This is a genomic window from Massilia alkalitolerans DSM 17462 (genome assembly GCF_000427785.1).
Lineage (GTDB): Bacteria > Pseudomonadota > Gammaproteobacteria > Burkholderiales > Burkholderiaceae_D > Telluria > Telluria alkalitolerans.
Genome location: NZ_ATYR01000012.1, coordinates 114,872 through 160,540, shown reverse-complemented (window position 1 = coordinate 160,540; position 45,669 = coordinate 114,872). Strand labels below are relative to the sequence as shown.

General features: G+C 62.4%; 37 protein-coding genes, 1 pseudogene and 1 other annotated feature (1 of these 39 running past the window's edge). Of the genes and pseudogenes, 21 read left to right on the top strand and 17 right to left on the bottom strand.

Annotated features, from left to right (window positions below; translation table 11 throughout):
• From YWC_RS32825 to YWC_RS0114390, 3 genes and pseudogenes are all read left to right on the top strand, one after another.
• Window positions 1–138 (top strand): annotated as a pseudogene (locus YWC_RS32825) (IS110 family transposase); the annotation flags it as partial.
• Window positions 139–435: 297 nt separating this feature from the next.
• Window positions 436–720 (top strand): hypothetical protein, encoded by a 285-nt coding sequence (locus tag YWC_RS0114395; protein ID WP_156923679.1) that lies wholly within the window; start codon window positions 436–438, stop codon window positions 718–720.
• Between the two features lie 27 nt (window positions 721–747).
• Complete coding sequence (locus YWC_RS0114390; RefSeq protein ID WP_027866016.1) at window positions 748–1,674, top strand: alpha/beta fold hydrolase; 927 nt, start codon at window positions 748–750, stop codon at window positions 1,672–1,674.
• Between the two features lie 27 nt (window positions 1,675–1,701).
• Here YWC_RS0114390 and alr read toward each other — a convergent pair whose 3' ends face one another.
• Together alr and YWC_RS0114380 are read right to left on the bottom strand one after the other, a co-directional pair.
• Complete coding sequence (alr, locus tag YWC_RS0114385; RefSeq protein ID WP_229413106.1) at window positions 1,702–2,793, bottom strand: alanine racemase; 1,092 nt, start codon at window positions 2,791–2,793, stop codon at window positions 1,702–1,704.
• 19 nt (window positions 2,794–2,812) lie between these two features.
• A complete protein-coding gene (locus YWC_RS0114380) occupies window positions 2,813–4,102 on the bottom strand; it encodes a D-amino acid dehydrogenase (protein ID WP_027866014.1) in 1,290 nt (429 codons plus the stop codon).
• 106 nt (window positions 4,103–4,208) lie between these two features.
• Between YWC_RS0114380 and YWC_RS0114375 the strand changes: the two genes are divergently transcribed.
• Window positions 4,209–4,694 (top strand): Lrp/AsnC ligand binding domain-containing protein, encoded by a 486-nt coding sequence (locus YWC_RS0114375; RefSeq protein ID WP_027866013.1) that lies wholly within the window; start codon window positions 4,209–4,211, stop codon window positions 4,692–4,694.
• 21 nt (window positions 4,695–4,715) lie between these two features.
• Here the strand turns inward: YWC_RS0114375 and YWC_RS0114370 are convergent, their stop codons facing one another.
• The 3 genes from YWC_RS0114370 to YWC_RS29400 form a co-directional block, all read right to left on the bottom strand.
• Complete coding sequence (locus YWC_RS0114370; RefSeq protein WP_027866012.1) at window positions 4,716–5,747, bottom strand: MerR family transcriptional regulator; 1,032 nt, start codon at window positions 5,745–5,747, stop codon at window positions 4,716–4,718.
• Between the two features lie 84 nt (window positions 5,748–5,831).
• The gene (locus YWC_RS29405) at window positions 5,832–6,848 is read right to left on the bottom strand and encodes a peptidoglycan recognition protein family protein (protein ID WP_084416432.1); all 1,017 of its coding nucleotides are present in this window, start codon (window positions 6,846–6,848) and stop codon (window positions 5,832–5,834) included.
• Between the two features lie 29 nt (window positions 6,849–6,877).
• Window positions 6,878–7,609: a transglycosylase SLT domain-containing protein gene (locus tag YWC_RS29400; protein ID WP_036214390.1), complete on the bottom strand. Its 732-nt coding sequence runs from the start codon at window positions 7,607–7,609 to the stop codon at window positions 6,878–6,880.
• A gap of 346 nt (window positions 7,610–7,955) precedes the next feature.
• Here YWC_RS29400 and argJ point away from each other — a divergent pair, with 346 nt between their 5' ends.
• From argJ to YWC_RS0114350, 3 genes are read left to right on the top strand one after another with little or no spacing between them, the layout of a single operon-like run.
• Window positions 7,956–9,194, top strand: coding sequence for a bifunctional glutamate N-acetyltransferase/amino-acid acetyltransferase ArgJ (gene argJ, locus YWC_RS0114360; RefSeq protein ID WP_027866011.1), 1,239 nt, complete (start codon window positions 7,956–7,958; stop codon window positions 9,192–9,194).
• Between the two features lie 3 nt (window positions 9,195–9,197).
• Complete coding sequence (locus tag YWC_RS0114355) at window positions 9,198–10,097, top strand: ATP-binding protein (RefSeq protein ID WP_027866010.1); 900 nt, start codon at window positions 9,198–9,200, stop codon at window positions 10,095–10,097.
• Entirely contained in the window at window positions 10,090–10,506 is a 417-nt protein-coding gene (locus tag YWC_RS0114350; protein ID WP_027866009.1) for an NUDIX domain-containing protein, read from the top strand. The genes YWC_RS0114355 and YWC_RS0114350 overlap by 8 nt, the downstream gene beginning before the upstream one ends.
• 169 nt (window positions 10,507–10,675) lie before the next feature.
• Here the strand turns inward: YWC_RS0114350 and yacG are convergent, their stop codons facing one another.
• The 4 genes from yacG to YWC_RS0114330 all read right to left on the bottom strand — a co-directional run bounded on the left by yacG (window position 10,676) and on the right by YWC_RS0114330 (window position 13,229).
• Window positions 10,676–10,858, bottom strand: coding sequence for a DNA gyrase inhibitor YacG (yacG, locus tag YWC_RS0114345; protein ID WP_027866008.1), 183 nt, complete (start codon window positions 10,856–10,858; stop codon window positions 10,676–10,678).
• Window positions 10,859–10,876: 18 nt separating this feature from the next.
• Window positions 10,877–11,632 carry a cell division protein ZapD gene (gene zapD, locus YWC_RS0114340; protein ID WP_027866007.1) on the bottom strand — a complete coding sequence of 252 codons (756 nt, stop codon included), beginning with the start codon at window positions 11,630–11,632 and terminating at the stop codon, window positions 10,877–10,879.
• A gap of 99 nt (window positions 11,633–11,731) precedes the next feature.
• On the bottom strand, window positions 11,732–12,355 hold the full coding sequence (coaE, locus tag YWC_RS0114335) for a dephospho-CoA kinase (protein ID WP_027866006.1): 624 nt from the start codon (window positions 12,353–12,355) through the stop codon (window positions 11,732–11,734).
• A gap of 1 nt (window position 12,356) precedes the next feature.
• Window positions 12,357–13,229 (bottom strand): prepilin peptidase, encoded by an 873-nt coding sequence (locus YWC_RS0114330; RefSeq protein WP_027866005.1) that lies wholly within the window; start codon window positions 13,227–13,229, stop codon window positions 12,357–12,359.
• Between the two features lie 216 nt (window positions 13,230–13,445).
• Between YWC_RS0114330 and YWC_RS0114325 the strand changes: the two genes are divergently transcribed.
• Window positions 13,446–14,816, top strand: coding sequence for an MBL fold metallo-hydrolase (locus tag YWC_RS0114325; protein WP_027866004.1), 1,371 nt, complete (start codon window positions 13,446–13,448; stop codon window positions 14,814–14,816).
• 41 nt (window positions 14,817–14,857) lie between these two features.
• On the opposite strand, the gene YWC_RS0114320 is transcribed toward YWC_RS0114325, so the two are convergent.
• Window positions 14,858–16,225 carry an enolase C-terminal domain-like protein gene (locus tag YWC_RS0114320; RefSeq protein ID WP_027866003.1) on the bottom strand — a complete coding sequence of 456 codons (1,368 nt, stop codon included), beginning with the start codon at window positions 16,223–16,225 and terminating at the stop codon, window positions 14,858–14,860.
• A gap of 95 nt (window positions 16,226–16,320) precedes the next feature.
• On the opposite strand from YWC_RS0114320, the gene YWC_RS0114315 reads away from it, so the two are divergent.
• Window positions 16,321–17,568, top strand: a complete 1,248-nt coding sequence (locus tag YWC_RS0114315) for an SGNH/GDSL hydrolase family protein (RefSeq protein ID WP_036214389.1) — start codon at window positions 16,321–16,323, stop codon at window positions 17,566–17,568.
• Between the two features lie 40 nt (window positions 17,569–17,608).
• Here YWC_RS0114315 and YWC_RS0114310 read toward each other — a convergent pair whose 3' ends face one another.
• The gene (locus YWC_RS0114310) at window positions 17,609–19,819 is read right to left on the bottom strand and encodes an alpha-glucuronidase family glycosyl hydrolase (protein WP_229413105.1); all 2,211 of its coding nucleotides are present in this window, start codon (window positions 19,817–19,819) and stop codon (window positions 17,609–17,611) included.
• A 263-nt stretch (window positions 19,820–20,082) separates the two neighbouring features.
• On the opposite strand from YWC_RS0114310, the gene YWC_RS0114305 reads away from it, so the two are divergent.
• Together YWC_RS0114305 and xylB are read left to right on the top strand one after the other, a co-directional pair.
• The gene (locus YWC_RS0114305) at window positions 20,083–23,022 is read left to right on the top strand and encodes a TonB-dependent receptor (RefSeq protein WP_051306459.1); all 2,940 of its coding nucleotides are present in this window, start codon (window positions 20,083–20,085) and stop codon (window positions 23,020–23,022) included.
• 23 nt (window positions 23,023–23,045) lie between these two features.
• Window positions 23,046–23,837, top strand: a complete 792-nt coding sequence (gene xylB / locus YWC_RS0114300) for a D-xylose 1-dehydrogenase (RefSeq protein ID WP_027865999.1) — start codon at window positions 23,046–23,048, stop codon at window positions 23,835–23,837.
• 67 nt (window positions 23,838–23,904) lie between these two features.
• Here xylB and YWC_RS0114295 read toward each other — a convergent pair whose 3' ends face one another.
• The 4 genes from YWC_RS0114295 to YWC_RS0114280 form a co-directional block, all read right to left on the bottom strand.
• Entirely contained in the window at window positions 23,905–24,924 is a 1,020-nt protein-coding gene (locus YWC_RS0114295; protein ID WP_027865998.1) for a glycoside hydrolase family 43 protein, read from the bottom strand.
• Window positions 24,925–24,952: 28 nt separating this feature from the next.
• Window positions 24,953–26,437, bottom strand: a complete 1,485-nt coding sequence (locus YWC_RS0114290) for an MFS transporter (RefSeq protein ID WP_027865997.1) — start codon at window positions 26,435–26,437, stop codon at window positions 24,953–24,955.
• Between the two features lie 212 nt (window positions 26,438–26,649).
• Window positions 26,650–27,636, bottom strand: coding sequence for a TerC family protein (locus YWC_RS0114285; protein ID WP_027865996.1), 987 nt, complete (start codon window positions 27,634–27,636; stop codon window positions 26,650–26,652).
• A gap of 27 nt (window positions 27,637–27,663) precedes the next feature.
• A complete protein-coding gene (locus YWC_RS0114280) occupies window positions 27,664–28,092 on the bottom strand; it encodes a tellurite resistance TerB family protein (RefSeq protein WP_027865995.1) in 429 nt (142 codons plus the stop codon).
• A gap of 108 nt (window positions 28,093–28,200) precedes the next feature.
• On the opposite strand from YWC_RS0114280, the gene YWC_RS0114275 reads away from it, so the two are divergent.
• From YWC_RS0114275 to YWC_RS0114245, 7 genes are all read left to right on the top strand, one after another.
• Window positions 28,201–29,100: a LysR family transcriptional regulator gene (locus YWC_RS0114275; RefSeq protein ID WP_036214387.1), complete on the top strand. Its 900-nt coding sequence runs from the start codon at window positions 28,201–28,203 to the stop codon at window positions 29,098–29,100.
• A gap of 104 nt (window positions 29,101–29,204) precedes the next feature.
• A complete protein-coding gene (locus YWC_RS0114270; RefSeq protein ID WP_027865993.1) occupies window positions 29,205–29,777 on the top strand; it encodes a hypothetical protein in 573 nt (190 codons plus the stop codon).
• Between the two features lie 456 nt (window positions 29,778–30,233).
• Window positions 30,234–30,938, top strand: coding sequence for a hypothetical protein (locus YWC_RS0114265; protein WP_027865992.1), 705 nt, complete (start codon window positions 30,234–30,236; stop codon window positions 30,936–30,938).
• A 9-nt stretch (window positions 30,939–30,947) separates the two neighbouring features.
• The gene (locus tag YWC_RS0114260) at window positions 30,948–32,054 is read left to right on the top strand and encodes an ImmA/IrrE family metallo-endopeptidase (protein WP_027865991.1); all 1,107 of its coding nucleotides are present in this window, start codon (window positions 30,948–30,950) and stop codon (window positions 32,052–32,054) included.
• Between the two features lie 141 nt (window positions 32,055–32,195).
• Window positions 32,196–34,727: a hypothetical protein gene (locus tag YWC_RS0114255; RefSeq protein ID WP_027865990.1), complete on the top strand. Its 2,532-nt coding sequence runs from the start codon at window positions 32,196–32,198 to the stop codon at window positions 34,725–34,727.
• Between the two features lie 338 nt (window positions 34,728–35,065).
• The gene (locus tag YWC_RS0114250) at window positions 35,066–36,985 is read left to right on the top strand and encodes an ATP-dependent nuclease (protein WP_229413103.1); all 1,920 of its coding nucleotides are present in this window, start codon (window positions 35,066–35,068) and stop codon (window positions 36,983–36,985) included.
• A gap of 1 nt (window position 36,986) precedes the next feature.
• On the top strand, window positions 36,987–38,888 hold the full coding sequence (locus YWC_RS0114245; RefSeq protein WP_027865988.1) for a UvrD-helicase domain-containing protein: 1,902 nt from the start codon (window positions 36,987–36,989) through the stop codon (window positions 38,886–38,888).
• Window positions 38,889–39,246: 358 nt separating this feature from the next.
• Here the strand turns inward: YWC_RS0114245 and YWC_RS0114240 are convergent.
• Window positions 39,247–40,469 (bottom strand): IS3 family transposase gene (locus YWC_RS0114240; protein ID WP_156923677.1). Its coding sequence is split into 2 segments (ribosomal slippage): window positions 39,247–40,181 and window positions 40,181–40,469, totalling 1,224 coding nucleotides; the frame shifts between segments, so codons are not numbered across the junction.
• Window positions 40,075–40,191: a sequence feature (AL1L pseudoknot), on the bottom strand. It overlaps the preceding gene by 117 nt.
• A gap of 846 nt (window positions 40,470–41,315) precedes the next feature.
• Between YWC_RS0114240 and YWC_RS0114230 the strand changes: the two genes are divergently transcribed.
• From YWC_RS0114230 to YWC_RS32820, 3 genes are all read left to right on the top strand, one after another.
• Window positions 41,316–42,581: an SIR2 family protein gene (locus tag YWC_RS0114230; protein WP_051306458.1), complete on the top strand. Its 1,266-nt coding sequence runs from the start codon at window positions 41,316–41,318 to the stop codon at window positions 42,579–42,581.
• Window positions 42,578–43,654 carry a phosphomethylpyrimidine synthase ThiC gene (locus tag YWC_RS34180; RefSeq protein WP_084416430.1) on the top strand — a complete coding sequence of 359 codons (1,077 nt, stop codon included), beginning with the start codon at window positions 42,578–42,580 and terminating at the stop codon, window positions 43,652–43,654. The genes YWC_RS0114230 and YWC_RS34180 overlap by 4 nt, the downstream gene beginning before the upstream one ends.
• A gap of 429 nt (window positions 43,655–44,083) precedes the next feature.
• Window positions 44,084–44,746, top strand: a complete 663-nt coding sequence (locus YWC_RS32820) for a hypothetical protein (protein WP_156923675.1) — start codon at window positions 44,084–44,086, stop codon at window positions 44,744–44,746.
• Window positions 44,747–45,077: 331 nt separating this feature from the next.
• On the opposite strand, the gene YWC_RS0114215 is transcribed toward YWC_RS32820, so the two are convergent.
• Window positions 45,078–45,669 carry the 3' portion of a type II secretion system F family protein gene (locus YWC_RS0114215; RefSeq protein ID WP_027865983.1) on the bottom strand. 644 nt of this gene lie beyond the right edge of the window, so 592 of the gene's 1,236 nt are visible here — the last part of the coding sequence; its start codon lies off the right edge, out of view — the gene reads right to left on this strand; its stop codon occupies window positions 45,078–45,080.

Sequence of the window (45,669 nt, the reverse complement as noted above, 5' to 3'; positions counted from 1 at the left end):
TGGGTCCGCTCCATGCTGGAGCGACGACACTCCAACGTCGTGGCGTGCGCACTAGCGAACAAGCTGGCCCGCACAGCCTGGGCCATGGCGGCACACCATACCGAATACAAAATGCAAGAGGCCGTCACATCGCTGTGACGGCCTCCCGAGCTTGCTGTACCNAACCATCTACCTGGTTTTGCGACGCTGATACTGGATGACATGAACGGCACACAGGCCTGACGGATAACCTGGCTAAAAAATCGGCTCATCAAGCCGCGGGCTTTCTTAGGACCCATCAGGCGCGAACTCTCATCGTGGCGCGGAGCAAGTCTCCAACATGACGCCGGATAGATTTGAGCAAGCCAACTACATCATACAAAATCAGCTTGCAAAAAGGAGGGGGACCATAGATTTTTTATGGTCGAGTACCGGCATCGCATGGTGTGGGATTGCATGACATTTCATATCCCAAACACAGGTATGCTGCTCATGTTCGGCTCAAGCTTTCCTGTCATTATGAATGATCTTTCCTACTGGGTTCTTTCATTGACGCTGATAGGCGTCGTTGCGCTGTACCTCATGTTCCGGTTCCGTGGGCAGCGTTGGCCACGCGTGATGGCCGTGACGGCTGCGGGCGCGATGCTGTCGATGTTCGTTGGCGACGGCAGCGCGACTAGCCCCATCCTGCTGACCGGCCTGATCCTGACCATCGGTAGTGCGTCCTCGGCCAGAAAATAGTTGCCGGGCTTCAGAAAGGAGTAACGCGTGAAGCATTTCATCCTGTGGCCGGCGGCGTTGCTCCTGGCCCTGACCGCCGCGTCCTACATCACCCCCGAGCCATTGAGGGAGTCTTTGCTGGCCCTGAATCGCAGCCTCTCCAGCCTTGAAGAGAAGCCCCGCCCTGTCGACGGGCACGAACTCCATTTCCTGGAGGGTGGACGTGGCGAAAGCGTGCTGCTCCTGCACGGCATATTTGTCGAAAAAGACCACTGGGTCGACTTCGCACGCGGTCTCACCGATCGTTACCACGTCGTCGTTCCCGACCTGCCGGGCTTTGGCGAAAGTGGCCGGCACGCCGACCGCAAGTACGATTATGCAGCGCAAACGGAGCGGCTACGGCAGTTTATGGATGCGCTCGGCATCGACCGCGCCCACCTCGCCGGAAACTCCATGGGAGGCACGATTGCCGCCCTGTTCGCCGTCCGCTATCCGGAGCGGGTGGCAAGCCTGGCATTCATCGGTGCGCCCCATGGCATTCGTTCGGCGGCGCCCAGCGAGATGGACAAGTCGATCGATGCCGGCCGGGCGCCACTGGTGGCGCGCAACGCGGGGGAATTCCAGGCCATGCTGGATCTGGTATTTGCGGACCGGCCCCTGCTGCCTTATCCCATCCTCCATGCGGCAGAACAGGAGGCGATTGCCAATGCCGGATCGAACCGGAGGATCTGGGACGAGCAGTTGAAGAACCGCTACCTGCTGCAGGAGCACATCGGCAAGGTGGCAGCGCCGTCCCTGGCACTATGGGGCGCCGAGGACAGGGTATTCGACGTTTCGGGCGCGCAGGCCTTGAAAGCACGGTTGCCGCACGCGGACCTGCGCATCCTTCCGGGGATCGGCCATCTGCCGATGATGGAAGCGCCGAAGGAAACTGCGCGGCTGTATGCGGATTTCCTTGGCAGGCAGGCCGAATGAGGCCGGCGATGCCGGCCCTGGGTCGGTTCAGGTGTAGCGCCGGTGGAAGCGGCTGCCCAGGCGCGTCAGCACCTCATACCCGATTGTCCCCGCCAGCGCCGCCACCTCGTCCACCGGCTGGTGCGCACCCATCAGCTCTACTTCCGAACCAGGCGCCACGCGCTCCGGCGCAATCCCGGTCACGTCCAGCGTGATGCTGTCCATTGACACCCGCCCTGCGATCGGCACCTTGACGCCGTCCACGAAGGCAAACCCGCGTCCCGACAGCGAACGGAGCCAGCCGTCGGCATAGCCCACGGCAATGGTGGCGATGCGCTGCTCGCCGGTGCAGGCGTGGTGCGCGCCATAGCCCACCACGGCGCCATCGCAGACGCTGCGCACCTGCACTACGCGCGCATGCAGCGACACCGCCTGCCTGAGCGGATTCGGCATACCTGGCTGCGGATTGATGCCGTACAGCGCCGCACCCGGGCGCAGCAGGTCGTAGTGATAGGCGGAACCCAGGAACACGCCCGAGGAATTGGCCAGGCTGGCCGGCACGCCCGGGAACAGCTGGCGCAGCTCCTCGAAGCGCTGGCGCTGCGCCTCGTTCAAGGGGTGCAGGGGCTCGTCCGCGCAGGCCAGGTGGCTCATCACGAGGGCAGGGCGCACGCCCGCCAGCCAGTCGCGGTCCTTGGAGAGCGCCAGCAGGTCTTCCGGCGCCAGTCCCATGCGCGACATGCCGGTGTCGAGCTGGATCGCGGCCGGCAGCTCGCGGTCGAGGGTGCGCGCCAGCGCGCGCCATTCCTGGATTTGCCCGGGATCGTTCAGCACCGGCCGCAGGTCGTACTGGAAGCAGTCCTTCGCCGTGCCCGGCGGCGGCCCATGCAGCACGTAGATCGCGCAATCCTCGGGCACCAGCTGGCGCAGGCGGATGCCTTCCTCCAGGTGGGCGGTGAAGAAGGTCTTGCAGCCTACCAGGGCCAATGCGGGCGCCACCTGTTCCATGCCGAGCCCGTAGGCATCGGCCTTCATGACGGCCGCGCAGGCGCCCTTGGTCTTCCCGGCCAGCAGCCGGTAATTGTCACGGATCGCGCCCAGGTCGACCGTCAGCCGCGCCCCGGCGCGGGACGCATCCACAGAATCCACCATCGGCGCGTCAGGCCTTGACCAGTTCGGGCGAAGCGCCGCGTTGCGGGGTGCCGGCGTAGCGGAATACCGCCAGGTCGTCGGCGCGGATGGCCGGCTTCTTGCCGCTGACCAGGTCTGCGATCACGCTGGCCGAGCCGCAGGCCATGGTCCAGCCCAGGGTGCCGTGGCCGGTGTTGGTGAACAGGTTGCGCAGCGGGGTGGCGCCGACCACCGGGGTGCTGTCCGGCGTCATCGGGCGCAGGCCGGTCCAGAAGGATGCCTGGCGGGTGTCGCCGGCGCCCGGGAACAGGTCGTTGACCACCATTTCCAGGGTTTCGCGGCGCGCCGGGTTCAGGACCTTGCTGTAGCCCGCGATCTCGGCCATGCCGCCCACGCGGATGCGGTCTTCGAAACGGGTGACGGCGATCTTGTAGGTCTCGTCCAGGATGGTCGACACCGGCGCACGGCTCGCGTCCGTGATCGGCACGGTGATCGAGTAGCCCTTGAGCGGGTAGACCGGCAGCGTGAACTGGTGCTTGAGCAGCAGGCGCGAGTAGCTGCCCAGCGCCAGCACGTAGCGGTCGGCCATGAGAAGGCCCTTGTCGGTGCGCACGCCGGTGATCTGGTCGCCGGAGATGTCGAGAGCCTGGATATCGGTGTCGAACTCGAAGCGCACGCCCAGGTCGCGCGCCATCGCGGTCAGGCGGGTGGTGAACATCTGGCAGTCGCCGGTCTCGTCGTTCGGCAGGCGCAGTCCGCCCACCAGGGTGCCGTGCGAGCCCAGTGCCGGCTCGGCCTTGCCGAGGTCGTGGCCGAGCAGCAGTTCATAGTCGACGCCGGCGTCCTTCAGGACTTCGATGTCCTTGCCCGCGCTTTCCAGCTGCTGCTGGGTGCGGAACAGCTGGATCGTGCCCAGGCTGCGGCCTTCGTATTCGATGCCGGTGTCGGCGCGCAGTTCGCGGATGCAATCGCGGCTGTACTCGGCCAGGCGCACCATGCGCTCCTTGTTGACGGCATAGCGGTCGGCGGTGCAGTTGCGGTACATCTGCCACATCCACTGGAGCTGGAACAGCGAGCCGTCCGGACGGATCGCCAGCGGCGCGTGCTTCTGGAACAGCCACTTCGCGGCCTTCAGCGGAATGCCCGGCGCCGCCCACGGCGAGGCATAGCCCGGCGAGATCTGGCCGGCGTTGGCAAAACTCGTCTCCAGGGCAGGGCCGGGTTGACGGTCGATGACGGTGACGTCGTGGCCTGCCTTGGCCAGATAGTATGCGGTGGTCACGCCGACCACGCCGCTGCCCAGTACGAGAACGCGCATGAGGAGTCCTGATTAAGAAAGAAGCCGGATTCAGAAAAGATTGCCATGATACAGGTGGTGGTGAAATAATGGTTCCTGTTATTACACACGTTTTCAGTGAAACTTCATGCGCGTCCAGAAGAACTCCCACCGCGTCCTCGACAAGATCGATCTGCACATCCTGTCGATTCTCCAGGACGACGCGCGCATCGTCATGAAAGACCTGGCCGAGCAGGTCGGGCTGTCGCTGACGCCCTGCATCGAACGGGTCAAGCGCATGGAGCGCGACGGCGTGATCGCCGGCTACCATGCGCGCGTCAATCCCCAGGCCATGGGCCTGCAGATCCTGGTGTTCGTCGAGATCACCCTGCACCAGAAGTCCGAAAAAGCCTTCGACCGCTTTCGCCGCGCGATGCTCGGCATTCCCGAGGTAATGGAGTGCCATCTCGTATCTGGGGATTTCGACTACCTGATCAAGGCCCGCATTCCGGAAATGTCCGAGTACCGCCGCCTGCTGGGCGAGATCCTGCACGTGGCCGACGCCGGCCAGTCGAAGAGCTATGTGGTGATGGAAGAGCTGAAAGAGACGCTGGCGCTGTCGATTCCGCGCTGAACAGCACCGCGTCCCTGTCGCTTACGCGTTGGCGGCCTGCGCCTGGATGTTCTGCATGGCCCGGCGCAAGAAGCCGATCACATCGTCGCCGATGCCGGTGCCGAGGTGCAGCATCGGTTCCGTGCTGCCGGCGCGGCGGAACTGCGCCACTACCTCCGGGTCGTCGCCGACCATGTCATGGAACAGCGCGAACCACTGCCGCGTGAGCGCCAAGGCCTCTGCGGACTGCGCATCCGGGTCGGCCCCCATGCATGCGCGGATCTTCATTGCCAGCCCGATCCATTCGTCCGAGTGAGAAGCTTCGTGGCGGCGCATGCGCTGCAGCGTCGCTTCGGGCAGGTAGCGCGCGTAGATGCCGAAGCGCAGCTCGGCGATCGCCGTGCGCATGTAGGCCAGCAGCGCGGGCGTCAAGCCCATCTCCTTCTGCGCTTCCGGATCCTGCCCAGCCATGGCGGTCAGGCGCAGGATGAAGGCGGGGTCGCCGCCGCTGTCGCGCTCCACGCAGCCCAGCCAGCGCTCGGCAAAAGCCCTGGCCTCGCGCGTATCCGGCGCGACGCCGCGATTCATCAGCGACTGGGCGTGGCGCACCAGCTCCTGCCATTCGGCCTGGGCCTCGGGGTTCTGGTACAGCGGCAGCCGCGCCAGTTCTTCCTTCGAAAAGTGTTTTTCGTACATGTTCATCTGCTCCAGGGTAGTTAGCCAGATGGACAGGTCCGTCTCCTCGCCGGCAGCCAGGCGCGAACGCAGGCGCAGCAGCTGTTCGCGCATGTGCCGCGCCTGCGTAATTTGCTGGTCGAGGCTGGAGAGCTGGCGCTCGACGATGGCCAGCGGCGAGGCGGCGGGACTGTCCAGGTAAGCCCCAATGTCGGCCAGCGCCATGCCGAACGCGCGCAGGGCCTGGATCTGCTGCAGGCGCGCCACGTCGTCGCGGTTGTAGAGGCGGTAGCCGGCATCGGAACGCGCGGAAGGCGAGAGCAGCCCGATGCTGTCGTAATGGTGCAGCGTGCGGACCGTCAGGCCGGCGCGCGCCGCAAGTTCTCCCACTTTCAACATCGAGCTTCTCCCCCGTCTTTATGCGTAGCGCTACTCTGGACCCTCACCTTGCGTGAGGGTCAAGCATCTTCGCACACCGCCGGCTTACCAGACCATCTTGTTCCAGGTGTTGTCGCCGACGACGCCGTCGGCGCTCAATCCCTTCGAGGTCTGGAAGTTCTTCACGGCGGTCGCCGTGGCCGGGCCGAAGGCGCCGTCCACCGTGATGCCGGCGCCGCTCTCGTTGAGCTGGCTCTGCACCGCGCGCACCTTGGCGCCCGAGTCGCCCTGCTGGGTGAGGATGGTCAGCGCCGGCCAGGTCGCGTTGCCGACCACGCCGTCCGCGCCCAGGCCATGCGAGGACTGGAAGTTCTTCACCGCGTTCTGGGTCGTGGTGTCGAAGCTGCCGTTCACGGTGAGCGTGTAGCCCCACTGCTGCAGCAGGTACTGGATGGTGCGCACGCGCTCGCCCGTGTTCCCGTACTGGACCAGCGGCCAGGTGGTGGTGGTGCCGCCGCCCGAGGTGCTGCCGGCCACCAGCGACTTATAACGCGGCCAGTCCCAGCCCGAGCCCGGGTCGGTATGGCTCTGGCTGGCGTAGTTGACGTGGCCCTTGACGTTGTACAGCGAGTCCGAGGGCACGGCGCTCCAGCCGCTGCTGCCGTCATACACCTTCTGCGCCAGGCCGCGCGAGGCGAGGATGTCCTTGGTCAGCGCCGCCGAGGCGTTGTACATCGCGGTGGTGTACCAGGCGGATGGGTTGGCGACGTAGCCCTCGTGCTCGATGCCGATGGTGTAGCCGTTCGAGTTCCCCACGTGCCAGGCCTTGTCGGCCTCGCGCACCATCTGGGTCACCTGGCCGTCCGAGGAGCGGATCACATAGTGGGCGCTGACGCCGGCGCTGCAGTTCTGGAACCAGGAGATCGAGCCGGCGTAGGAGCCCTGGGTGGTGTGCACGGTCACGTGGCTGACCGAGGCGGTGCGGGCGGAATAATTGCAGCTGGCGGCCGGGTTCCAGATGGCCGGCGGATAGTCGGTGGAGGCAAGCGCCGGCTGGGCCGACGCGATCAAACACAGGCCAGCGAGGAGCCTGGCAAATGAGCCGCGCATCATGTTCTTCATGGATGTTGTCTCCGTATTCTGCTTCGTTATTATTTGTTCGGGGTGTCAACGAAATCCGGCGCCGAAATCTTCGGATCGGGCGTGCCGGTTTCCACCGTGATGCGGCGCGCGGACAGCTTGCGCAGCCGCTCCTTGCCGTAGGCTTTCTCCATCTCGACGTGCTTCTGGTCGATCTCGAACTTGTCGCTGCGCCGGCCCTGGCGGATCGCGGTCAGCACTTCGTAGCTGTAGATCTTCGCGATCTCGGGCTGCGGGATGCCGCTGTAGCGGGCCACCGCGCTTTCCCAGTCCGCGAGCGGGAAGCCCTTGTTCTTGCGGGCGCCGTAGTGGGCGAGCAGGGCGGCGGCGGCGCGGATGTTGGAACGCGTGTCCGAGGCGGCCTGCTCCGGCGTGACGCGGATCAGGGCCGCGCCTTCGCGCAAGGAGTGGCCGAAGTGATTGTCGTCGCGCAGGCCCATGATGCCGTAGCTGATCGGCATGCCCTCGTGCGATTCGACTTCGACCTCGGGCTCGCCGTTTTTCTTGAGCTGGCCGTTGGGGACGTGCGGGTGCCAGCGCGTTTCGGCGTAGGCGATCGACTGCAACAGTTCGACCGGCACGTTGAATTCGTTCGAGGCTTCCCGGAAGTACTGCTTGTACTGTTTCGCCGATGTGGTCAGCTCGACCGGCTTGCCGTCGGCGAAGGCGAGTGGCGATGCCGCCGCTCCCGCGAGTGCTGCACATAGCACGGCCGCCAGCCGCGCCTTGACGCTTTGCTTCATTGTTGTCTCCAGTCTTGTTTGAATAAGCTCCGGCATGGGGCCGGAAAGGGTGCCTGGAAGGACGCAAGAACATGCCGTTTCCAGGCCTGTCGAGTATATGCATACTCCAGATCGGGAAACGGTAAGGGTTTGATTTAAAGCAATATTTCGGCAGAAATGAATCGTGCTCAATGCGCCACTAAAAGTCGGTACATACACGCAGATTAAGAGGGTGTAAGTGGGGGTTATCGCTTTATGCGCACCGCATAAAAGCGGGCGCGACACCCTGGCCGGACAGGCCTGCTCGCCGTACCCGCCGCTGGCAGTACAATATCGGATTACCTATCTTTTCTTTTAAGAGATCGCCATGGCCGTCAATTCCCCCCTGCCAGTCGCAGCCGACCTGAAACCCGTCAACGGCATTGAAATCGGCTTTGCCGAAGCCGGTATCAAGAAGCCCAATCGCAAGGACCTGCTCGTGATGAAGCTGGCCGAAGGTGCGACCGTGGCCGGCGTCTTCACCACCAACCGCTTCTGCGCCGCGCCGGTCCAGGTGAGCAAGGCCAACCTGGCAGCCGTCGCGAATGGCGGCAAGCCGATTCGCGCACTGGTGGTCAACACCGGCAACGCCAACGCCGCCACCGGCGAGCAGGGCCTGGCCAACGCGCAGGCCACCTGCGCCGAAGTCGCGAAGCTGCTCGGCCTGGACGCGCAGCAGGTGCTGCCGTTCTCCACCGGGGTGATCCTCGAGCAGCTGCCGATCCAGAAGATCGTGGCCGGCCTGCCGGCTGCCGTGTCGAACCTGAAGGCGGACAACTGGTTCAACGCCGCCGAGGCGATCATGACCACCGACACCCAACCGAAAGCCGCCTCGCGCACCGTCACGATCGGCGGCCATCTTGTTACCATGACCGGCATCAGCAAGGGCGCGGGCATGATCAAGCCGAACATGGCGACCATGCTGGGCTACCTGGCGATCGACGCGCGCGTGGCGCAGCCGGTGCTGGACGAACTGGTGAAGCACGCGGCCGACCATTCCTTCAACAGCATCACCATCGACGGCGACACATCGACCAACGATTCCTTCATCGTCGTCGCCACCGGGGCGGGCAGCCTGAGCATCGATGCCGCCAGCGGCCTTGAATACGAAGCGTTGAAGGAAGCGGTCACCGACATCTCGCGCAACCTGGCGCAGCAGATCATCCGCGACGGCGAAGGCGCGACCAAGTTCATGACCATCGCGGTGGAACAGGGTGGGAGCGTGGAAGAGTGCCGCAAGATTGCCTACTCGATCGCGCACTCGCCGCTGGTCAAGACCGCCTTCTTCGCCTCGGACCCGAACCTGGGCCGCATCCTGGCCGCGATCGGCTACGCCGGCGTCGACGACCTGGATACCACCAAGCTGGATCTCTACCTGGACGACGTGTGGGTGGCCAAGGCCGGCGGGCGCAATCCGGACTACAAGGAAGAGGACGGCCAGCGCGTCATGAAGCAGTCCGAGATCACCGTGCGCGTGACGCTCGGCCGCGGCGACGCCACTGCCACCGTCTGGACCTGCGACCTGTCGCACGACTACGTCTCGATCAACGCCGACTATCGCTCGTAATCGATGACGCCTCTGGAACAGTTCCTGCACCGCGCCGAAGCCCTGCTGGCGCGGGTCGAAGCGGTGCTGCCGCCCGCGCTGCCGCGCGAGCCGGACTGGAAGCGCAGTTTTGCCTTCCGCTGGCGCAAGCGCCCTGGCGGCGCCGGCGGTGGCGGCAAATACCTGGCGCCGGTGCTGCATGCCTCGACCATCCGGCTCGAGGATTTGCAGCACGTCGACGCCCAGAAACGTGCGATCGAGCAGAACACGAAGCAGTTCGTGCTGCGCCGCCCGGCCAACAACGTGCTGCTGACCGGCGCGCGCGGCACCGGCAAGTCCTCGCTGATCAAGGCCTGCCTGAACGGCTTCGCCGAGCGGGGCCTGCGCCTGATCGAGGTGGACAAGGCCGACCTGGCCGATTTGCCCGACATCGTCGACCTGGTGGCGGGACGGCCGGAGCGCTTCGTGATCTTCTGCGACGACCTGTCCTTCGAAGAAGGCGAGGCCGGCTACAAGGCGCTCAAGGTGGCGCTCGACGGCAGCATCGCAGCAGCTTCGGACAATGTGCTGATCTACGCGACCTCGAACCGGCGCCACCTGATGCCGGAAAAGATGTCGGACAACGCCGGCTACACCCATGGCGACGACGGCGACCTGCATCCGGGCGAGACGGTCGAAGAGAAGATCTCGCTGTCGGAACGCTTCGGCCTGTGGCTCTCCTTCTACCCCTTCAAGCAGGACGACTACCTGGGCATCGTCGCCCATTGGCTGGCCAGCTTCGGCTGCACGCCGGAGGAAATCGAATCGGCGAGGATGGAGGCGCTGCAGTGGGCCTTGCAGCGCGGTTCGCGTTCTGGCCGGGTGGCGTGGCAATTTGCGAAGGACTATGCTGGCAGGCTGCCGGATAAAGAATCTGATGAATGAAGTGAAGGCAAAACCGGTCGACGTCGCGGTCGGCATCCTGATGCGCCCCAACGGCGACGTGCTGCTGGGCCAGCGTCCGGAAGGCAAGCCCTATGCCGGCTACTGGGAATTCCCGGGCGGGAAAGTCGAAGCGGGCGAGGACATCTTCCACGCGCTGCAGCGCGAATTCGTGGAGGAACTGGGCGTGCGGGTGCTCAGCGGCGATGCCTGGTGCTGCGTCGAGCACGTGTACGAGCATGCGCACGTGCGCCTGTACTTCTACATCTGCCGCGAATGGGAGGGCGAGCCGCAAAGCCTGGAAGGGCAGGCCTTCGCGTGGCAGGGCGGGTACAGCGTCAGTCCATTATTGCCGGCGACGATACCCTTGCTGGAGTGGCTGGACAAGGTGCGTTACGCGACGCTGGAATAGCTAGGAAAACCTTAGCACCACCGACTCGTCGTACCCGCCACTGGCGGCTACGACTTCCGGCGAAGGCCGGAACCTAATTTCACGTTCGTGGCGGCTCAATGAAATTGGATCCCGGCCTTCGCCGGGATGACGTTCCAAGGCTGCTGGTCGGAACGACGTTAACGCTGGGTCAATCTTCCGTCGGCTTGTCGTCCTGCGGATCGTTGGTGGACGCGCCGGGAATCGTGTACTTCTCTTCGGCCCAGGCGCCCAGGTCGATCTGCTTGCAGCGTTCCGAGCAGAACGGGCGGTACTTGTTCGCCGGGGTCCATTCGACCTTGGTGCCGCAGGTCGGGCAGGCTACAACAGTCATCTTTGTCTCAATCGTGAATCAGAAATTACACAGGGTCAGGTTGAAGGGCACGTCTGTTTCCAGCGCCTTCGGCTTGCAGTCCCCGTCCTGGGTGGTGAAGCGAACCCACAGCATATACTTGTTGGCCGAGATTTCGGGAATCGCGCCGAGCGATTCGTCGATCGACAGGCGCAGCATCTGGTAGATCTTTCCCTGCAGCATCTGCTGGTAGCTGCCTCCCACGGCGATCATCTTGGCCGGGCCGCCGGAATCGCGCAGCAGGCGCAGCACCAGGGCCAGGGCCTCGAACAGCGGCGCCAGCGGGGCGAACCAGCCCATGATATCCGATTGGCGCTGCTGCGCGGGGCGGTGCTGCCAGGCGTAATACGAGGGCAGGTCGAACTCGCAGGCGCCGCCCGGGATGATGGTGCGGCCGCGGATGCTCATCAGCCATTCGTTGTCGCGCACGTTCTGGCCGGTCTTGCCCTGGCTTGCTACCAGCGCGCCGCTGACGGTATCCAGCTCGGCCAGCACGGCGTCGAGCGTCTCGGTGGCGACGTTGGGATTGCTGCGGTAGGACAGCAGGCTCTGCTTTTGACGCTCGAGTTCCTGCAGCAGGTCGGACTTCAGGTCGGCACGGCCGGCCACTTCCAGCATGTCGAAGATCGTGGCGAGGGCCACGTGGTGCTGCATCGGGTGCTCTTGTTGCACAAAGAACTTGAACTTCTCGTACAAATCTTCCAGCCGCAACAACGTGCGAATCCGCTCGTTGAAAGGATATTCGTAGACGATCAAAATGACATTCCTCTGAATGTAGGCTGGCGAGCAACCCCGTGATTCTGAACCATGCTGCGTAAAATTACAAATCCCGCATTGACCTAATTCAATTGTTTTTTACGTTCGTCTGCTCTGGGATAAATACATTGCGTGCAAAATCTCGACTTGCGGGCGTAAAGCGTCCAGTCCGTCGTCGTTGACGATGATGTCGTCGGCCGCCGCCCGGCGCTGTGCGCGGGTGACCTGGGCGGCCATGATGGCGCGAACCTGTGCTTCGGTGATGCCGCTGCGGGCCATCACCCGCGCCACCTGCAGCTCCTCGGGGCAGTCGATCGCCAGCACCCGGGTCACGCGCTCGCGCCAGGTGCCCGATTCGATCAGGAGGGGCACGACGAAGATCACGTAGTCGCCGCTGGCGATGGCGGCCGCGGCCGCGGTGGCGTCGCGGATGCGCGGGTGCAGGATGGCCTCGAGCCGCGCGCGCGCGGTGGCGTCGCTGAACACGAGGGCGCGCATCCTGGCCCGGTCGAGCGCCCCCTCGGGGGTGGCGAAGTCCTCGCCGAACTCGGCGAGCAGGGCCGGCATCGCCGCGCCGTGCGGGGCGGTGAGCGCGTGGGCGATCTGGTCGGTATCGATGACCGAGGCGCCGAGGGCCGCGAACATGTCGGCCACGGTGCTCTTGCCGCAGCCGATGCCGCCGGTCAGGCCGACGGAGAAAGCGAGCTGATGTGGGCCGTCCATCTCAGCCGGCCACGACGGCCTGCAATTGGGCGCTGATGGCGCTGCCGTAGAGCAGGGCGATCAGGCCGGCGGCCGCCAGGTAGGGGCCGAAGGGAATCGGCTTGTCGCGGCCGCGCTTGGCGAACACGATCAGGCTGATGCCGACGATCGCGCCGACCACCGAGGACAGCAGGATGATGGTCGGCAGCATCTGCCAGCCGAGCCAGGCGCCGAGCGCCGCCAGCAGCTTGAAGTCGCCATAGCCCATGCCTTCCTTGCCGGTGACGAGCTTGAACAGCCAGTACACCGACCACAGCACCAGGTAGCCGGCGGCGGCGCCGACCACGGCGTCCTGCAAGGGAACGAAAGTGCCGTGCAGGTTCACCAGCAGGCCGGCCCACAGCAGCGGATAGGTCAGGTCGTCCGGCAGCAGCTGGGTGTCGATGTCGATGAAGGTCATCGCCACCAGCAGGAACAGGAACAGCAGGGTCGCCAGGCCGGCCAGGCCGCTGCCGAAGGTCCACACCAGCACGCCCGCCAGGATGCCGGTCAGCAGTTCGACCGCCGGGTAGCGCGCCGAGATCGGCGCCTTGCACTTGCGGCACTTACCGCGCAGGGCCAGCCAGCTGATGACCGGGATATTTTCCAGCGCCGTGATCTGGTGGCCGCAGTGCGGGCAGGCGGAACGCGGCACCATCAGGTTGTAGCGGCCGGTATGCGGCGGCTCCTTGCCGCTCTCCTGCGCCACGTAGTTGTCGGATTCGCGCTGCATCATCTTCGGAATCCGGTGGATCACCACGTTCAGGAAACTGCCGACGAGCAGCCCGAACAGGGCGGCCACCAGGGTGGCGCTGAGTGTGGCCGGCGGGGCAAACAGCAGGGATTCCATGGGCATGGCGGCAGGGTCCGATCAGAAAGCAGGGGCAGATGGCGGAAAAAGATTCTTTACATCAATCTATTGTAGAGGTTTCCCTTGATTTGGCGAAGCATCTGCACCTCGCCGGGAATGGTGGTGTGGTATGCCGTCCCTGCGCACGATTGTGAGGGATCATGCCCGCTCCGTGGCGCGCGGCTACGCTGGACCTTGATAGAGCCACTCCAGGTGCCTGCGATGCCACGCGCAACATTTACTTTCCTGAACCATGCCTGTTTCATGGTCCGCACCGACGGTGCTCTCCTGGTGTCCGACCCATGGCTGGAAGGCGCGGTGCTGGGCGAGGCCTGGAGCCTGGTCGACGGCGCTAGCAGCCATGCGGCCCTGCTCGACATCCTGAATAGCGCCGGCGTGCCCGTCTATATATGGTGCTCGCGTGCCCAACCCGACCATTTCTCGTTGCCGTTCCTGCGGCGCTTCCGGAGCGAATTCCGCGGCATCGCCACCTTCCTCTACCGCCCCGGGCGCGACATGCGCATCGGCGAGGAACTGCGGCGCCAGCGCCTGCCGGTGGCCGAATGCCCGGACTGCGTTACCGTGGCGCTGGCCGGCGACCTGCGCCTGACCGCGCTGGCCAACGGCGACGGCGACTCCGCCTGCCTGATCAGTTGCGGCGATCGCAGCATTCTCAACCTCGGCGACCGGGCGCTGGCCACCGAGGCCGCCTGCCATGCGGCGGCGCCGCGCATCGGGCGGGCGGCCTCGCGCATCGACCTGCTGCTCACCGGTTTCGGCAGCATGGGCTGGTGCGGCAACCCGGAGCAGTTCGCGGTGCGCGAGGCGGCCGCCAAGGCGGCGGTGGAGCGCCTGGCGCTGCAGGTCGAGCGTTTCCGGCCGCGGCTGGTCGTGCCGATCGCTTCGTTCGCACGCTTCGCGCGGGCCGACAACGTCTGGCTCAACGGCGGCCGGCTGTCGCCGCCCGAGCTGCTCGAGCTGTCGCGGCTGGAAAACCTGCGCGGCGTGATCCGTTTCCTCACCCCGGGCAGCAGCATCGACCCGCAGCGCGACACGCCTGGCACGCTCGGGGGCGCGCACGAGCGCGCGCTGGAGCACTGGGCCGAGTGCTGGCGCAAGCGCCCGCCGCCGCTGCCGCGCCCGCCGCAGGCCTCGCTGGGGGAACTGAAGGCGGCCTTCGCGCGCTACCGCGAGCGCATTGCGACCACGATGCATGTGCTGCCGCGCCTGCTCGAGACGGCCGGGCCGCTAAGGCCCCTGCTCGTGCACCTGCCCGACCTGCGCCAGACCGTGGAGCTGTCCTACCGGCACGGGTTCCGCCTGAAGCCACGCGAGACGGCGGCCCACGTGGCAATGTTTTCGGGAACGGCACTGCAGCTGCTGCGCTCCGAGGATGGCTTCGACACGGTGTATGCGGGCGGCTGCTTCTGGACGCTGCGGCGCAGTGGGCTGTCGACCTTCGGGCGCTTTTTCCTGCCGCAGCGCATGGGGCGGCGCGGGGCCGACCGCCACCGGCCGCTCAGGATGGGCGGCTACCTGTGGCGGGCGCTGGTGGGAAGAATGGCAAGGCAGTTGCAGGCGGCGCTGCGCTGAAGGCCGCCGCGGGCGCCGCCGTGTGCGCCCGCGTGGAACGGTCAGCGCGCGTAGCTCGGACGCTTCGGGTCGTAGGTCCAGTCCGGGAACAGGTAGCGCATCGCCATCGCGTCGTCGCGTGCGCCCGACGCCACCTTCTTGTACAGGAGGTGCGCCTGCTCGATGCGCGCCATGTCCGGTTCGATGCCCAGGCCCGGGCGCTCCGGCACCGCCACCTGTCCGCCGACGATCTGCAGCGGCTCGCGCGTCAGGCGCTCCTCGCCCTCCTGCCAGATCCAGTGGGTGTCGATGGCGGTGATCATGCCGGGCGCCGCGGCGGCGACGTGGGTGAACATGGCCAGCGACACGTCGAAGTGGTTGTTCGAGTGCGAGCCCCAGGTCAGGCCCCAGTCGTGGCACAGCTGGGCCAGGCGCACCGATCCCTGCATGGTCCAGAAATGCGGGTCCGCCAGCGGAATGTCGACCGCGCCTAGCAGGTGCGAATGGCCCATCTGGCGCCAGTCGGTGGCGACCATGTTGGTCGCGGTGGGGATGCCGGTGGCACGCCTGAATTCGGCCATGATCTCGCGTCCGGAATAACTCTGCTCGGGGCCGCACGGGTCTTCAGCATAGGCCAGGATGTGGCCCTGGCCGCGGCAGGCGGAGATTGCCTCTGCCAAGGACCAGGCGCCGTTCGGGTCGAGCGTCGCGCGCGACTCCGGGAAGCGGCGCTTGATGGCCGCCACCGCCGCGATCTCTTCTTCCGGCCGCATCACGCCGCCCTTGAGCTTGAAGTCGCGGAAGCCATACCTGTCGACGCTGGCCTCGGCCAGGTCGGCGATTCTCTCCGGCGTGAGCGCTTCTTCGGTGCGCAAGCCGTACCAGTCATCCGCGCCGCTGCCGGGAGCATAGGGCAGGTCGGTGCGCTTTCGCTCGCCGATGTAGAACAGGTAGGCCAGCATCGGCACGTGGCTGCGCTGCCGGCCGCCGCCCAGCAGTTCGCAGACCGGCACGCCCAGGTGCTGGCCGAGCAGGTCGAGCAGGGCGGCTTCGACCGCCGTGATCACGTTCTCCAGGCGCAGGTTGATCTCGTGCGGCTGCGCCAGGAGGGCCGCTTCCGCATGCGAGGTGACCTGGTGGTTCGGCCCCGCGATGGCGCCGCGCAGCGTGTTCAGCGTGTGGTTGTAGCGGGCGATCGGGGTGCCGGTTACCAGCGGCACGAGGCGCTCCAGCGCGCGCAGGATGCCGCTCGATCCCGGCACTTCACCCATGCCGGTGTTGCCGGCGCTGTCCTTCAGGAGCACCAGGATGCGCGTGAAGTAGGGCCCATGGGCGCCACACAGGTTGAGCAGCATGCTGTCCATGCCGGCCACCGGGATCACGTGCATCTCGGTGACGGTCGGGCTGGCGTGTCGCTGGATCGGATTCATCGAAGAGTCTCCTTGCAAGCAAGGATGGAACTTGCTCGTAACATTAGTATCAAATAAAATGGTTGCGCTAACATAACCAGTGTGAAGGAATTGCGATGGCGCGTCAATCGATTCTGGCAGCCGCGCTGGCTGCCGTACTGCTGGCCGGATGTGCCAGCGCTCCAGGGCGTCCAGGCGCCTCCCATTGGGTGGCCTCCTGGGGAACGGCACAGATGGTGCCCGGCGCCGAGCACGAGCTGGCGCCCGCCCAGTGGCGCGACGCCACGCTGCGCCAGGTGCTGCGGGTGTCGCTGGGCGGCGAACGCCTGCGCGTCAGGTTCAGCAATGCCTTCGGCACCGAGCCCTTGGTGATTGGCGGCGCCAGCATCGCGCTGTCGGGCGGGCCGGGCCGTTCCACGATCGACCCGGCCAGCAGCCGCGCCTTGCGCTTCGGCGGCGCCGCCTCGGTCACGATCCCGGCCGGCGCCGAGTACCTGAGCGACCCGGTCGACCTGCCTCACAGCGCCGGAAGCGACCTGGCGGTGTCGATCCACTACCCGGCCGCTCCAAGCCGCCAGACCAGCCACCCGGGCGCCCGCGCCACCAGTTTCATCGCGCCGGGACAGCACCTGGCATCTGCCGAGCTGCCGCAGGCGTCCAGCTTCACGCGCTGGTACCAGCTGGCCGGGATCGAGGTCGAGGCCGGGCCCGGCGCGCATGCCGTGGTGGCGATCGGCGATTCGATCACCGACGGCTATGGCGTCGCGCCGGACACCAACCTGCGCTGGACCGACGGCCTGGCGACCAGGCTGCGCCAGGCCGGCATGACGGGAGTCGGCGTGGTGAATGCGGGAATCGGCGGCGGCCGCCTGCTGCGCGATGGCCTCGGCCCCAACCTGGTTGCGCGCTTCGAACGCGACGTCCTGGAGCGGCCGGGCGTGCGCCATGCGATCGTCCTGGTCGGCGTGAACGACTTCGGCGGCCTGCACCGGAGCGGGCAGGACAGCCCGGCCGCACGCGCGCAGCTGCTGCTTGATATGAAAGAGGCGCTGCGCCAGTCGGCGTCGCGTGCCCAGGCGCGCGGCGTGTGCGTGATCGGCGCCACCATCACCCCTTACGCCGGCAGCGAGTACTACCACCCGAAGGCGCCCAACGAACAGGATCGCCTGGCCTACAACGACTGGATCCGCCGCTCGGGAGTTTTCGACGGAGTGATCGACTTCGATGCGGCGCTGCGCGATCCGGCGCGGCCGGATCACCTGCTCAAGGCGTATGACAACGATGGGCTGCATCCGAATATGGCGGGGTACCAGGCGATGGCGGAGGCGGTGCCGCTGGCGTTGCTGAAGGACTGCCGCCGTTGAGATACGGTGGACGGCTCCGCCGTCCACCGTATGAACTCATTCAACCGTTACCGGGCGCGTATGGAAAACGCTGCGCGCGGTAGTACTCCAGCGACTGCGCCGGCGCCTTCGCCCCGGCCGGCAGCGCCCGTCCCGACACGTGCATGAAATACGCCAGGCAGGCATCGCGCCACCACTGCGCCTCGACGCGCTGCTGGGCCAGGCGCTGGGCGGTGTCGTTCCAGCGCTGGGCGTCTATCACCCCACGCAGCCCATTCCAGCGTTCCTGCATGCGCCCGACCTCGAGCACACCACGGTCGTAGCGCGCCACCAGCTCCTCCCACAGCGTGCGGTTTGAAGGCATGCGGTAGTCCCAGGGCAGGTGGTGGAACCACAGCAGCAGTTCGGGCGGCGTGGTGGCCGGGTTGGAGAAGCGGCGCGCGACTTCGGGCGCGTACTGGCTGACTGCATTGCTGCCGCGCGCCGTGCGGTCGAAGCCGATGCCGTCGCGGCCGGCGCGGTGGTAGTACACCGGGTTCCAGTCGGGACGCTCCAGGTTGTCCACCCAGGGTCCCGGGCCATGGTGGTGGCCGGTGTCCATCAGGTGGTGCAGGCCGAGCGGCGTCATGTAGTCGACCACTGCCTCGCGCGAGGCCATCATCATGGCGACCACCGGGTCGAGCACCTGCCTGTCCGGCGAGAAGGTCTGCGCCGCCCACTCACGCGCCACGGCGCCGGCGTCCAGCATCGGATCCCAGGCCATGCGTCCGAATACGTACCAGTTGGCCTGGTCGAAGACCGAGCCGGACCAGGTACGGCTGCTGCCGATATTCGCCACGCCGGCGATGCCGCCGACGCGTCCCTTCTGCGCGCCCTGCAATGCCTGGGCCACGGTGAGAGCTTGACCGCCGGCGCGGGTGTCGGCGCGCAGGGTCTCCTGGAACATCGGGCCGAGGTAGGCCTGGTGGGTGGCGAAACCGAGGTACTCCTTGGTGATCTGGAATTCCATCATCAGGCGGGTGTCGGGCATGGCGCCAAACAGCGGATGGAAGGGCTCGCGCGGCTGGAAGTCGATCGCGCCGTTCTTCACCTGCACCAGCACGTTGGCGTCGAACTTGCCGTCCAGCGGCTTGAACTGGTCATAGGCGTGGGCGGCGCGGTCGTGCTTCGGATCGTCACCCAGGCCCTTGCGCTTGCGCGCCTCGGGCGGCTCGTACACGAAGGCACGCCACATCACGGTGCCGCCATGCGGCGCCAGCGCGCGCGCCAGCATGTTGGCGCCGTCGACGTGGTTGCGGCCATAGTCCTGCGGGCCGGGCTGGCCTTCCGAGTTGGCTTTCACCAGGAAGCCGCCGAAATCGGGGATGCTGCGGTAGATCTCGTCGGTCTTGCGGCGCCACCAGGCGGCCACCGCCGGGTCGAGCGGGTCGGCGCTGGCGGTCTCGCGCAGGTCCAGCGGGGTCGACCAGCGCACCGAGAGGAACACCCGGATGCCGTAGGGGCGCAGGACGTTCGCGACCGCGGCGGCCTTGGCGATGAAGGCCGGGCTCAGTACCTCGGCCTTGGCATTGACGTTGTTCAGCACCGTGCCGTTGATGCCGAGCGAAGCGTTGGCGCGCGCATAGTCCAGGTAGCGCGGATCGACGATGGCGGGCAGTTCCCACCAGTTCCAGATCGATTGCCCGGCATAGCCGCGCTCGACGCTGCGGTCCAGGTTGTCCCAATGGTTCAGCACGCGCAGCGGCAGGGCAGGGTTCGAGACCAGCGGACTGCGCACCAGGGAGGCGGCGCTGCCGTCCTGCAGGGCGCGCAGCCATGCGAAGCTGCCATACAACAGGCCGATGTCGCTCTTCGCAGTGATCAGGAAGACGTCCTGGTTCTGTAGCCGGGTGCGGGCAAGCAGGTAGCCCTCCGGGCCGATGCGGTCCAGGGAGCCGCGCAGCTCGGTAGCCAGCCCTGCGGGCAGGCCGTCGCTGCGCGCCAGCACCACGCTGCCGGCGCGCACGGCGCCGACAGTCTGCGGCACCCGGCCCAGCATGCCGCCCAGGGCGCGCTGCAGTTCGGTGCGTGCGGCCAGCACGGTCGGGGTCTCGGGCGCCAGCGTGACGATCGCGCTGGCTGGCACTGCGGCTGCCTGGGCGGCCGGCAGGGGGCGATAGCGTTGCCAGAGTTGGTAGCCGTCTTCGTCGGCGCGGGCGGCGGCTGTGAATATGGCGCCCAGCAGCAAGGCTGCCAGGGCGCGAACCAGCACGGATGCGAGGGATCGCTGCAAGATAGTCTCCGTCGTTTTGTTGTCCGGCCTAGTTGCGCCTGACGTATGTTGGAATCCGGATGTTAGCGCAAACTTTTTCAAACAGTAACTAATTTCTCGTGTGCGCCACGCTTTTTCGGCGGCTCGGTGCGTCGCAAATATATTAGTTGACAAGTATAAAAGTTGAAGTTTAGACTAAAAATGATTGCGATAACATTTATGTTATTGAAAATGTTGATCGCGTCGCCGACAACATATTGCATAAAAATACTCAGGAGACAATCATGGTCCAGCAGCGATTCCTGCGCCCCGGTCATACCGGCGGCCGCATTCTTCAACTGACCATCCTCGCCGGGCTGGTCTCGGCAGCGTACGCGCAGGAGGCGGCGCCAAGCGCCCAGGGCGCGATCCAGACCGTGCAGGTAACCGGCTACCGCGGCAGCCTGGAAACCTCGGCGCGCGACAAGCGCGAAGCCACCGGCTTCCAGGATTCGATCTTCGCCGAGGACCTCGGCAAATTCCCCGACACGAACATCGCCGAATCGCTCAACCGCATCCCGGGCGTGCAGGTGTCGCGCGAGATCACGGGCGAGGGCGTCAACATTCAGATCCGCGGCCTGGGCACCAGCTTCACCAAGGTCCTGCTGAACGGCGCCCCGATCGCGGTGGCCTCCACCGGCAGCACCGACAGCCAGAACACCAACCGCGAGGTCGACCTCGACCTGCTGCCGACCGACCTGTTCACCAAGCTCACCGTCAGCAAGAGCCCTTCGGCGTCGCTGCTCGAAGGCGGCGCCGCCGGCGTGGTCGACATGCGCAGCGCGCGTCCTTTCGACCGCAAGGGCAGCTACGTCTCCGCCAACCTGGGCGGCACCCGCAACCAGGTCGCCGGCAAGTGGGGCAACCGCGGCTCGGTCCTGGCCAGCAAGACCTTCGACAACACCTGGGGCATCCTGGGCGGCGTCGCCTGGAACAAGTCCAAGGTGCAGGCCACCGGCTACGAGACCATCGGCCTGACCAACCCGAACCTGACCGCGGCCCAGAACGGCAGCCCGACCCGCAACAACACCGGCGGCGGCAACTGGACCATCCCGGCGACCGTCCCGAGCAATGCCGGCAACGGCCTGACCCCGGGCGCCGCCATCGACCAGGCCTTGCTGCTGGCCCGTAACCCGGGCCTGAGCATCCAGCAGATCGACAACGCCCTGATTCCGCGCCTGGGTCGCCAGATGGCGCAGTACGGCGACAAGGACAAGGTCACCGCGATCCTGTCCGGCGAGTTCCGTCCGAGCGCCGGCCTGCACTTCTACGTCGATACCATGTACAGCGAGAAGGACAACGACCTGCAGCGCATCGATACCAACTGGATCGGCCGCAACGGCGCCATCATCCCGCTGGACATGAAGGTCGACCGCAGTGACTGCGCCAACGGCTGCGTGGTCGAAAGCGGCACCTTCGCAAACGCCCAGTTCTTTGCCGAATACCGTCCCTATATGGAGAAGGTGCGCCTGAAGGGCGTCAACCCGGGCATGGAATGGCAGCTCGGCGAGAAGCTCAAGCTGAACGCCCAGCTGAACTACACCAAGTCGGAGTTCTCGCGCGAGTCGCCCACCGTGCTGCCGGTCACGCCGGTCAACGCGGGCAATACCGTGAGCTTCACCAATGGACCGATCCCGCGCATCGTCAGCTCGATGGACATCACGAATCCGGCCAACTACCGGCTCGACACCGCAAACGGCGCACGCGTCAACCTGCAGCAGGAGCTGCGCGAGACCAGTACCAAGGGCTTGCGTTCCGACCTGACCTGGGGCGACAGCGACTTCAGCGTGAAGGGTGGCTTCGCCTACGACGACATCCTGCGCCGCATCACCGCGCGCGACAACTCGACCGCCTGGCAGAACCTGATCTGCGGTAACGTGGCCGGCTGCCAGGGTGCGGGCACGATCGGCGCGCGCGTGGGCGAGTACCTGCGCCGCGGCCCGAACGGCCTGATCGAAGTCGACTGGCAGCGCTTCGCGGGCGACACCAACTACCAGCAGCTGCTCGACCAGGCGCCGATCACCGGCGCGGCCAATACCGGCGCGGCCACCGGCTTCATCCAGGAGAAGACCAAGGGCGTGTTCCTGCAAGCCGACGGCGTCACCCGGCTGGTGGGCTACCAGCTGCGCTACAACGCCGGCGTGCGCTACGTGCGCACCGAACAGAGCGTGGGCGCCTACAACTCGGTGGCCGACCCGCGCAACGCCAGCCTGCCGGCCGGCGCCACGCCCTTCCCGAACGTGAACCAGTGGGTCTATGTCGACAAGACCTACAGCAATACGCTGCCGTCCGCCAGCGCCGCCCTCGACCTGGCGAAGAACGTGGTGCTGCGCGCCTCGGCCTCGCGCTCGATGACCCGCGCCAATCCGGAAGCCCTGCGTCCGGGCATCAACTTCTCGAACCCGTCGGCCGACATCGGCAGCCTGGGCGCACCGAACCTGGCGCCCTACATCTCGGACAACCTGGACTTCGGCGTCGAGTGGTACACCGGACGCGAAGGCTATGTCGCTGCCACGGTGTTCCAGAAGACGCTGAACGGCTTCACGGTCAACCAGAACAATACCCTGCCCTTCAGCGCCCTGGCCCAGTACGGCGTCACCTACGAGAGCGTGACCCCGACCATGCAGCAGGCGCTCGACGCCCGCGGCGGTCCCGCCAACGCCAACGTGGTGATGACTTCGCAGCGCAACGCCGGCGGCGAACTGAAGATCAAGGGCCTGGAGCTGGGCTGGGTGCAGCCGCTCGACAAGCTGCTGCCATGGCGCGGTTTCGGCTTCTCGGAAACCCTAACCCTGATCGACCAGAAGGCGACCGGCGAAGGCACCCAGGGCTTCGTGGCGCTGGGCGTGCCGAAGAAGAGCAACAACTTCCAGCTCTACTACGAGAACCATGGCTTCATGGCGCGCCTGTCGCACACCTATTCGCAGGGCAGCCAGATCTCGGGCCTGAACCAGAACGGCATCGCCGCCGCGGCCTTGTACAGCGACGACTTCAAGCAGCTCGACTTCTCGTCGCAGTTCGACCTGGAGAAGCTGTTCGACCGCGACGGCCTGCCGACCCTGAGCTTCGACGTGGTGAACGCGACCGACACCGTGCGCCGCGCTTACTTCCAGTTCTCGAACGCCACCTTCACCAGCTACAAGCCGGGCCGCACCATCTCGGTCGGCATGCGCATGAAGTTTTGATGGAGGCCGTTTCAAGAGATCCCATGCCAGACAATAAAGAACAGGCATTCACGTACGCCGGCTATCCCGACCTGGCCGGCAAGCGTGTCATCGTCACCGGCGGCGGCAGCGGCATCGGCGCAGAGCTGACCGCCGCCTTTGCCGGGCAGGGCGCGCAGGTCTGGTTCCTCGACATTGCCGAGGACGCCTCGCGCGAGCTGGAAACCGCGCTGGCCGGTGCGCGGCATGCTCCGCGCTTCGTGCGCTGCGACCTGACCGACCTCGACGCACTGTCCGCCGCCATCGCCGCCATCGAGGAGGAGGCCGGCGGCGTCGACATCCTGCTCAACAATGCCGCCAACGACGACCGTCATGCGATCGACGAGGTCACGCCAGGCTATTGGGACAACCGGATGAACGTGAACCTGCGCCACCAGTTCTTCGCGGCCCAGGCCGTGGTGCCGGGCATGAAGCGGCGTGGCCAGGGTGTGATCCTGAACCTTGGTTCGATTTCCTGGCACCTGCCGCACACCCGGCTGGCGCTGTACATGACGGCCAAGGCCGGGATCGAAGGCCTGAGCCGCGCGCTGGCCCGCGAGCTTGGCCCGCACGGCATCCGCGTCAACACCATCGTGCCGGGCGGCGTGCGCACGCCGCGCCAGCAGGCCCTGTGGCATGATCCGGAGGAAGAAGCGCGCATCATCGCGGGCCAGTGCCTGAAGGAGCGCGTCGAGATGCAGGATGTTGCTGCGCTGGCGCTGTTCCTGGCGTCGAGCAATGCGCGCCGCTGCAGCGGACGCGAATACTTCGTGGATGCGGGCTGGTACGGCGCCTGAAGGGCAGGCCATTCACAAACGACAAAGGGCGCCAGCGGCGCCCTTTGCTTTTGTTCCTTCCCGGATGCTAGCGCTCGCCGTAGGGCGAGATCGTGAGGATGTTCCCCTGGTCGTCGTAATGCAGCTCGGTGACTTTCACGCTGCGCAGGTGGGTCACGCCTTCCGACAGGCTGCTGTCGTGGTAGAACAGGTAGCTGCGGCCCTCGAACTCGCAGATCGAATGGTGCGTGGTCCAGCCGATCACCGGCGTCATGATCTGGCCGCGGTAGGTGAACGGACCGTAGGGGCTGTCGCCGACCGCATAGCAGAGCAGGTGGGTATTGCCCGTCGAGTAAGAGAAGTAATACTTGCCGTCGTGCCGGTGCAGCCAGGGCGCCTCGAAATAGCGGCGCTCGTGGTCGCCGGCGAGCAGGGGCTGGCCGTCCTCGTCGAGGATGAGCACTTCGCGCGGCGCTTCCGCGAATTCCTTCATGTCGGAGCTCAAGCGCGCCACGCGCGGGGCCAGCGCTTCCTGGCTCGCATCCGGCTCTTCATTCGCTGCGTCGTACGCATTGTCGCGGTACTTCTGCAGCTGCCCGCCCCAGATCCCGCCGAAGTACATGTAAAAGGCGCCGTCGACGTCTTCGAACACGGCCGGATCGATCGAATAGCTGCCTTCGATCGGCTTGGGCTCGGGTACGAAAGGACCGGCCGGGTGCTCGCCGACGGCGACGCCGATCTGGAAGATGCCGTCCGGGCGCTTGGCCGGGAAGTACAGGTAGTACTTGCCGTCCTTGCAGGCCGCATCCGGCGCCCACATCTGGCGTTCGGCCCAGGGCACGTCCTTGACGTGGAGGGCGACGCCGTGGTCGACCGCTTCGCCGCCCGGATGGTCGAGCGAGAGGACGTGGTAGTCCTCCATCGCGAAATGGTCGCCGTTGTCGTTGAAGGGGATGCCGGCTTCGATGTCGTGCGAGGGATAGATGTAGATCCGGCCGTCGAAGACATGGGCGGAAGGGTCGGCGGTATAGATATGGGTGACGAGCGGAGCGGAAATGGCGCGCGCCTTCAGTTCCTGCACGCGCTCGGTGTCGATGATTTCGGACATGTGGTGCCTGTTTGTCGTTTGAAGAAAATCAGTGCTGGGTGGCGGCGCGGCGGTCGCCGAGATCGCGCTCGATCTGCAGCTCGACCGACTTGCGGATGTCGTACAGCGCCAGGCTGGCGACGCCGAGCAGGAAGGGAATCGAGGCCCATACGCTGACCGACAGCAGGATGCCGTTCGCCGTCTCGGGCGCCTGGGCCGGCAGCGACGCGTCATACCCGTAATGGGACAGCAGGGCCGCGACCAGGGCGCCGCCGATGCTCAGGCCCGCCTTGAGGCCGAAGATCATCGCCGAGAACAGCAGGGCGGTGGCGCGCCGGTTGTTCTTCCATTCCGAGTAGTCGGCGACGTCGGCGATCATGGCCCACAGCAGCGGGATCGTGATGCCGTAGAAGAAGCCGTGCAGCAGCTGGCACAGGAAGACCGGGCCGATGGACTCGGGCGGGAAGAAGTACAGGGCCAGCATGAAGGAGGTCGAGACCAGCAGCGCGGCGCCGAACACGTCGCGCTTGCCGAAGCGGTCCGCCAGTGGCTTGGAAAAGCCGATCCCGATGATCATCATGATGATGCCGACGGCATTGAACACGCTGAAGCCCGAGGTGGCGGCATCTTTCGGCCAGTGGAAGGCGGTCAGGCCGACGCTGGCGAGCACCGCGTTCAGCCCGGCGATGAAGCCATTGAAGCCGATGTTCTCGAGGAAGGCCGCGAGGTGCGTTTCGCTCAGGTAGGAGTTGAAGTAGTAGACGTAGGTGCCGCCTTTCAGGGCCAGCGTGATGAACACCAGGATGGTCAGCACCAGCATCACGACCCAGGGCCGGTTGCCCAGCAGGTCCACGATGTCCTGGCGGATGCTGGAACGCTGCGTCGGCGCCGGCACCACCCGCTCGCGGGTGGTGGAGAAGGTGATCAGGAAGAAGACGGTGCCCACGATCGCGAATACGGTCATCACGTTCTGGAAGCCGAGCGCCTTGTCGCCGCCGCCCGCGATCAGCACCAGCGGCAACAGCAGGACCTGGATGATGAACTGGGCGACCATCACGGCGGTGAAGCGGTAGGCCGACAGGCTGTTGCGTTCGGCCATATTGCCGGTCAGGACCCCGCTCAGGGCCGAGTAGGGCAGGTTGTTGGCCGAGTAGACCAGCATCAGGAGAATGTAGGTCAGCAGCGCATAGACGATCTTGCCCTGCTGTCCGAGATCGGGCGTGCTGAAGGCCAGCAGCGCGGTGAGCCCGAAGGGGATCGAGGTCCACAGGATCCAGGGACGGAACTTGCCCCAGCGCGTATGGGTGCGGTCGGCCAGCAGGCCCATCAGCGGATTGAAGCAGGCGCCGACGATGCCGCCGACGAAGATGATGGAAGCCGCTGCGCCGGGGCTGACCTTGTATACGTCCGTGTAGAAGAAGGCGATGAAGGTCAGCAGGGTCTGGAAGATCAGGTTGGCGGCAAGGTCGCCCACGCTGTAGCCGAGCTTTTCGACTACGCCCAGCCGTGAAGGGGTCGCTTTTGGATTGCTCATAGTGTCTCGGATATCGTTATAAGTCAGGCGTCTGACGCGCCGGAACCAGTCGCTACCATTTATATATCACTAAATGATAGCGCTAGCATTTATCCGAGTATGGCTGAGGCTTAGTACGGAGTCAACTGCCGAGAAGGGTGGAAACGAGACGGCGGCACGGTCGGCGCTATTTGCTTCGCGCCTGCCCGTGCCGCCGTGTGGGTTTGCTGCTGTTAGCCCGCTACCGCCGGCGGGTCATTACGGGTCTTCCACAGCGAGTACAGGATGCCCGAGGCAAGCAGCACTCCGGTCACCGCCAGCGACAGCGCTGCCGGCACCTTGCCGCCGAAAACGAAGTCGCCCAGGAAGATCTTCGAGCCGATGAAGACCAGCACCGCGGCCAGCGAGTACTTCAGGTAGTGGAAGCGCGCCACCATCGCCGCCAGCGCGAAGTACAGCGCACGCAGGCCCAGCACCGCGAAGATGTTCGAGGTGTAGACGACGAACGGATCGCTGGTGATCGCGAAGATCGCCGGCACGCTGTCGACTGCGAATACCACGTCGGTGATCTCCACCATGCACAGCGCCAGGAACAGCGGCGTCGCCCACAGCAGGGTCTTGCCGGGTTGCGCCGGGTCGGGCTGGCGCACCAGGAAGTGGTTGCCGTGCAGTTCGGGCGTGATGCGCATGTGGCCCTTCAGCCAGGACAGCACCTTGCTCTCGCGGATGTCGTCGCTGTCGGTATCCACGAAAAACATCTTGATGCCGGTGAAGACCAGGAAGGCGCCGAAGATGTAAAGGGTCCAGTAATAGCTTTCGACCAGGGCAGTGCCGGCGCCGATCATGATGCCGCGCGTGACGATCACACCCATGATGCCCCAGAACAGCACGCGGTGCTGGTAGAGCGGCGGGATCGCCAGGGTGGCGAAGATCAGCGAGATCACGAAGATGTTATCCAGCGACAGGCTCTTCTCGATCAGGAAGCCCGTGTAGAAGTGCATGCCTTTTTCGCTGCCGAATTCATGCCAGACCCACAGGCCGAACAGCAGGCCCGCGGCGATGTACAGCGCCGACAGCTTCAGGCTTTCCTTGACCCCGATGACGTGGTCCTTTTTGTTCAGCACGCCAAGGTCGAAGGCCAGCAGCACCACGACGATGGTGAGGAACACCAGCCAGGCCCAGGCTGGCGTGCCGAGCCAGAGTGCAGTGAGAAATTCCATGATGTGCTCCGTTCAGGTCAGGCGGCCTTAGTTGGCCAGGGCCGCGGTGGTGAAGGAATCCTCGGCATCGATCTGGCCGAACCAGGCGCGCGCCGCGCGCCGCACCAGCGTCGCTTCGCGGCCGTCGAGGTGGCCGTCGGCGTGGATGATGTCGACCATGGTCCTCCACACGCGGATCTGCAGCAGCGGATCGCGCAGGTCGAGCAGCAGGGCGTCCATCAGACGCGGGTCGATCTCGACCATGCCGGCGCGGCGGTTGGCGGCGGCATCGAGCAGGTCTTCGCACAGCTCGCGCAGGGTACGGTCGAAGGTGTCGTCGTCGATCTGCACCTGCTCCAGGTATTTGGAGTGGTGCATGGCGCTCACCTCGGCGGGGCTCAGGTGGCCGTCGACGATCATGGTCAGCGCCAGGATGCGACTGACTGCTTCGGGACTGTTGGTTTGATAAGCGTGCATGGTGACCTCGTTGTTGTGATTAAGTGAGGCCACTATAGAAGCGCACGAAACTAAAGTAAAATCGATTAATCTTTAGTAAAGCGTAAGTTTAATTGAGGTTTTGCTGCCATGATCAATTACAAGCATCTGCACTACTTCCACGCGGTCGCCACCCATGGCACGGTGGCGCGCGCGGCCGAACAGCTGCACGTGACGGCGCAGGCGATCAGCATGCAATTACAGGTGCTGGAAGAGCAGCTGGGCGAGGAACTGTTCAAGAAGAAGGGGCGGGTGCTGGAGCTGACCGAGGCCGGCAAGACCGTGCTGCGCTACGCCGAGCAGATATTCGACCTTGGCAACGAGCTGGAACAGGCGGTACGGCGCGGCGCCTTCACGGGCGAGGAAACGCTACGGGTCGGCATCTGCGACGTGATCGCCAAGCCCATGGCCTTCCGCCTGCTGCAACCGGCGCGCGAAGCCGGGATGGCGATGCGCCTGATCTGCCGCGAAGGGCGTTTCGACGACCTGGTCGTCGATCTCGCCGCCCACAAGCTCGATCTCGTGATCGCCGACCAGGGCCTGCCCACCGGCGGCGCGGTGCGCGGCTATACCCAGCTGATGGGGGCGAGCACGCTCACCGTGTTCGGCCATCCGGACCTGTGCGAGGAGTGGCCGGGCGAATTCCCGCAGCGCCTGCGCGACGCGCCCTTCCTGCTGCCGGGCCAGGACGCCGCCGTCCACACCCAGCTCAAGAGCTGGTTCGAGAGCCACGACCTGCGTCCGATCACGGTGGGCGAATTCGACGACGGGGCCTTGCTGAAATCCTTCGCCTGCGCCGGCACCGGCTTCATGGTGGCGCCGACGGTGCTGTCCGAGATCGTGCAGCTTGAAAACGGCATGGCGCCGGTGGGCACCATCGACAGCATCGTCGAGCACTTCTATGCGGTGTCGGTGGAGAGGAGGGAAAGGCATCCGGCGGTGCGGCGCATCCTGGAGGGGGCAGGGGCGGTGTTCGGACACGGGTCCTGAGCCGGGCAGGCCAGCGATCTGCTTCCCCTCGACTGAGATGAAGCAAAGTCCTCGGTGATGCCTCCGCTACAGTGTCCGTTCCCCATTGACGAACAGGAGGGACCATGGAGCTTGCCTGGTTCGGTCGCGCCGCACTCGCCTTCGTCCTGTTATTCAGCAGTCCCCTGCACGGACGGCAGTCCGAGCCGGACAGCGTCGTATCCAGGCCGCACGGCCCGGCGCGCAGCAAGGGCGCTTGCGGTCCTTGTTGCGGAAAGAATCCCGCGGCAGAGGCCCGTGCGACGCAAGGTATCTCGGCCGCCAACCCGGCCAATCCCTATGTCGGCAAGGATCGCTACGACAATGTGGTGGTGCGAGAAGGGACGCTGTTCTACTCGCTCACGCCGGGATCGTCGCCAGGGTTTGCAGTGAGCTACCCGACGCTGGAAAAGGCAGGCGGCAGCCTGACGATCTACTATGAGCTGGTGCAGGTCACGACCGATCCCGGCAAGGATGCCGCAGGCCTGCCGCGCAGCTTGCGCGACAAGGTCCGGGTTTTCCGGGTAACGGAACACATCTGCGCGGCACGCGGCAAGGCCTTGGCCAACCCGCAGTTCGGCAGGGGTGGCGGTACCCAGTACTACCTGTCTCCTGCCGATGCCGCGAAACTCAGTCCGGAAAGGATCAGGCCGATCTGAGCACGGTTGTAGGTTTTCACTACATCATGCAGTAGTGCCCCAGCGGCCAATCGGTACTTCTCACCTATTTCGCAGTACTTTTTCTCATAAAACTTCGCAGTTTTTTCGGCAGGGCGGTGAAACGCGTGCGGTCTGGCACCGAGCCTTGGCGCTTCGCAGCCGCCTTCCGTGGCAAGGGCGCGTAGGATTGCACAGATGCTCGTCGTGTCGGTGACCACGTAACGTCACGCAGTTGGGCTTCCAGCGCGGTCAATGCAAGTACCCGCTCCACGACGTGGCCGATGTGCTCGTCCAAAAGGTCGTTGACGTTGGCGCACCCCTGCAACAGCATCGCATGATAAATGGGCAGAGGGATGTGCGCTAGAGCCCAATTAAGCAAGTTCCACTAATGCATGTTTTTCCGCTTTATCATCCTCATGTTGAGGTATAATTTGCGGAAAACCTGAGGAGTTCCCCTTGCCTAAACCTAAATTCGAACTGTCGTATTCCGATGCCGTCGCCCCGCGAGCTAAGACTGTCACAGAGCCAGGGCTTGTTGAGGCACGGTTGCAAGAACTTTCAAGCGACTTGGTTATTAGTCTCCTCCACAACGCCATCCAAGGCGGACTTGAAGCTCGCAACGATACTACGCGCGCTTCCGCTGTCACCGCAGCAGGTGTACAGCAATGGTTGAAGACAGTAGAGGAACTGCGAACACAGTTAGGTGACAAGCAGTGGCGTATTCATAATGAACGAAACTGCCCCTTCATCAGTTCACCAGATCACTCTGTCTCCATTGTAGTGATGACCGGCAACAGCGAAACCGGCAAGCTGGGCTTTGAGGACCCTACCAACCAAGCAGAAAAGGGCGCTGTCGTTGAAGGTTTTGTCCAGTCCAATGGTCAGTTGGAGTTGTTCAACCAGGAGTCGTTCAAGTTGGCCAAGGCAAACCAGAACGAAACTCAGGTCTGGGCTTTTCTCTACCATTACGACAAAGCATTGAACGAGGTGCGCTTCGAACTCTCCTACCCGACAGGATTCGACAAGAAAAAAATCATTAAGTGGGGGGAGCGGCTGATTTTAGGTAGCATCCCCAACAATCCAGCGAATTTCACGATCCGCAAGGATGCCCCGAATGCACCGGCCACTGTGAATGTCGAGCCAAAAACAGGTACTTTTTAATCAATCATCATGTTAGAAATAAACCCTTCGCAAATCACATTTGCCCGGGTTAGAAGGCGCCTTACAAAGGCGCAGATGGCCAAAGAGCTGAGCGTTACCAGCCGTAGCATCCAAAACTACGAGACTGGAACCTCGGCTCCTGATTCGGAACTTGTGGCAAAAATGGCAAAACTGCTGAACTTCCCTCAGCAGTTTTTTTTCATTGAAGAGAAAATGCCCACCATTGCAGAGCATGCGGCCAGCTTCCGCTCACTCTCAAAGATGACAGATGCGATGAGAAACTGTGCCCTCAGCGCAGGGGCCATCGCTTTCAAAATCAATGAATGGATAGAGGAAAGGTTTAACCTACCCGAAGCCGATCTGCCCGACCTCAGCGACCTCTCTCCAGAAGACGCTGCGGCAACTTTACGCCGTATGTGGGGTTTGGGGAATGCCCCAATTCCCAACATGATTCACCTACTAGAGTCTAAGGGCATTCGCGTCTTTTCTTTGGCTGAAGAAGCCCGGGAGGTGGACGCCTTCTGCACCTGGTATGACCGCAAGCCTTTCGTCTTCCTCAACACGATGAAGTCCGCAGAACGCAGTCGTTTTGACGCTGCCCATGAGCTAGGCCACCTGGTACGCGATGTCTACAGCATGCAGCACGGCGAGGTGCATGGCGCGGAAATGGAACGCCAGGCGGATGCATTTGCCTCAGCTTTTCTTATGCCGAAGGAAAGCGTCATCTCCAACAGGCCGCCAGTATTCACCATCAAATATCTGATGAAGCTGAAGCACTACTGGGGCGTATCGCTTGCTGCGCTGGCCTACCGTTACAACGCATTAGGGCAAGTGACAGAGTGGAACTATCGCAATCTGTGTATTGAGATGGCCAAAAACGGTTACCGCACAAATGAGCCAGAGCCAATGGAGCGTGAAAGCTCGCAATTGCTAACCAAAGTGTTGGATTTTTTGCAGAGCCAAAAGCTTGGCCGAGCTGAAATCGCTAAAAATTTATGTATTAGTGTGGATGAGATCAATGCACTGACCTTCAAGCTGACGCGTCTGTCTGTGATTCCAGGGGAGGCTCCCTCTGAAATGTTGTCAAGGCAGCCACCTAATCTCCGCCTGGTATAAGTGCGGCGCTGCGCAGGCCGGCGAGCGATCGTCCACTAAACCTATGTTCTTTAAAGGCAGCTTGGATTACACGTCTAATGGTTAATCAACCCAAGGCTAACTCCCTAATGTCTCGCCTGCCCGCGTTCACGCTCACGACAGATGATTGATTTCAACCCGAAGACCTTCGAACCTTACTTTCGAGCCCTTGTCGCTGACGCCCACTCGGATTTTGAGTTGGATGAAGTTGATGATGCGCTTCAGCAGGCAACTCCGGAATCGGATGACGCAAGGACTTGTGCGTATCTCGCTGCTGAAATCCTTTCACGCGCCGACCGTCCGTGGTCCTTGGCCTATGCTTTAAACACTGCTGTCTGCGCAAGCTGTAGGGCAGGCGATACAGAGCGAGCTCGGCGATACCTTGAACAACTTGTCGATCTGACGATTGAGACGGGTACCGATCTGGCGGCCTTGTCAGCGGCGGAAAACGTGCGTCGTCTGCTGCCGGGCAACGCCAAGGCAGACCACGTGCCGAATATCCTGTATGAGGTGGTTCGTTTGTATCGGCATCTTGGAAAGGTGGAAAAGGCCATCGAAAATCTGATTGTCGCTGCTTACCTCTTTGCTGACTTCGGCGCATTTCAACCCGCGTACGGAGCCCTCGTCGATGCGGAGAATCTGGCACGCGACAACAAGCTGCTTCAAGAGTACGCGAACGTGGTTTCCACACTCTACTCTGTATGCCTCCTGGAGGGGGACCATGCGTACGCCGAGGAGCTGTGGCCAACATTGAAGCAGAAGTACGTCGAGCTTGGAAGACCGGTCCCGACGCATCTCGCTGTAAATCGCGCGACGCTAATGTTTCAGACCGGAGACTATGAAGCTGCTCGAGAGGCATTCGAGGATGCGCTTGCAGACGTCGCAACAGGCGATGAACTCGATGAGACACGCTGTAGAATCCTGATCAACCTGTCGGCATGCCTGCGCGAGCTAGGTGAGCACGCACTTTCCGATGCATGCATGGCCGAGGCGCGCCGACTGTTGGCAACATTCGAAAACGTCGATCCCGAGTTCCTTCTCGAGACGGAATTGATCGCCGCAAAAAATGCCGTTGTTAAAGGCGACCGGGTTCAAGCCGCCTCGTGTCTGAATCGCGCTGCCAAAAGTCTGGACGCCGGCGTTTGCCTGGTTGAGAAACTTCACTATCGACGCGGATTTCGGGAGCGATATGTGTCGCGAGTCGAAAGACTGCTCGCCAGCCTTAATGAGGCTGGCCGCGCCGCGGATGTCGTCCCGGTTGTCGCCGCGACGCGAGCAAATCGGGTGTCTGACTGGCTTCACTTCCTAGAGTGGGCTGAGATGCTTGCTACCAAGCTTCCACCGGAGGAGAAGGAAGAGCTCGATTGCTTAGTCGACCACTTGGCCAAGCACGGATCGCCACATCTCTTCGGCTATTTGGAGAAGCACGACGATCCGATGTCGGCGGTGCCAAAGCTTGACCCGTGGCGTGATATTGCAGAGTACGCCGATAAGATAAGCTCGCGCTACGGAATCACCCGCCCCTTCGAGAACGCAACATCCGAGCGCATTGCCGAGACCATAGCCGAAAGGCTGGCGGAGGGATATGCGATCCTCGTGAACATGTTCGATGCCGGCCACAAAATACTGCTGCTCATCGGTGACCGGTACATCCTCTGCAACTTGCCGCAAGCAGAAACCAAGGCGTTCTTCGAGGCCTTGCTCCGGCATCGTCACGAGACGCAACAAGCTAAGGCGCTTGGCCTAGCCATATCTGCGTACCAGGAGGCGTTGCTGCACTCGCTCGCTCCCGTGTTAAGTGAACTCGCGGTGGAGAGTTGCAAGGGTCTCATTTTCATACCTGATGGTCGGAACTTGACACCGATTAACTTGGTGATGGTCGGAGATCCGAAGATCCGTGCACGGATGGCTGCCGGCGAGTTCGACGTTCGCACCTGCATCGCTCCTTATCCTGCGAAGCGGCAGGTCGTTGCTCTTGAGTCCTGCCTCGGCATCATCGAAAGCGACTCACGCCTGCGCTACGACCGCGCCGACGTCGAGGAATTCTTCAAAGGAGTGGAAGCTACTGGGACGCTGCTTGAAGACCCGACGTGGAAGGCCTTCGCTGAAGGAATGGCGTCCACAGACGCGCTGGTCCTTTCGCACCATGGCGCATCCGTTGGTCTATTTCTCGACCCGTTTTTCGCCGACATGGCTGGTCCCCATCGGACGAGCGCTATGGATATGATGAGGCTTCAAGGAGAGGCATTTCGATGGCCCCATCGCCTCGCCGTTCTAGGCACTTGCCACAGCGGCGGCCTTGTTAACCGCAACTACCATACTGAATTTGGATCGCATGATCTTATGGGATTTCCGACTGTGTTTTTGCTGAATGGTCGGTCTGAAGTCCTGGCCGCGTCGTGGGCAATCCTCGACCGTTTTAATCTCCTGTTCACAACACTCTTCGCACCTAGTCTTAAAAATGGTTCCCCCTCGTTGGCTGCCAGTACCGCACTGGCTAAGCTCTTCGAGCTCTCCGACAAGGAGCTGTCCGACCTTGTCCATCGCGCATTCCCCGCCGACGTTCCGAAGACCGCAGTCTTGCTGGAGCAGATCGACAACTTGCGGCGGCAGCCGTTCTGCTACGGCGCCTACCAGACTTATACCCTGCTATAGGTATCGCAACGTTGGATGCCTCACCCTGGCGAACCCGGTGCGGCCCTTGCAAGATTGCCCCTCCGCACATAGACCTAAGATACGCCTGACCAAACCTCTTGCTTGTCCGTTAAGCAACAAGCTCGTACACTGAGCCATACCGACCGTTCGCTGGCAGCTGCGCATTCAGCCCGTCACTACAACACATCATGAAGTACTGTGCGAGCCTCTACGATCGGTCGAGAAGTGACAACACAATATGTCAGGCCGAAGTTCAATAATAGTTTTTACTGCAGAGCTAGTTAATGCATATTGAGAGCGTGACCATTACCGGTTTTCGATGCTTCGGCACGAGTCCCGTGAGCATTCCATTTAGCCATGCGGTTACCGCGATCGTGGGACCCAATGGTTCTGGTAAGACCGCAGTGTTACAGGCGCTCATGCGGCTGTTTGGGGTAACGCGGGCCCAGCGTACTGTAGTCCCATCCGATTTCCATGTTCCTGCCAAGGAAATCAGACACCCTCAATCGCGAACGCTCTCGATTGATGTGCGCTTGAGCCTGCCCGAACTCGTGTATGGCAGCGCAAACGCTGCAACAATCGCTCCCGTATTCCGTCACATGCATATCGAGCGTCCCGGGAGCACGCCATTATGCCGTTTGCGCTTGCGGGCCCGCTGGGATGCCGACGGTACAGCTGAAGGAGCCATTAGCCAGGACCTGAACTGGATCCATACGAATGATGAAACAATCCGCGCGGATCAAGAATCGACGGTGTTGCCGAGCGACCGCGGGCTGATCCAGCTGCTCTATACGCCAGCTAGTCGCGACGCTGCAGCGCAGATCCGTGACACGACCGGCGCCTTGGCTGCACGTCTGCTGAGGGCTATCGAATGGTCGCTCGATACGGAAATGGCGGTTGATACTGCTAGTGAGCAGCTAATGGCCGCGTTTGGTAGCGAGAAAGCGATCCAAGCCATCAGCAAGTCACTGTCCAGGCGCTGGGAAAATCTGCACGATGGCGACATCGACTGCGCGCCTGAGCTGAGCGTTATGAGTCGGCGCTTTGAGCAAATCGTCGGGCGTATTGGCGTGATGTTCAAGCGAGGTCCCGGCGGCGAGGACCGGGGTCTAGACGCGTTGAGCGACGGTCAGCAATCACTCTTTTACTTTGCTCTAGCCGCTGCAGTCTTTGATGTGGAGCGTGCGGCGGTAGCAGGGCACATTAAAGGATTTCGGACTGACGAGCTCAGCGTGCCTGCCCTAACTCTATTTGCTGTCGAGGAGCCTGAAAACCATCTGGCACCTTACTATCTCTCGCGCATCCTCCAGCAGCTCCACACTTTGGTCGAGACCGGGGCCGGGCAGGCTTTTGTATCAAGCCATTCGCCGTCGGTCTTGGGACGCGTGCCGCCAGATGACGTACGCTACTGCCGACGCGACACAATGACTGGTGTGTCGACGGTCCGCCCTATACCGATGCCGGCCTCGGACATCGAGGCCATCAAGTTCGTGCGCAACGCTTTCCTAGCCTTCCCCGAGTTGTACTTTGCACGGTTCGTGCTCCTAGTAGAGGGAGATTCGGAACGTATCGTGCTGCCGCGTCTCGCTGAAGCCCTTAACTTGCTCGTGGATCCGTCGTTCGTAGCGATAGTGCCGCTGGGCGGCAGGCACGTGAACCATTTTTGGCGCCTTCTGCACGGCCTCGGTATTCCGTACGCCACCTTGCTTGACCTTGACCTTGGACGCGCCGGTGGAGGCTTTGGTAGAGTAAAGAATGTCCTTCAGCAATTGCTTGCACTTGGCGTTCCGCGGGAACAAATTTTTCTTAGGTTCGAGAACGGAACGTACCTCAATGACGAAGGGCTCGCCCAGATGGAATCCTGGCCTAACGAACATCTAAAATGGTGGTTGAGCTACTTAGAGACGTCTTTCGCGGTGTTTTTCTCTTGGCCTCTGGACCTTGACCTCGCAATGCTGACCGCGTTTCCGGCGGCCTACGCGGCTACGATCGATGGAACCGGGCCGCGGATGAACGACGAGAACGCCGCGAAAATAGTGCTGGGTACTGCAGGACCGGGACTGGAGAGTTACACCGGCGATGCTGAGAAGTTCAAAGAGCAAATGGCTGCTTACCGGTACCTTTTCCTTACGCACAGCAAACCCGCCACGCACTTACGCGCGCTGGGGCATGTTGAACTGCCCGCGCTGAGGACCTATATGCCGCCGTCGCTACAGCGTGTGCTGCAGCATATATCCAACCGGCTATCGGGGCTGTGATATGTCTTTGCCACCGCGACGCATTCGTCCCAGCCATTGGCAGCCCGTGGATGTTACAGACCTGGAGCCGAATGCCTGGACTGTCGTGACATCCAGCGAGCACCACTCGGTGCTCGCTGGACCCGGGGCTGGTAAGACGGAACTGCTCGCGCAGCGCGCCGCTTTTTTACTACAGACGGGGGCCTCTCCGAGACCGCAGCGGATCCTGGCCATTAGCTTTAAACGTGATGCGGCGCGCAATCTCGCACACCGTGTGCGTCAGCGCTGCCATCCCGACCATGCCAACCGTTTCGACTCGCTGACTTTTGATGCGTTTGCAAAGGGACTTGTGGACCGGTTCGGACAGGCTCTACCGGAAATTTGGCGACCCACGTCTCCGTACGAAATCCTGTTGCCGAACAAAAATCATTTGCCCGACTTTCTCCGGCGTGCCAGCCTCGCACGGGAAAACCCCTTCGGCCAATGGGCAGTTCAAATGCTCGTGCCGAACGGCTTTGAGCGCCATCATGTGTTGGGTGAGCCACTACCCGAGTCGGGCTGGGCGCCCGCAACGGTTGGTCAGTGGGCTGGCCAGCGCTTCTGGAACGAACAACTGCGAGGCGCTCGGCGTAGCTATCTTAGTTTTGCCATGCTCAGCCGACTCGCCGAACTATTGGTTCGTGTCAACGCGCCACTGCGCAACGCCCTCGCGCTTACCTACTCGCACGTGTTTATGGATGAATTCCAAGACACGACGCAAGCCCAATTCGATCTCGTGCAAGGAGTCTTCCTTGGTACGCGTACGATCATGACAGCGGTGGGTGACAACAAGCAACAGATCATGCGCTTCGCGCACGCGATGGCCGATCCTTTCAGCATATTCGAGCGGACTTTTGGCGCACGGCGACTCCCCCTGCTTAGCAATTACCGCTCATCGCCACAGCTCGTCAGCATTCAACATGTACTTGCGCAAGCGCTTGATTCTGCCGTTGCGCCATCGGAATCAAAAGCCGTAGCGAGCATTGCCGACACCTGTTGTGCGGTATGGGACTTTACGACGACAAAGACCGAGGCCTACATGCTCGCGCAATATATCGCGGCACAAATGCATGAGCATAATCTGCAGCCCAGTGACTTCGTGCTGCTGGTGCGGCAGAAGGTCGACGACTACGTCCAAGTGCTCGCCCCCGCTTTCGCAGCTCAAGGCATCGCGCTACGCAACGAAGCGGCATATGTCGGTGCCCAGATGCTGCAAGAGTTGATGGCAGAGCCGCTGTCCGAGCTAGTACTGCTGCTCCTGCGTTTTGCCTGCGCTATCCGGGGAGGAGCCACGTGGAACGATGTTCAGCATGCCTTGGCAGACTTACGCGGTATCGCACCTGCGGATGACCGGGCTCGCCGTGCTCTGGCCCGAGACCTTGACGCATTTGCACACCGGTTCCGCGCACAATATCCCCGGCCGCCCGATACGGGGGCAGAAATGCGCGTCGCAGTACAAACAGTGATTTCTTTCGTAGGTCGCGACACCCTGATGGCGGCCTACGCTCCCTACAAACAGGAAGACTGGCTTCTTGACGTCCATAACAGTATCACGCTGCATTTGCACGCAAGTGGAAGCCATGTTCCCGATTGGGCTGCGGCGTTAGATGCCTATGAGGGGCGAAACGCGCTCCCGCTGATGACGCTCCACAAGAGCAAGGGGCTGGAATATCACACTGTGATCTTCATTGGACTGGACGACTCCGCCTGGTGGAGCTACGAGAAGGATGCTGTTGAGGCCACAGCTGGCTTCTTCGTGGCGTTCACCCGTGCGAAGCAGCGGGTAATCTTTACTTATACCGCGGAGCGAGGACCTCGAACCAAGATTGCTGCGCTATACGATCTTCTGAAAGCAGCGGGCGTCCGAACGGTGGGGATCGCTTGAGGCGGGGCCATTTTTAAGGAATTGCTTAGGATTGGCTAATTGCTTCCTTTACCGTGCCTTCGTCATGGATTTTGAGACGAAATCCAGCGAAATAGACAATCAAATACATCGTCTCAAGTGCCAATAATGCCGTTTCCAAACCCGGAATGCCGAGCTAAATTCGCTTTAAGATAAAAGCGCTTAACAGACTTTTGCTTGGCCCTGTGGCAACAATTTCGTACACTGAACCATTCCGATCATCCGCAAACGGCCAAAATAGGACGTACGCGTCCGGAAAAGCATAGGCCATCGCAAACAGAAACTCGGATAAGTCGGAGCCTGAATCGCCCCGGCTTTCGTGGAGGCCGGTTAGTGTGAGTCAGGCGAGAATAACCTGACTGCTCAGTTGCGCGTAATAGTTTGCCTCAGCTTCCGCCGGCGGTATATAGCCGAGCGGCTCCAGCAGGCGATGGTGGTTGAACCAGGAAACCCATTCCAGCGTGGCCAGCTCGACGGCTTCACGCGTTTTCCAAGGAGCGCGGCGGTGGATCAGCTCAGCCTTGTAGAGCCCGTTGATGGTCTCGGCCAGGGCATTGTCATAGCTGTCCCCCTTGCTGCCCACAGATGGCTCAATGCCAGCTTCTGCCAGGCGCTCGCTGTACTTTATCGAAACGTATTGAGAGCCCCTATCGCTATGGTGGACCAGCTCGTTCCGTTCCGGCTGACGCGCGTACAGCGCCTGTTCCAGCGCATCGAGCACAAAGTCAGTCCGCATCGAGCTGCTCACCCGCCAACCGACGATGCGCCGGGCGAAAACGTCGATGACGAAGGCGACATAGACAAAGCCCTGCCAGGTCGAGACATACGTAAAATCGCTGACCCACAGCTGGTTTGGCCGCTGCGCCTTGAACTGGCGGTTGACCCGATCGAGCGGGCACGGAGCCTTGGCATCGGCAACCGTCGTGCGCACGACCTTGCCTCGCACGACACCACGCAGACCGGCCTTGCGCATCAAGCGCTCCACGGTGCAGCGGGCCACATCGCCCCCCTCACGCCGCAGCTGACGCCAGACCTTGTCGGCGCCGTAGACCTGCAAATTTGCTTGCCAGACCCGTTCGATGTCGACGCTCAGCACGTCGTCGCGCTGGGCACGTGCGCAACGCAACTCAGGATTTCGCTGTTGCGCGGCGTATCGCCAGTAGCCCGACGGCGCGACCTGCATCATCCGGCAGATCGGCTCGACACCGTAAGCATGGCGGTACTGGTCGACAAACTTCCTCACGGCTTGAAGCGGCGGTCGAGCTCCGCCTGAGCGAAAAACGCACTCGCCAGACGCAGGATCTCGTTTGCCTTGCGCAGCTCGCGCACCTCTCGCTCCAGCGCCTTGATGCGCTCTTCTTCAGCAGTGGTGGGACCTGGACGCTGGCCGGTATCGCGCTCCTGCTGGCGTACCCAGCGGCGCAGCGTCTCTGGCGTACAGCCGATCTTGGCCGCGATTGATGTGATGGCCGCCCACTGCGATTCATACTCGCTGGCAGCCTCGCTGACCATGCGCACAGCGCGCTCGATGACTTCGGGAGAATACTTGGGTTGCTTCTTCATAGCTCCATTTTCTCAAAGAATGGAGCCTCCACAAAATCCGGGGCGATTCAAACTGCTGAAGACCTCTAAGGTATAGCAGGGCGGCGTGGAGGCCAGTACCGTTGGCAAGCTCGACCCGAGTCCCCCCCGCTCGGTAGCATCGAACAAACCGCCGCTTGCGATCGCGTCGACATGGTCGAGAAAGTAGCGTTGTCCCGCGCATGTGATTGCTACGTACTCGTCGATTGTGATCCCGCATCCGAGATGCTGCTCAGCCCAGTGGCTCGAACGGTGGCTCGGCTTTAACGAACGCGGCAACCTAGTCGGGGCTTAGCACCTGCATGCCGCTGTCGCTGGCGATGTACTTAGCGCGCCTGTCAAAACTCCAACTTGCCAGCAGAGCAATGCGGGCCGTACATTGAGCATTGCGAACGACCGGGTTCGGCCAATAGCAGTCGACCACTAACGACCACTCTGGTCTTCTCCGAACGTTGTCGCTCACGTCGGGCAGTGCCCAGAGAGATTGTCTCGGAAACCGTAGAGAAGGGAGCGAGGATGCGTTAGTTGGAGACCTGCGATGCTTCACCCGCATCGAGATCCTTCGGAATGATAATATTGCTGCAGCGCACGGCATCCTATGCATCACTATCCAGGCCGGCTGTGCACCGCGAACGAGCGGCGCTCGTTTAGCCTATCTCCTTTCGGGCCAAGGAGAATAGAGACATCAAAAGTAAAAGTGACTTTGGGAGCGCTGACGTGTTAAAACCCCGAGATGTAATCAACGAGTTCTCAAAAGCTCTCGTAGAGGGCCGCGGTGCTGTGTTCGTTGGCGCTGGATTATCGACCCCATCTGGCGTTCCTGGGTGGATGAATCTGCTTCAGGGGATGGCAGAAACACGGTTGGGAATTCAATTGAATCCCGGCGATGACCTCCCGTTGATTGCGCAGCATATCGTCAATAGCGCGAACAATCGGGCCCCCCTCGTCGCTCACTTTCGTGAAGTACTACAGAAGGCCTATGCGCACAACATGTACCATGCAATGTTGGCGAGGACAAACGTTAAATGCCTCTGGACCACAAATTACGACACCTTGCTTGAAGAAGCGTTTCGCGCCCATTTCAAAGTGACGGTGCGTGCTTCCGACGAGTCCATCTCTCGCGGTGGAAGGGTTCCGGACATCGAGGTGATCAAGATGCACGGCTGTATTGAGCAGTCCGGAGCCAACGACTTAGTGGTCACCCAGGAGGACTACGACGACTTTTTCGAAAATAGGCCCGCAACTGCGCATCGACTCAGGCAGGATTTGATAGACCGGCAGTTTCTCTTCCTTGGGTACTCTTACGCTGACAGCAACATCCGGAATATTGTTGTCGAGGCGCGCAGATTAGGGAAGCAAGCTCTTCGCCAACACTATATTGTCCTTCGGAGAGCAAGGGGTGCCACGCAGGAAGAGTTAGTTGCGAAGCAGGCGCGCCAAGATCTCTGGTTGCGTGATCTATCCCGTGTTGGCATTTCCGCGTGCCAGATCGATGACTTTTCGGAGCTTGAGAGCATCTTGCAAGAGATTTCGCTCCGATCTAGAGGGCAGACTGTCTTCGTGACCGGCTCTCATACACGACACGTTTCCGAGGCAACAAGCCACCCTAAATCCGTAGGCAAGCTGCTGGCCGAGAAGACAGGGCTAATTCTTCTTGATGGCCAGTCTACAGGCGTAGGTCAAGACGTTAGGTCCGCCTACATGGAGACTTGCTTACACAACAAAGTCGACATCCTTCCCCGTCTGCGGCTGTTCTCTAACCCGTATGCCGCGAATCCCAGTTTCTCGAATGATCGCACGCTACTTTCTGCACTTCGGGAGTGGCGTGCTCCCCTAATGAGATCGGCACAAGTAGCGATCGTGTACCACGGTGGCATGGGCACGGAGGCTGAGGTGGAGCTTGCGAAGGATGTTGGATGCCGTATCCTCCCTGTCCCTGAATGCAGAGGTGATCTACCCTCGCGCCTGCTGGAGGATCCGGCAATCAGTGAGGCTCTAGCAGCCTCAGACCCAACCTATCTCGCGAAGGCGCAAAGTCACTCTGTGACTCCCGAGGATGTTGTCGCGTGCGTCATGAAAATGCTTACTCAATGAGTCAAAACCGCACCATTCAAATTCGGAGCCCGTTTCGTTCGTTCAACGCCGGTCCTGGATGCCGCACTCTGGTAATGGCGCTGGTTGGCGCGAGCCATCCGAGGCAAATTGAGGAGCAGACCCGGAAAATTCGAGCGCTTGCTGATTTGGTAGATGGACCTGAGATCATCAGCGATTTGAGCATCATCTCACCTGACAGTGGTCCTCCACTTTGGCAGCGAGTGCTGAGTGAGACAACCGCAGCAGCAGCCTGCCTACCGGTCTACACCGTACCGCGGACTCGCCAAGGGCAGATTGATCCAAGCGAACTGCTAGATGTGGCCATCGAGCAGATGGAGTGTGGCGTGGGCCTGCTCACGATTCATCCAACGCCAAGCAGAAACATTCAGGATCTGGCGGCCGCCCGCCTTGTTCCATGCACGTCGCGCGGCGGAGGGCTAGTCATCGCAGACGCGGAGAGTCGGGGTTGGAAAGAAGAAAACGCATACGTCAAGATCCTTCCCCAGCTAATAGCGCATGCTAAACGGAACGGTACCGTGTTGAGCCTAGGAGCATCGTACCGATCCGCTAACATCTTCGACTCCGGCGATGCTGCCCAAGTCGCTGAGATTCGCGTGCAAGCGGAACTGGCGCGTGACATCCGGAGTCAGGGAGTCGACGTGATTATCGAGTCGCCAGGCCATGCCCGGCCGAAAGACATTAAGAGGCTCGCCGTCCTTTTGCGCGCCTCCGGCACTCCGATAATGCCCTTGGGTCCGATACCGACAGATACTGCCATAGGCCAGGACCACATCTCCAGTGCGATCGGGGCCGTGCTTCTTGGGCTGGAGGGATGCGCTCACATTCTCGCTGCGGTGACGAGAGAAGAGCACACCGGGGGCATACCCAGCGTAGAGTCCACCATTGAGGCGATTGCCGCAGCGCGTGTTGCAGCTCGAGTCATCGACTTGGATCAACTAGATGACGACGAGCCAGATCAGTCTGTGGTGAATGCTCGTTCAAGTGGAAGAACTTGCATAGTGGGCAAGCGCAGTGGCGGCTGTGATCGTTGTGCGAAAACTTGTCCCCTGTGATCGTGTATACCAACTGCTTGGTTCGGTATATGCCCTTGACAGCTCGAGCCGGCCCAATGACGAGTTAGAAAGCATCAAAAAGGAAGTGGCAGGCGAGCCCCATTAATATTTAGAACCTCACCACAGTAGAAGGTCCGCTTCGGGTTGCGCATTCAATCGGTCGACAGCTGCCCGACGCCGAACAGCCAAGATCGGCTGAACGGAGATGACCACTTCCGAAGGCGACTGGCGGCCAGCTGATCGCAAGTCATAAGTTGCATTTCACTTGTTTCAATGGCAGAATTACAGTGGGTGTGACTCGCCTGGGCTCCCAGCCCAAGTTTTGAGCGGCTTAAACTGGTACGAATTTATCTCTTGCTTCCGCGTCGCATGATTCTCAACGCAGCAGACGCTAAACGCTCAACGTTTCCTGCGCATTGAGAGACAATCATGGACCAGTTCTCCCGCTGGAGTGGCATTGCACACTCCCTCCTTTCTAAGCACACACCCAAAATTAAACTCGGCCAGGTGCATCAGCTGCTCGCTGCCTGTTTAGGCCATCGAACCTATGCGTCACTTCGCGTTTCGGATCTTGAGACCCTGAATCGTAAGCCACACTACGTTCTCTTCGACGAAGGCGCAGGGCTCGCACGAGCGACTGACCTCGGGCTTTCCCTGACTGAGGCACAGTGGCGAGAAGCTACGATGGCATTTCGGCCGAGTGGTATCACACCATTCTGGCTAACAACCATGTCAGGTATGGACAGTGCAGCTCGAATAACCTTCGAAGACTCCTTTGATTCCCGAATTCACGCGATAAAGCGCGAAATCGGTTTTCCGGATGGCCACCAGGCAACGTCGACCCACCGTCATTGCAAGGAGGATGAAATACCGGATTTTCTGCGATTCGACGTCCATGGTGAAGTTCGCGCCTACAATGAGGAAGCGTCGCTAGTGGTACCCGTTGTCGCAGTGGTGCAATTCGCGAAAGTCGGCCGACGGATGTATGGAGACGGCACTCTCGTTTCACTTGAACGTCTTGGGCACCCTCGGACACGTGACTTGGATGAGGATGAATATGATGGTGACGTCTACTGGCTGTCAGAAGATTAGAGAAGCGGTAATGTAATCTGCGAGGTCGAACGACACGAAACTCGGGCAGGTGCCCGGACTCGGCGCTCTCGCCTCGCAGTCGCCTTCTCTTGGTAAGACGACCGCTTCGGACGCTGTTAAACGTCCGATAAGGGGGGGCGGAAGTCCCTCAAGGCTCAGTGTACGGCCCGCATTTCTCTGCTGGCAAGTAGGGGTTTAGATAGTCGTACTTAAGCAGTAGCTTTACCTCAGACAGAGGTAGAGCTACTGCGAACTACGTGAGAATTACTGCGACTTCACTGCGAAGTTTTTTGAGATACTGCGAAGTATTCTGAGAACCTACAACGGTTGGTCAGACCACCGACCCCAGCTTGAAGATCGGCATATACATCGCAATCACCAGCCCGCCGATCAGCACCCCCAGGATCACCATGATCAGCGGCTCCATCAGCGACGACAGCGCCGCCACCGCTTCGTCCACTTCTTCTTCGAAGAAATCCGCCACCTTGCCCAGCATGGCGTCGAGCGAGCCGGATTCCTCGCCGATCTGCACCATCTGGATGACCATGTTGGGGAACACGTTCGCGTTCTGCATCGAGATGGTCAGGCTGGTGCCGGTGCTGACTTCGGTCTGGATCTTCTTGGTCGCTTCCAGGTAGACGTCGTTGCCCGAGGCGCCGCCGACCGAGTCGAGCGCTTCGACCAGCGGCACGCCGGCGGCGAACATGGTCGACAGGGTGCGGGTCCAGCGCGCGATGGTGGCCTTGCGGATCACGGCGCCGAAGATCGGCAGGCGCAGCAGCAGGCGGTCCATCGCCTGCTGCATCTTGCGCGAGCGCTTCCAGGACTGGAAGAAGAAGTACAGGCCGGCGAACAGCCCGCCGAAGATCAGCCACCACCATTCCACGACGAAGTCCGAGATGCCCATCACGATCAGGGTCGGG

Bases quoted from the DNA above. Each gene is read 5' to 3' on its own strand.
- YWC_RS0114395 (WP_156923679.1), top strand. From the start codon at position 436: ATGACATTTCATATCCCAAACACAGGTATGCTGCTCATGTTCGGCTCA.
- YWC_RS0114380 (WP_027866014.1), bottom strand. From the start codon at position 4,102: ATGCGCGTTCTCGTACTGGGCAGCGGCGTGGTCGGCGTGACCACCGCA.
- YWC_RS0114375 (WP_027866013.1), top strand. From the start codon at position 4,209: ATGCGCGTCCAGAAGAACTCCCACCGCGTCCTCGACAAGATCGATCTG.
- YWC_RS0114370 (WP_027866012.1), bottom strand. From the start codon at position 5,747: ATGTTGAAAGTGGGAGAACTTGCGGCGCGCGCCGGCCTGACGGTCCGC.
- YWC_RS29405 (WP_084416432.1), bottom strand. From the start codon at position 6,848: ATGAAGAACATGATGCGCGGCTCATTTGCCAGGCTCCTCGCTGGCCTG.
- YWC_RS29400 (WP_036214390.1), bottom strand. From the start codon at position 7,609: ATGAAGCAAAGCGTCAAGGCGCGGCTGGCGGCCGTGCTATGTGCAGCA.
- argJ (WP_027866011.1), top strand. From the start codon at position 7,956: ATGGCCGTCAATTCCCCCCTGCCAGTCGCAGCCGACCTGAAACCCGTC.
- YWC_RS0114355 (WP_027866010.1), top strand. From the start codon at position 9,198: ATGACGCCTCTGGAACAGTTCCTGCACCGCGCCGAAGCCCTGCTGGCG.
- YWC_RS0114350 (WP_027866009.1), top strand. From the start codon at position 10,090: ATGAATGAAGTGAAGGCAAAACCGGTCGACGTCGCGGTCGGCATCCTG.
- yacG (WP_027866008.1), bottom strand. From the start codon at position 10,858: ATGACTGTTGTAGCCTGCCCGACCTGCGGCACCAAGGTCGAATGGACC.
- coaE (WP_027866006.1), bottom strand. From the start codon at position 12,355: ATGGACGGCCCACATCAGCTCGCTTTCTCCGTCGGCCTGACCGGCGGC.
- YWC_RS0114330 (WP_027866005.1), bottom strand. From the start codon at position 13,229: ATGCCCATGGAATCCCTGCTGTTTGCCCCGCCGGCCACACTCAGCGCC.
- YWC_RS0114325 (WP_027866004.1), top strand. From the start codon at position 13,446: ATGCCACGCGCAACATTTACTTTCCTGAACCATGCCTGTTTCATGGTC.
- YWC_RS0114320 (WP_027866003.1), bottom strand. From the start codon at position 16,225: ATGAATCCGATCCAGCGACACGCCAGCCCGACCGTCACCGAGATGCAC.
- YWC_RS0114315 (WP_036214389.1), top strand. From the start codon at position 16,321: ATGGCGCGTCAATCGATTCTGGCAGCCGCGCTGGCTGCCGTACTGCTG.
- YWC_RS0114305 (WP_051306459.1), top strand. From the start codon at position 20,083: ATGGTCCAGCAGCGATTCCTGCGCCCCGGTCATACCGGCGGCCGCATT.
- xylB (WP_027865999.1), top strand. From the start codon at position 23,046: ATGCCAGACAATAAAGAACAGGCATTCACGTACGCCGGCTATCCCGAC.
- YWC_RS0114295 (WP_027865998.1), bottom strand. From the start codon at position 24,924: ATGTCCGAAATCATCGACACCGAGCGCGTGCAGGAACTGAAGGCGCGC.
- YWC_RS0114290 (WP_027865997.1), bottom strand. From the start codon at position 26,437: ATGAGCAATCCAAAAGCGACCCCTTCACGGCTGGGCGTAGTCGAAAAG.
- YWC_RS0114285 (WP_027865996.1), bottom strand. From the start codon at position 27,636: ATGGAATTTCTCACTGCACTCTGGCTCGGCACGCCAGCCTGGGCCTGG.
- YWC_RS0114280 (WP_027865995.1), bottom strand. From the start codon at position 28,092: ATGCACGCTTATCAAACCAACAGTCCCGAAGCAGTCAGTCGCATCCTG.
- YWC_RS0114275 (WP_036214387.1), top strand. From the start codon at position 28,201: ATGATCAATTACAAGCATCTGCACTACTTCCACGCGGTCGCCACCCAT.
- YWC_RS0114270 (WP_027865993.1), top strand. From the start codon at position 29,205: ATGGAGCTTGCCTGGTTCGGTCGCGCCGCACTCGCCTTCGTCCTGTTA.
- YWC_RS0114260 (WP_027865991.1), top strand. From the start codon at position 30,948: ATGTTAGAAATAAACCCTTCGCAAATCACATTTGCCCGGGTTAGAAGG.
- YWC_RS0114255 (WP_027865990.1), top strand. From the start codon at position 32,196: ATGATTGATTTCAACCCGAAGACCTTCGAACCTTACTTTCGAGCCCTT.
- YWC_RS0114245 (WP_027865988.1), top strand. From the start codon at position 36,987: ATGTCTTTGCCACCGCGACGCATTCGTCCCAGCCATTGGCAGCCCGTG.
- YWC_RS0114230 (WP_051306458.1), top strand. From the start codon at position 41,316: ATGAATCTGCTTCAGGGGATGGCAGAAACACGGTTGGGAATTCAATTG.
- YWC_RS34180 (WP_084416430.1), top strand. From the start codon at position 42,578: ATGAGTCAAAACCGCACCATTCAAATTCGGAGCCCGTTTCGTTCGTTC.
- YWC_RS32820 (WP_156923675.1), top strand. From the start codon at position 44,084: ATGGACCAGTTCTCCCGCTGGAGTGGCATTGCACACTCCCTCCTTTCT.